The following is a 56,713-nucleotide window of genomic DNA, read 5'->3' as shown; positions in this document are numbered from 1 at the left end:
CCTCATCATCACCGAGTACAACCGCACCATTCAGGGATTCCTGGTGGGGCAGGTGGCCCACATCGTCAACATGACCTGGAAGGACATACTGCCGCCGCCCCGTTCGGCGGGTCGTGCCAACTACCTCACCGCCATTACCCGCATCCCGGAAGGGGGGGTCGACCAGATTGTCGAGATCATCGACGTGGAGAAGGTGCTGGCGGAGATCATCACCTATGACGTGCGCATCTCGTCCGAGGTGCTGGACGAGGAGATCCTGCCCCAGATGCAGGGACGCCGGGTGCTCATCGTCGATGACTCCAGCACGGCCCGCAACCAGGTGCGCGAGACCCTCGCCCAGCTCGGGCTCGAGGTCATCGAGTGCCAGGACGGCTTGCAGGCCCTCAAGTTGCTCAAGGGGTGGTGCGATGCGGGCAAGAAGGTGACCGACGAGATCATGCTGATGATCACGGACGCCGAGATGCCGGAGATGGATGGTTATCGCCTGACTCACGAGGTGCGCAGCGATCCGCGCATGTCCGATCTCTTCATCACCCTCAATACCTCCCTGAGCGGCAACTTCAACGAGGCCATGGTCAAGAAGGTGGGGTGTGATCGCTTCATCTCCAAATTCCAGCCCGACTTGCTGGTGGACGTGGCACAGCAGCGGATGCGGCAGATCCTGGGCCGTTGAACCCGGCACGCCGAACCATGAAAAAGCCCCCGCCATGCGGGCAATGCTGTTCACTTAAGAGAATTTGAGTTCCAGTCCACGTAGTATCAGGACAAAAAAGCGAGGGAGGCATGATGCCTCCCTCTTTCTATTGCAAGCCCCGCTGGATAAAGGCTGGAGGAAGATCGACTGGACACAGCCTTGCCCCCTCAACTCAAATCCAATTTATGAATAATCAGTCAAAAAAGTGCTTATCTGAACAGCATTGCCCGCCATGCGGGGGCTTTTTGCTGGGCAAGGGGAAGGGCCAGGGGCCCGGCCACCGGGCTACTGAGTCAGCAGAGGCTCGACAAAGCGGGCGACCTTGTCGCGGATCCGGGGCTGGGCGGTGGCCGTCGGGTGCAGTCCATCGTTCATCATGAGTTCAGGGCGCAGCACAATATCATCCAGAAAGAAGGGCATCAGCGGTAGGTCGTTGGCCTTCGCAAGATCCGGGAAGATCTGCTCGAACTGTTGCAGATAGCGCGCCCCATAGTTGCGGGGCAGCAGGATCTGGGTCAGCACCGTCTTCGCCTGGTGCGCCCGGGCGAGCTCGATCATCTTGGTCAGGTTGGCCCGGGTGATGGCGGGAGCAAAGCCCCGCAGCCCGTCGTTGGCGCCGAGTTCGATCAACACCCAGTCCGGTTTGTGGGTTTCGAGCAGAGCGGGCAGGCGGGCCAGGCCGCCCTGGGTCGTTTCACCGCTGATGCTGGCATTGATGAGGGTGTGTTCTCCCCCCTGCTGCTGCCACTTTTCATTGAGCAGGGCAGGCCAGCTCTGTTCGGCCTGCATCTGGTAGCCGGCACTCAGGCTGTCGCCCAGTACCAGCAGGGTCTGGGCCTGGACGGACGCTGCCCAGCAGCACAGGCAACTCACGGCAAACAAGAGACGCATCATGCAGTCAACTCCCACGTTCTATTGTCATTACAGGTTCAGGCAAACAGGATACCCAAGATGAGTTCAACGCCCATTATCGCCGTCAGGGGGCTCGGTAAAACCGTTCGCCTCGGTCAGGAAAGCCTCACCATCCTTGAAGGGATCGATCTGCAAGTCAATACCGGCGAGACGCTGGCGCTGGTCGGTGCGTCCGGTTCCGGCAAGTCCACCCTGCTCGGTTTGCTGGCCGGTCTCGATCTGCCGAGCAGCGGCGAGATAGAGATCCTCGGCCACTCCCTCACCCGGCTGGACGAGGAGGGACGCGCCAGGCTGCGGGCCGAGCAGGTGGGGTTCGTGTTCCAGTCGTTCCTGCTGCTGCCCACCCTGAGCGCCCTGGAAAACGTCATGTTGCCGGCCGAGCTGCGGGGGGAGACCGACAGCGAGCCCCGTGCCCGGGAGCTGCTGGCCCAGGTCGGTCTGGGAGAGCGGTTGCACCACCTACCGCCGCGCCTCTCCGGCGGCGAGCAGCAGCGGGTCGCCATTGCCCGTGCCTTCATGACCCGCCCCAGCCTGCTGCTGGCGGACGAGCCCACCGGCAACCTCGACAGCAAGACAGGGGAGACGGTGATCGAACTGCTGTTTCGTCTCAACCGCGAGCACAACACCACCCTGGTGGTGGTGACCCATGACCATGAGCTGGCCCAGCGCTGCCAGCGGCAGCTGGTGATGTCAGCCGGGCGGCTGGAGGCACAGGCTGTCATGGCGGCCAGGGTGGGAGAGCTGTCATGAGTCAGTGGAGACAGAGCTGCACCAGGGGATCGTTGGCAGCAGCATGGACGGTGAGGGAGGCGTCATGAGTCAGTGGCGACTGGGATTGAAGCTGCTGCGCCGGGAAGGGTTCAGCGGCGAGCTGCGCTGGTTTGTGCTGGCGCTGGCGCTGAGCGTCGCCTGCGTGCTCAGCGTGGCTCTGGTGGCGGATCGGCTGGACGTGGGGCTCAAGGCCTCCGGGCGGGATTTCATCGGAGGGGACAGGGTGCTGCGCTCCGCGACGCCGGCACCGGCAGAGTGGCTGGCGCAGGCGCATCAGGAGGGGCTGGCCGTGCAGACCACGGTCAGCTTCAACAGCATGCTGTTTCACGGTGATACCCTGCAACTGGCCTCCATCCGCGCCGTGCCCGGGGATTTTCCCTTCTACGGCAAGCTGGAGCTCACTCCCCAGCGCGCCCCGGCGCCCGGCGAGATCTGGCTCTCCGCCAGGGTGATGCAACTGCTCGGCGCCAAGGTGGGGGAGGCACTCGAGGTCGGCAACACCCGGCTGACGGTGGCAGGGGAGCTGGGCCAGGAGCCGGATCAGGGGTTCAGCCCCTTCCAGATGGCGCCAAGGGCCTTGATCCACAGCGCCGATATCGAGGCGACCGGGGCCCTGCTGCCGGGCAGTCGCCAGCAGTGGCGCTATCTCGTCAAGGGGCCCCGTGACGCCATCGCCCGCTATGAGGCCTGGCTCAACACCAGGCTGAGCGCCGGGCAGAAGCTCGTCAAACCCGACGATCAGGGTACCCAGGTGGGGAAATCCCTGGGCAATGCCGAGCGCTTCTTCCGTCTGGCATCCCTTGCCGGCGTGCTGCTCGGCGCCCTGGCCATGGGGATAGCGGTGCGCCATTTCGCCGAGCGCCAGACCAACATGGTGGCCCTGCTCAAGACCCTGGGGGCCTCGCGGCGCACCCTGTGGCAACTGATGGGCACCCTGCTGTTCTCCCTGACCCTGGTGGGGGCCCTGATGGGGCTGGTGGCGGGCAGCGCCATGCAGTGGCTGACCCTGAACCTGCTGGGGGATCTGCTGCCTGCGGATCTGCCGCCCCCCTCCTGGCGACCCTTCGCCCTGGGCCTTGCGGTCGCCTTCTTCATCACCCTGATGCTGGCGTTCGTCCCCTTCCTGAGGCTGCTCAAGGTACCGCCGCTGCGGGTGCTGCGCCGGGAGCTGGAGGCGGGGATCCCTCCCTGGCTGACGGTGCCCGTGGGGCTCATCGGGCTGTTTGCCCTGGTGTGGGGCTTTACCGCCGACATCAGGCTGGCCTGCGGGCTCATCGGCGGCATGGGGGTGTTGATGGCGCTGCTGGCCCTGCTCGCCTCCGTGCTGCTGCGTCTTGGCAGTCGGCTCAAGGGGCCCCATGCCCTGCGCCTGGCCATCAATCACCTCTCCCGTGAGCGGGGCAGTGGTCTGTTCCAGCTGGCGGGTTTCGCCCTGGCCCTGATGCTGTTCGGGCTGCTGTGGGCGGCGCGGGTCGATCTGCTGGAGGATTTTTCCACCCGGTTGCCTGCCGACGCCCCGAACCGCTTCCTGGTCAATGTGGCGGACAGCGAGCGGGAAGGGATCCTGGCCGATCTGCACCGGGCCGGGGCCATCACCTCGGACTTCTACCCCATGGTGCGCGGGCGCCTGACCCGTATCGCTGGTGAGGCGGTGGGGGAGGATGCGGCGCGGGAGGGGGTGGACAGAGAGCTCAACTTCACCACCACATCGGCCCTGCCCGCCGACAACAAGGTCACTGCCGGTCAATGGCTGGCCGGCAAGGGGGAGGTCTCCGTCGATGAGGCGCTGGCGGGACGGCTCGGCATCGCGCTCGGAGACGTGCTCGGCTTCACCATAGAGGGGCGGGCGTTCGAGGCCAGGGTGACCAGCCTGAGGTCCATCAAGTGGGACAACATGAGGCCGAACTTCTACATGATCTTCTCGCCGGACGTGCTGGCCCCCTTCTCCCAGACCTGGCTCGGCAGCTATCGTCTGCCGCCTGAGGGGCGAGGGGCAGAGGTGGAACTCATCCGCCGCCACCCCACGGTGAGCCTCATCGATGTGGAGGATCTGATAGGCCGCCTCACCCTGGTCTCCGATCAGGTGAGCCGCGCCCTGGGGTTGATGCTCGGGCTGGTGACGGTAGCCGCCCTGCTGGTGCTGCTGACCCAGACCCAGGCCGGCATGGCCCATCGGCGCCGGGAGCTGCTGCTGATGCGCACCTTGGGGGCGGGCAGCGCCCTGCTCGAGAAGATGCTGCGCTGGGAGCTGGTGGCGAGCGGTGCCCTGGCAGGGCTCTGCGCCGCCATGGTGGTGGAGCTCTGCTCCTTCGGTCTGCAGTGGTGGTGGGAGGGAGCGCAGTGGCAGTTCCACTGGGCCATCTGGGCTGCACTCCCCCTGCTTGGGGCCGTGCTGGTGACCCTGGCTGGACAGGGCATGCGCCGCCAACTGCTGGCGGGTACCCTGAGCGACCGGCTCAGGGGACTGGGGCAGGGGCTGCTCTGATGGCTCGACACATCCCGACCTCGGTCGGGATGTGTCATTGGGTCAACGGGGTGAGTGCAGCAGATTGTCCAGAGCGCCGGGCAGGGCCGAGAAGCTGAAGTGAAAACCGGCCTGCTGCAAGCGGGCGGGCAGCACGTGCTGTCCGGTGAGCAGCAGATCCGCCGCCTCTCCCATCAGGAGTCGCAGGAGGGGTGCCGGTACGAAGAAGAGGTGCGGTCGATGGAGCGTGGCGGCCAGGGTCTCGCTGAACCGGCGATTGCTGACCGGTTGCGGGGCCGTGCCGTTGAAGATGCCGTCACACTCGCCGTGCTCGATGAGAAACAGCATGGCCCGCACCAGATCCTGCACGTGGATCCAGCTCATCATCTGGGTGCCGCTGCCCATGGGGCCGCCGAGGCCGAGGCGGTAAGGGGGCAGCATCCTGGGCAAGGCGCCCCCCTCCATGCCGAGTACCAGGCCGATGCGCAGGATGCAGACCCGGGTCTGGGCCGAGCGGGCCTGCTGGGCAAGCTGCTCCCACTGCTGACAGAGACGGTGGGTGAATTCGTCGTGAGGGCTCTGGCATGTTTCATCCAGAGGAGCGTCATCCTGGCGGCCATACCAGCCGATGGCGGAGGCATTGAGCAGCAATCTGGGGGGCGTGCTGGATAGTTTGACGAGATCCACCAGCTGTTCGGTCAGCAGCCAGCGGCTGTTGCAGAGCAACTGCTTGCGGGACTCGCTCCAGCGTCCGGCGGCGATGGGTTCGCCGGCCAGGTTGATGACGATGTCCACGTCATTGAGGTGATCCAGCCTGTCCAGGCTGTCCAGCAGGGTGACATCGTGGCCGAGCAGCTCGTAGGCCCGGCTGCCCTGGCGGGTCAGCACGACTACTTCGTGCGCCACCTTGAGGTGTGCCACCAGACGGCGGCCGATAAACCCCGTGCCCCCCGTGATCAGTATCTTCATGTCCTGCCTCCCTGACGCTCTAGGGTCTACTCTAGAGCCTGGGTGCCCGATGGACAAGCTCCTGTTTTTATAAGCATTATGATTTTTGTCTCCCAAGACGCCGCCCCCTTTGTCCACGGGGTTGCCGGGTGTTGCGACCACGGGGGGGCGCCGTGGCGCGGCGGTATCAGGGGCTCATTCCGGCTTGCCAAACGGGCGCCAGCGGGTAAACTCGAGCGCTTTTTCGCCATGTTCATGAGGGCCGTTATGCCATTTCGACGTTTGAAGGTGCGTCAATTCTATGTCCGGCTGCTCTGTGCCTTGCTGGCCGGTCTGTTGCCCATGCTCCTTGGGCTCGTCATCGTCATCTGGCAGACCGCCACCGGCGTGAAACAGGATGCGGTGGCGCGCCTGGAACATGCCAGGGTCATGTTCGACCGCACTCTGGACAATGCCCAGTTGGCGGCGTCGGCCCTCACCGGCAGCCTGGGCAGGCCCTGTCTCGAGGTGGTGCAGGGGCTCAGGGATCAGGTGGCCACGGTGCCGGATGTGCGCAGCGTCAACCTGGCCAGGGGGGATCGGATCTACTGCTCTTCCCTCTATGGCCCGGTCGATGGCGGCATCAAGCTGGATGACTATGTCGGGGGCAGGCTCGACCTGATGAAGGGCAACCCGGTCACCCCGAATCGCCCCCTCATCGCCTACCGGGAAGAGGTGGGCGAGTTCAGCGTGCTGGTGGGGGTCGACGGCTACTACCTGCTCAACATCCTGGACATGCTGAGCCGCAACTCCCCACTGGGGCTGGTGGTCGGCAACGAGATGCTGCTGCGAAACAGCGAACTCACCGACAAGCTGATCCCCAAGGATCGCAATGGCTATCTCGAACAGGTCTCGACCAGGTACCCGTTCAAGGTAGTGACCACGGTGTCGGTGGATGAGTACCGTGCCCACATCTGGGACTACTCCAAGGTGGGCGTCATTATTTATCCTCTGCTGAGCCTGCTGCTCGGGGTGGCGGTCTTCTGGCTGATGGGCCGTTCGACTTCGCCGGCCCAGGAGCTGAAACGGGCACTGTCCCAGCAGGAGTTCATCCCCTATCTGCAACCCGTGGTGAACGGGGAGGACGGCCAATGGAGCGGTTGCGAGGTGCTGATGCGCTGGCAACACCCCCGTCAGGGGATGATCTCGCCGGATCGCTTCATTCCCCTGGCAGAGGACAGTGGCCTCATCGTGCCCATGACCCGGCTGTTGATGGCGCAGGTGCGCGAACAGTTTGCGGGCAAGGCGCACCATCTGCCGCGAGGGTTCCACTTCGGCTTCAACATCAGCGCCAGCCACTGCAAGGATCTGAGCCTGGTGGAAGATTGCCGGGATTTCATCAACGCCTTCAAGGGGAATCCCATCAAGCTGGTGCTGGAGCTGACCGAGCGCGAGCTCATCGTGGCGGACGAGACGACGGACCGGCTCTTTGCCGAGCTCCATGCCCTCGGGGTCTTCATCGCCATCGACGATTTCGGCACCGGCCACTCCAGCCTGACCTACCTGCAGACCTTCCAGGTCGACTTCCTCAAGATCGATCAGAGCTTCGTCGGCATGATTGGGTCGGACGCGCTCTCCAGCCACATCGTGGAGAACGTCATCGATCTGGCGACCCGGCTCGGTCTGCAACTGGTGGCGGAAGGGGTGGAGAATCAGGTGCAGGCCGACTATCTGAAGGCCCGCGAGGTGACCTTCCTGCAGGGCTACCTGTTTGGCAGGCCCATGCCCATGAAGGAGTTTGTCAGCCAGCTGGCCGGCCAGGGGCGCTGAGGGGAAAGCGCGAGGCAAAAAAAACCAGCGACCGGGTCGCTGGTTTTTTTATGGCCGAATGGTTCAGAGCATGCGGGCCAGGGCGCGGCACAGACGCTGAACACCCTCTTCCGTGGTCGCCTCATCCACACAGGAGAAGCTCAGGCGCAGGGTGTTCTGGATCTCGGGGCGCACATAGAAGGGGGCGCCGGGCACGAAGGCCACCTTCTCCTTGATGGCCTCGTCGAACAGGGCCATGGCACTGACGCTGGGCGGCAGGGTCAGCCAGAGGAACATGCCCCCTTCGGGACGGGTGTAGCTGACGCCGGGCGGACAGTGGCGGGCGAGGGCGGCTTCCATGGCGGCACGCTGGCGACCATAGACCTCCTTGATCTTCTCCAGGTGAGCGTCGAGGGAGTTGTCGGTCAGGAAGCGGTGCAGCACCTGTTGGCTGAAGGCGTTGCTGTGCAGGTCGGTGGCCTGCTTGGCGATGGTGACCTTCTTGCGCAGCCAGTCCGGCACCACCATCCAGCCCAGGCGGAAGGCGGGTACCACCGTCTTGGAGAAGGACCCGAGCAGCACGGTGTTGTGGGGGGCCAGCTTGGCGATGGGGGGCAGGTGCTCCCCTTCGAATCGCAGCTCGCCGTAGGGGTCGTCTTCCACCATCAGCAGATCGTGGCGCACCAGGCGCTCCGCCAGGGCTTCCCGGTTGGCGCGGCTGTAGGATACACCACTCGGGTTCTGGAAGTTGGGCACGCCGTAGAGCAGCCTGGCGCTGGAGCCCTGCTCCAGCAGCGCATCCAGCGCGGCCAGATCCAGCCCCTCTTCCGCCAGGGTGATGGGCTTGAAATTCGGTTGATAGACGGAGAACGCCTGGATGGCGCCAAGGTAGCCCGGCTCTTCGATGATGAGATCCTGCCCCTCGTTCACCAGCACCTTGCCCAGCAGATCCAGCGCCTGCTGGGAGCCGCTGGTGATGAGGATGTTGTCAGGATTGACGGTCATGCCGTGGCGGCTCAGGTAGCGGTCGGCGATGAACTGGCGCAGCGGGGCAAAGCCCTCGGTGGTGGCGTATTGCAGCGCGGCGGCTCCCTGCTCGCGCAGCACGTCCTGGCACGCTTGCTCGATGGCCTTGACCGGGAACAGATGGGGGTTGGGCAGGCCGCCGGCGAAGGAGATGATCTCCGGATTGGCGGCAACTTTGAGGATTTCGCGGATAAAGGAAGGCTCGACCTTCTCGAAGCGCTGGGCAAAAAACGGCTGCATAGGGTTCTCTCTGACTAGGTGGCGGTCGCTCCATTCAACCGCCAGGTTATCCGTTTGTATCAGATTTCAGAAATGAGGCAATGGCTGTCACAAAAATCCATAAAAAAGGGCAGGTTTGGCACCTGCCCGAATTTTATCGTCCCGACCCCGGTCAGGGGCGCAAAAACCCCTGTCAGGGGGGCATCGGGCGGGATGGGGGTCAGAGCCCCGGCGCCTTGAGGAAGCGGATCATCAGGTCGGTATTGGCCCCGAGCTGCTGCTCGATCCGGCCCGGGAAGAGCTCGGCCATCTTGTCGAGGCGATCATGCTCCGTGTGCCAGATCTTGCCCCACTGGGTCTCGCTGTCCCGGTCGCAGGCGCTCTTGGTGGCGTCGTCGTAGCAGTCCCACAGCGCCGGATTGGTGCTCTGGGAGTAGCCGTCATAGCCATCTTCCCCGTTGATGGTGAAGTTGGTGGCCTCCACGTAGGCGATGGGCACCCCCAGGCAGGCAAAGGGAGCATGATCGGACCAGCTGCCGGTCTCCCCTTCCGGGTAGCCGCTGTAGCTGGGGTGGATGGCGAACGGGGTGGCGGTCTGCTGGGAGATGGCCAGCAGGCGATCGCGCACCTTGGGATCGAAGCTGTAGCGGCTCGGGTCGGCGCAGTTGTACTCGGCCACGTCGGAGTGGGCCGAGTGGACATAGACGATGTCACCCCCGGCGATGGTGTCGTAGTTCACCATGGCCAGCAGCTTGGCGACGGCGTCGGTGTCGAGACTGGCGGCATAGGCTCTGGAGCCGTTGAGGCCGTTTTCCTCGGCGCCGAAGAAGGCGAAGCGCACCGTGTAGGGCAGGGTCTCTCCCTTGAGTGCCTCGGCAACTGCCAGCAGGGCGGCGACGCCGGCCCCGTTGTCGGTGGCGCCTTCGGATCCTTTCTTCTCGCCGGTGCTGTCATAGTGGGCACCGATGAGGATCACCTTGTCGCTCTGACCCTTGAGCTCGGCGACGATGTTCTGGGAGGTTCGGTCTGTGCCGCCCCGGGTGTAGGTGAATGGCTGGTTCTGCACCTCGTAACCCCAGCCGGCCAGGTGATCCTGGATCCAGGCGGCGGCGCGGGTTTCGGCCTCGGTGCCCGTGGGACGAGCGCCTATCCCTTCTGCGCCAGAGCTCAGTTGCACCAGAAACTCATGGGCCTGAGCGGCGGGGGCAGGGGGTTGGGAGTCGTTGTCAGAGGGGTTGCAACCGGCCAGCAGGGCAGGCAGGGCGAGGGCCAACAGGGTTTTCTTCATACTGCAATCCTTTGTTGTATATGGTTTTATTTTTCCGCGTCAGGATGAACCCGACGTCCGGCAGATTCTGTGAAGGGGGTGGCATTTGTCAACCTTGCCGGTGGAAGTGGGCAGTCCCGGGGGATTTGTTGTGGGAAACACTTGCGCCTTGTGCCTATCTTGGGATAATTCGCTCCCCTGTTTTTGCGAACTGATGCAATAACGAGCGATCCATTTATGTCGGCTCTGTTCCAGAGCGATGCAATAACGAGCAATTTACTATGTCTGTGACCCAAGATGTGTTTAACGAAGACGGCAAGTTCATGCGCAAGATCCGCAGCTTCGTCCGTCGCGAAGGCCGCCTGACCAAAGGGCAGGAGAAGGCCCTGGAAGAGCTCTGGCCGGTCATGGGCATCGATTTCGCACCAGAGCCGCTCGACATGGTGGCCCTGTTTGGCCGCGAGGCACCCGTGGTGCTGGAGATCGGGTTCGGCATGGGCGCCTCCCTGGTGGAGATGGCCAAGAACGCCCCCGAGAAGAACTTCATCGGCATCGAGGTGCACTCTCCTGGTGTAGGCGCCTGCCTTGGCACCGCCCAGGAGGCGGGCGTCACCAACCTGCGCGTCATCTGCCACGATGCGGTGGAAGTGTTGGAGCACATGATCCCGAACGGTTCTCTCTCCTGCCTGCAGCTCTTCTTCCCGGACCCCTGGCACAAGAGCCGCCACCACAAGCGCCGCATCGTGCAGCCTGCCTTTGCCCAGGATATCCGCCAGAAGCTTGCCATCGGTGGCGTCTTCCACATGGCCACCGACTGGGAGAACTACGCCGAGCACATGCTGGAGGTGATGAGTGCCGCCGAGGGGTACGAGAATACCTCCGCCACCGGCAACTGGGTGCCCCGTCCCGACTGGCGCCCCCTGACCAAATTCGAGCAGCGTGGCCATCGTCTGGGCCACGGTGTCTGGGATCTGATTTTCAAACGAGTCAACTGAGTCAACGTATCAACTAAGGAGCTTTCATGGCCAACCGTAGCCGCCGTCTGCGTAAGAAACTGCGCGTCGATGAATTCCAGGAAATGGGGTTCGACATCAGTTTCAACTTCCCGGTCGGCACCGCCGAAGAGACCATTGATGCCGTGGTCGATGCGCTGATCGACGAGGTGATTGAGCCTCGCAAGCTGGCCTTCGCCGGCTCGGGTCACCTGGCCTGGGAAGGGATGATCTGCACCCAGCAGCTCGGCAAGTGCACCGACGAAGACCGTTCCGCCGTTCAGACCTGGCTGCAAGGCAAAGGGCTGGAGGCCGTGGTGGTCACCGAGCTGTTCGATCTCTGGTACGGCGAGCCGGCCTGATATCTGACTGCCTCCCGGGCAGATAGAAAATCCCGCCGCCGGCGGGATTTTTGTCGGTGGGCTGGCCCCGCCTCGTTTCACGTCATGGAATAGCCAATGGTGTTGTCATCCGAATTACTGGCCGGCATCCTGGAAGAGGTGCGTCCGCTGCTCGGGCAGGGGAAGGTGGCCGATTACATTCCCGCCCTGGCCCAGGTGCCTGCCGACCGGCTGGGGATCGCGGTCTGTACCGTTGAAGGGGAATTGTTCACCGCAGGTGACGCTTTCGAGCCTTTCTCCATCCAGAGTATCTCCAAGGCCCTGAGCCTCACGCTGGCCTTGACCCTCTATCAGGAGGAGGAGATCTGGGCCCGGGTGGGCAAGGAGCCCTCCGGCCAGCCGTTCAACTCCCTCGTCCAGCTGGAGTTCGAGCAGGGTATTCCCCGCAACCCCTTCATCAACGCCGGTGCCCTGGTGGTGAGCGATCTGCTGGAAACCCGGCTCACCGCTCCTCGCCAACGCACTCTGGAGCTGGTACGCCGCCTGTGCGGCAACCCGGCCATCATGGCGGATCAGGTGGTGGCGCGCTCCGAGTACCAGCACTCCGCCCGCAATGCCGCCATCGCCTATCTGATGAAGGCCTATGGCAACTTCGAGAACGAGGTGGACAAGGTATTGCAGAGCTACTTCAATGCCTGCGCCATCCGCATGAGCTGCGTCGATCTGGCACGAGCCTTCGTCTATCTGGCTAACCGGGGCGTCCCTCTTGGCGAGAGCACGCCCCTGCTGCCGGCCCGGACCACCAAGCAGGTCAATGCCCTGCTCGCCACCTGCGGCCTCTATGACGAGGCGGGCGACTTCGCCTACCGGGTCGGCATGCCGGGGAAGTCCGGGGTGGGGGGCGGCATCATGGCGCTGATCCCGGGAGAGCTTTCCATCTGCGTCTGGTCACCCGAGCTCAACAAGGCGGGCAACTCCCTGGCCGGGACGGCGGCGCTGGAGCTGCTGGCCGAGCGCCTGGGCCGCTCCATTTTTTAACTCTCTTCACTATGCATCGAGACGACATCATGAAACGAATGACTGGACTGTGGCGAAGCTGCCTGACCGCCTTGCTGATCTGGTGTGCCTGGCCCGCGCTGGCCGCCGAGCTGCCCCCGCTCTCCCTGGCGGATGCCAAGGGGAAGGAGGCGGTGATCCTGGATACCCGCCCGAGCTATTTCTACCAAGGCTGGCCCATGGACGGGGAGAAGCAGGGGGGCCATGTGGCCGGTGCCGAGCTGCTCTCCGCAGAGTGGAAATACAGTGACGAGGAGTGGCCTGCGGCACTCGTGAGCAAGGGGTTGAAGGCCGACAAACCCGTCGCCCTCTATGGCCCCCCTCGCGAGGTGGCCGAGGTGGCCCGTCTGCTGCGCCAGCAGGGCATCAAGCAGCTGTTCGAGCTGCAGGGATGGAAAGAGGCGCCCCGGGAGCATCTGGCACGCTGGCAGCAGCTGGTCCATCCGCTCTGGCTGGCAGACTTGCAGGCAGGCAAACCGGTCATCGCCGCCCCCAAGGGGGAGTGGAAGGTGTTCGAGGTGGACTGGGGATCCCCCAAGGCCTATCTGCTGAGCCACATTCCGGGAGCCGGCTACATCGACACCAACCGGCTGGAAGGGGAGCCGCTGTGGAACAAGGTCTCTGACGAGGCGCTCAAGGCGCTGCTGCTGGAGAACGGCATCCGTCATGACACCACCGTCATCCTCTATGGCCGCAACACCATGGCGGCGGCCCGTGCGGCCCATCTGATGATGTATGCGGGGGTCGAGGATGTGCGGCTGCTGGATGGCGGGCTGGAGGCCTGGTTCGTGCAGCATCTGCGCACCGAGACCGGGCTGGCCAACAAGTTCACCCCGGCCAAGGAGTTTGGCGTGGCCATCCCGGCCCATCCCGAGTATTACACCACCCTTGACCAGGCCAAGGCCCTGCTCAAGCAGCCGGACGGCGCCCTGGTCAGCGTGCGCACCTGGGACGAGTTCGTGGGCAATACCTCGGGCTACAGCTACATCAAGCCCAAGGGGGACATTCCCGGGGCCAGATGGGGTCACGGCGGGGTGGATGCCAACAGCATGAGCGACTTCCACAACCCGGACGGCACCATGAAGCCCGCCCGCGAGATCCTCGCCATGTGGGATGAGTGGAATATCGAGCCGACCCAGCAGGCCGCTTTCTACTGCGGCACCGGCTGGCGCGCCTCCGAGGCGTTCTTCTACGCCTGGTTGATGGACTGGAAGCGGATCAGCGTCTACGACGGCGGCTGGTTCGAGTGGAGCATGGATCCGGCCAACCCCACCGTCACCGGCGAGCGCAAGCCGGGCAAGTAACTAATAATCCAGAGCAGGCCGGACAGATGTCCGGTCTTTCTTTTCTTGATAGATCATTTTCAATGGCTATAGCAGGTGGATTCTTTCTGTGAATCCTGTTGCTGCAATCAAGGTAAACGGGCCATCCGGTTGAGCTAGGCTTCATCTATCACCGCCATGGTGAGCGTGAAGAAGGGGAGAGTGATGAAAGCTGTGATGATGCTGGTTTGTCTGTTGGGATTGGCGGGGTGCAGCTCCCAATACATCATGAGCACCAAGGATGGCAAGATGATTGCCACCGACAGCAAACCCAGGTTGGACGAGACCACAGGCATGTATCGCTATTACGATGAAGAGGGGCGGGAGGTGCACATCAACAAGGACGACATCACCCAGATCATGGAGCGTTGAGGCTCTCCTCAAGCAACAAGGGCTGCCCGGGGGCAGCCCTTGTTATTTTTGGCGCTCATGCCGTCTGGGGCACCTGACGGTTGACCTGGCCGGCAAACAGCTGGTGGAAGCGGGAGTGGGAGTTGGCCAGCAGGCTCACCGGCGACCCCTGCTCCACCACGGTGCCGGCCTCCATCACCACCACCTTGTCCACCGACAAGAGCGGCTCCAGGTGGTGGGCGATCACCAGATAGCTGGCCTCCGGCCGGTAGCGGTAGAGCAGCTCCGCCATCTTGCGCATGCCGCCGTGACTGAGATCCGAGGTGGCCTCGTCCAGCACGATGAGCGGTCGGCGCGACAGCAGGATGCGGGCGATCACCAGCAACTGGGTCTCGCCGGCGGAGAGTTGCAGCCTGTCGAGATCCTCATCCAGCCGCCCGGCGCAGCGCTCGGCGAGGCCCACCCGGGCAAGCGCCTGCTCAAGCACGGCGTCCTCATGCTCGGTCAGGGGCGCCAGGTTGGCCCGCAGACTACCGAAGAAGGTTAGCGGGATCTGGGAGACGGTGTCGTAGAGATCACGCACCGCCTCCGGTGCAAGTCGTGACAGTGGCTGATTGCCGTAGAAGATCTCCCCCTGGGAGGCGGGATACATGGCCTGCAATACCCCCAGCAGGGAGCTTTTGCCTGCCCCGGTACGCCCGCACACACCCACCTTTTCACCTGGGGCCAGTTCGAAGTTGACCTTGTGCAGCGCCCACTGGCTGGTCTGGGGGTAGCGCAGCCCCAGGTTGTCGAAGCGCACTGCGGGGTGAGGGGTGGCGAGGGCCTCTCCCTCCTGGCGTTCGCTCTCTATTTCGCTGTATTCGCGCACCCGCTCTACCGCGTTCATCACCTGTTCCACCTCGGCGAAGGTGCGGATGAGGGAGTTGAGCATGGCGGAAGCGGTAAAGGCATAGGTGATGGCAACCGCCCCCAGCAGCGGGCTGTTGCCAAAGGCCACCATGAGTGCCACGGCCCCCACCAGGGCGGCGGAGAGCAGGGTCTGGTGCATGCCGAGCCAGCGGTTGATGGAGGTGGTGGTGTACCAGCTGCGCAGGTTGTTGTCATAGTGGTGCAGCACCTGGTCCAGCGCGAAACGCTCGGCCCCTGCCAGGCGCAGGGCGGGGGCGCCGCGGATGGTCTCGCTGATGCTTATGTAGAGCGGGGAGCGCAGCACCGAGGACTGGCGCCGCAGCTTGAGTTGCACCGCCCGGTAGCGGCGCTGCAACACATAGAGCGCCCATCCCACCAGGGGAGCGATGAGCAGCAGCAGGGGAATATTGATGCCGATCACCACCACCTGCAAGGCCACGGACACCAGCATGCCGAACAGTCCCACCAGCATGGAGAGCAGCATCTCTTGCGCCTCCCCCAGATCCCGGTCGAAGCGGTTGAGGATGCGCCCCTGGGGCACCTTGTCGAAGAAGGCCATGGGGGCGCGGCTGATGCGCCCCAGCATGCCGTCAAACAGGGTCCAGGCCAGCTTGAGGCCGAGTTTGTAGTTGATGACTCGCACCGCCATGATGCAGGCGAGGGAGCCCGCCCCCAGCAGCACATAGATGCCGAGCAGGGTCGTGACGTCGCTCACCTCGGCCTTGCCGCCGAGCCAGAGATCCGAGGCGATGCGCAGCCCTTCCTGGCCCAGGGTGAGCAGCAGGACGAGCAGGATGGCACCGGGGGCGGCGAGGCGCTGCCACATGAAGCCAAACAGCCCCCAGTCCACCTTGCCCTCCACCACTTTCTCCTCGCTGAACTGCTCCGCCTCCTGAGGGGGCACCGGCGGGGCGGGCTGGGGATGCTGGACAAGATCCGCCAACTGGTGGGCATCGAGCTCCACCAGGCGCCCCTGCTCGATGCGGATCACCCGATCGCACCTGGCCAGCACATCCGGATCGTGGCTCACCAGGAGCCGGGTCGGCCCCGGCTTGAAGGCGAGCCCCTGCTCCAGTACCTGGGCCGCGACCATGGGGTCGAGCGCAGACAAGGGGTTGTCCAGCAGCAGGATATCGGCCCGGGCGTAGAGGGCGCGAGCCAGGGCGACCCGCTGCTGCTGGCCGCCAGAGAGGCGGGTGCCGAGCTCGCCCACCAGGGTTTGATCCCCGTGGCTGAGCAGCGCGAGATCGGCCGTGAGGGCGCAGGCGCCGAGCACCCAACGATAGCGCTCGACGTGCCAGGGCTGGCCGAACAGGATGTTGTTGCGGATGGTGTCGTTCATCAGCCAGGGCTTGTGGCCCAGATGGGCAACCCGGCCGTGGCGACGGATGCTGCCGGCAAACTCGCTGTCAAAGCCGGCAACCAGATGCAGCAGGCAGCTCTTGCCCGCCCCGGTGGCCCCGGTGATCCCCACGAGCTCCCCCGGTGCGATGGCGAGGTTGGCTCCCTCGAGCACCGGTTTTTTCTGGTGCAGGGCACTGACGCCTTCCAGGTGGAGGGCCCCCGCCGGCAGGGCGGGATCATCGAGTTCCCGGTGCTGCTCCGGGCTGTTCAGGAACTCGCACAGCCGGTTGAAGCCGGTGTTGAAGTTGATCAGGGTGCGGATGAGGTAGGGCAGTCGCATCATGGGGATGCGCAGCACGGTAAACAGGGCGATGGTGGTGAACACCTGGGGCAGGGTGAGGGTGTTGCCCGACGCCAGGTAGGTGGTGAAGGTGGCCAGGGTCACCAGCAGGGGAGTGCTCAGCATCAGCCCTTCGTTGATGGCATCGAGCCTGAGCACCTGGCCCAGCACCCCCAATTCCTGCTGGCGCTTGGTGTTGGCCGCCCGGGTAAAGAAGGGGCCAAGCCCGTTCTGGCGTACCAGCCTCAGCTTCTTGATGTATTCCGCCAGGATGCCGTTGCGCTCATCCTGCTGGCGCTTGAGCTGCTGCTCCTGCTGGTTCATGCGCCGTACTACCCGGGTGGAAATGAGCAGCAGCAGGGCCAGCACCGCGAAGCCCACCAGACCGGCACTGCCCACCTGCCACACCAGCAGGGCGATGGTGCCGATGAGTTGCAGCGCCATGGTGACCGGCATGGCGGGGTCAGCCAGGATCCAAGTAATGTCCCACACGTCCCGGTTGATGAGGTTCTGAACCCGGCCGCCGGCCCTGTCGTCGAAGCTCTTGCCACCCTGCTTCATCACCTTGGCGAGCAGGGATTCGGCCAGCAGACGGCGGATGGGCACGTGCATCTTGAGGGCCAGTTGCAAGGAGTGCTCCGCCAGCATGCCGGCGGCGAGCACGGAGGCGAACAGGGCCAGGGCCAGCAGCAGCTTGTGGCCGGTGGTGGCATCGGTGCCGAGCTGGGTCATGCTGTGGTTGAGCAGCCAGGGGCTGGTCAGGGTGGCGAGCATGCCGAGCAGTTGCAGCAGGGTGAGCAGGCCAATTCGTCCCTTGTAATGGCGCCAGATAAAGGCGGTCAGGGGCCAGGGTCGCACCGGCTGGCGGGCGGTGAGCGCGAGGAAGGCGTCGGCGCGGCCGTCGCGCCTGTCTTCCGGCAGCAGGGGATAGAGATCGTCGAGACTGACCTGGGGCTGGGTCAGCCCCTTGCGCAGCAGCGGGCCGGTCCAGCGATAGAAGAGGCGACTCAGCCAGCCGGCCGAGATTTCCGGATGATCCAATGGGTGTCCTTGTTGTTTTGTGTTGCTTCCATGGGCGGGGCGGCTCATGGGCCGCCCTCGAACTTGTTGTCTTGCTGCGGGCGTGCGCCCGGCGGGATCAGCGATCCCGGTTCATGCGGATGAGCCGGTCCAGGATCCGCTCGCCATCGACCCGCAGGCCGTTGTGTTCGTACTCGTTGGTGATCCAGGCGCGGCTGTTGCCAAGTCCCTTCAGGGTGTCGCGGCTGAAGTCAAACTCCACGTACATGTCCTCGGCATAGACGGCGCAGGCCACCGGCACAGTGTTGCGGGCCAGCTGCGCCGGGTCGTAGAGGGGACCCCAGTCCGCTTTCTGGGCAAGTAGGTGGGCGGCCTCCTTCAGGGGAATGAGCTCGCGGAACTGCTCGAACATCCAGGGGAAGATCATCTCGCCGGTGAAGGCGAAATCTTTGCCTGGCGCCCAGGCCAGGGCAGGGAACTCCCTTCTCACCCGCTCGGCCGCCCAGTTGCTGGCACTCCCTTCGCAATAGATGAGCTCGTGCAGGATGGCGAACACCGGGTTGGTGTTGAACGGCTGCATGGCCTGCACCTGATAGAGGAAGGCGGGGTTGAGGCGTTCGCCGATGAAGGCGTCTTCCAGCAGGTAGTAAAGTGCCTCGAAGGCGCCGCTGGCCCCCAGATCCAGCCCCTGCTGCTGCAACTGCTCCACCGTTAGGCGCTGGCCGTTGGGCAGGCGCACGTCGTGGTGGTGCAGGTGATTGGCCAGCCGGTTGGCCAGGGCCTGTGCATGGGGGAAGCGGGTGAAGAAGGCGCGGTTCTTGTCCGCTACCCGCTGGTAGGTGGCGCGGTAGACCTCATCCGCACTGTGCCCGATGGGGGCCACGCCGCCGGTGAGGTAGACTTCGTGCAGGCTCCTTGGGAACAACGAGAGGTAGGTGAGGCTGCAAAAGCCGCCGAAACTCTGGCCGAGCAGGCTCCAGGGGCGCCCTGGGCTCAGCATCTCGCGAATGCATTCGGCGTCGCGCACTATGCTGTCGGCGCGAAAATGGCCGAGGTAGTCCGCCTGCTCACCTGGGGTCATCCCCGCCAGGGCGTCAGCACTGATGGGGGTGGAGTGGCCGGTGCCGCGCTGATCGAGCAGCAGCACCCGAAACTCCTGCAGGGCCCGCTTGATCCAGCCGCCATCGGCGGTCGGGCGAGGTGCGCCAAAACCCGGGCCCCCCTGCAGATAGAGCAGCCAGGGCAGGCCATCATCCAGCTTGTCCTTGCGGCAGAGGGTGCGGCCAAACAGGGTGAGGGTCGCCTCCTCGTCGGGATGCTGGTGGTCGAGGGGCACGGTAAAAAAGTGTGGCTCGCAATGGATGCCATCCAGCGCATAGTGCAAGGGGCTGCTCATCTGGGGTCTCCCTGAGGGTAGGCAAATCGTCGGCCTCATCATAGCCCTGGCGCAGGAGCGGGTCACGCCGGTTTTCCAGATTGTTAACAGAGATGGAGTCTGAGGTCGGTGCCGTACAAGGTGTGGTTTCGCCGCAGTTGACGGCGGGCTGCAACTGGACAAAGATGAGCCGCCTGCCGGGATGGGCAGGGATAGGTCAGCACCCCGGGTGCAGGAAACTGGATGGAGTTGGCTCGATGAAGCCGAGATGGATACGTGTTCGCAAGAGACGCACACAGAGGGATCCGGAGGGGGTGCTGCAGGCGGGTTTGCTGGTGTTCAGCGCCACCTGTGGTGCCACTCTGTTGCTGGCGGCCTGCAATGGCGGTTAGCTGAGTGAAACAGACCCGCTTGTCATGAGCGGGTTTTTTCATGCCGGAACAGAAGGTCGGGACCTGCCTGTAGCCCTTTGCGGGCGCGGGTTTGCGGTATGCAGAGCACGGCTGCTATGGTCAATTTACGACCGGATCCACAGAGGGAGGCGATCATGAACAGTCGTGAAAAAGTCCTGGCTCATTTGGCCACAGATCACCGGGTTGCAGGATTGACCGCTGGCGAGGCACTGGCTGGCATGAGCCACTCGATGAGTTCGCTCCTGCTGCAACAGGATCAGCACTTCTTCCGCCGCCATGCGGACGACCCCTGCCACGAAGTCGCCCGGGCCTGCTCGGCCGGACACATATGGCATGGGGACGAAAACCACTACTAGCCCCGGCATGTGAGTAAATGACAGATGCAAAAAGGCCCGCTCATCTGAGCGGGCCTTTCGAATTTGGCTCCTCCTACTGGACTTGAACCAGTGACATACGGATTAACAGTCCGCCGTTCTACCGACTGAACTAAGGAGGAATAGTTGGTGCCCAGAGACGGAATCGAACCGCCGACACGGGGATTTTCAATCCCCTGCTCTACCGACTGAGCTATCTGGGCAACGGCGCGCATTAAACCCTTTCTGGACTGAGGTGTCAACCACAGGCCGCAGATTGATGTACCGTTCGCTCGATATCCGAGCAATCTTCCCATGATTGGACCGATTTCCCCGTTTTAACCATGAAAAGAGGGGCGCCTGCGGGGCAGGGTGGGCCGACGGCCAGCAGAACATCATGAAGGATGGCGGGCTGCCTGACGTGCCGAGGGCTGCCCGCTGGCGCCAAGCCGGGAGAGGCGCCAGTTATCTTGGCCCATCGATTGAGCCTGCCGCGCTCTGAGGGTATGCTTTGCCGCACTCATCCCCTGGCCATGGTCCGGGCCGACGCGGCTGGCAGGGGTGACATCCATCCAACACCGCCTGGGGTTTATATGAATACCAATATGCAAGAGTGGCGCGAAGAGACCGCCGCCATCGTCAACGAGCTGCTGGCCGATGGCAGCAACCCGGATCTGGATTACGAGATTGAGCACCACTTTGCCTGCCAGAAGTTCGATCTGCTGGAGAAGGCGGCGCTCGATCTGTTCAAGGCCGGTTTCGACGTGACCGACGCCGAGGAGATGGAGCTGGACGACGGCGCCACCATCTTCTGTTTCGACGCCATGGTGGAGTGCAAGCTGGACATCGACACCATCGTCGCCGACATCGAGAAGATGCTGCCCATCCTCGAGAAATACGGGGTGGACTACGACGGCTGGGGCACCTACTTCCAGGAGTAAGTGCGCCAGATCATGCACGCTTTGCAAAAACAACAAGGCCACCCTTGGGTGGCCTTGTTGTTGCTGGCTTACTGCTCCGGCAGCTGGTAGCTGCGGGCAAACTCGGCCGATGGGAGGGGACGGCTGAACAGATAGCCTTGTAGCCGATCGCAACCGACCTGCACCAGCCAGGCCTGCTGCTCCGGCGTCTCCACCCCTTCGGCGGTGATCTTGATGCCAAGCTCATGGCCCAACCCGATGACGGAACGCACGATGGCGGTGGTGGCCTGGTTGGTGGCCAGCCCCTGGGTGAAGCTTTTGTCGAGCTTGAGGGTCGCCACCTGCAGCCTGGGAAGATAGGCGAGGGAGCAGTAGCCGGTGCCGAAGTCGTCGATGGCGAGCTGGAAGCCCGCCTCGATGAGGCTGGCCAGGTTGCTCTCTATCTCGTCGGCATTCTCCATCAGCACCCCTTCGGTGATCTCCAGCTCCAGTTGCCAGGGGGCGAGCCCGTGGCGCGCGATGCAGTCGAAGATCTGCGGGCAGAGCTCGGGATCGCGGAACTGCAGGGGCGAGAGGTTGATGGAGAGCACCAGATCCGGGGCCGCTACCTGCCAGCGGGCAAGCTGGGCACAGCCGAGCTCCAGCATCAGCTGGCCGAGCTGGCCGATGAGCCCCAGCTCCTCCGCCAGCGGAATGAACTCGTCGGGGGAGATCATGCCGAATTCGGGATGGGGCCAGCGGCAGAGCAGCTCAGCACCGTGCAGCCGGTTGCTGTGGGTGCAGATGATGGGCTGGTAGACGGCGGTCAGTTCGGCGGACTTGATGGCGAGTGGCAACTGGGCGGCGATGAGCTGGCGGCGTTTGAGCTTGGCATCGAGTGCGGGGTCGAACAGGGTACAGTGCTGCTGCTGGCGCTTGCCCTGGGCCAGGGCGGCCTCGGCGTGGCTCAGCAGACGCTCGGCATCCTTGGCCTTGCCATGGGCGATGCCGAGGAACACCGGGATCTGAATCCTGTGTTCTTCCACCTGGTAGGGCGTCATCAGCTCCTGCTGCAGGTTGCGGCTCCACGTATCCAGAGAGAGGGGGAGCTCGGGCAGCAGCAGGGCGAAGTCATCCGCCGCGACCCGGCAGAGCAGGGACTGGGGCGGCGCCAGTCGTTGCAGGCGACGGGCCACCTGGCTCAACAGGCGGTCGGCGACCCGTATGCCGAAGCGATCGTTGATCTCGCGAAAATGTTGCAGATCCACCAGCAGCAGGCTGGCCTTGCGGGCGCCCAGATGACGGCTGGTCTGGAGGAAGTGGGAGAGCTTGAGCAGGCCGGTCAGGCTGTCGTAGTGCTGCTCCTGCTGCAACTGGGCCTGGGTGGTGCGCAGCCCGGTGATGTCGCGGCTCAGGGTAAGGATGCCGAGGGAGTTGCCCTCGTCATCCGGCACCTCGACCCGGGTGACCTCCAGATGGCGGCCTCTGCCCTGGGCATCCACCACGCAATACTCCCCCTGGCCCAGGGTTTGTTCGACGGGCAGCCGGGGCGGGACGCGCCGACCCAGAGCCTCGCTTGCCACCAGCCCCATGAAGTCGAGAAAGGCCTGGTTGCAGTCGATGAGCACGCCCTGGTGATCCTCGAGACGGATGAGGTCGGGAATGGCATCCAGCAGGCGGCGTTGCAGCAACTGCTGCTGGCGGAAGGTTTGCTCCAGCTCCTTGCGCTGATCGATGGCGCTGACCATGGCAAACAGGGCGATGGGATCGCCGTGCTCGTCATACAGGGGAACCTTGTTGATCTCCATCCAGCTGGCGCCTTCGCCGCTGTGGCAATGGAGCTGCTGGTGCAGCAGGGGTTTGCCGTCGGCCAGCAGGCGGTCATCTTCCTCCCGGAATACATCCCCCCAGGGCATCTCGGCATCGCTCTTACCAATGAGTTCGCTCGGATCTTGCAGGCCGGCTTCCCTAGCGAATGCCTTGTTGGCAAACAGGTACCGTCCGTGCTTGTCCCGGCAGAAGATATTCATGGGTAACTGGTCGATGATCTGCTGCAGCAGCGCCAGGGAGAGCGAAGAAGTCACGAGAGCACTCACGGGGGAGACTTCGAGCAAATCTATGATAACAGGTGGGTTTTGTAAAGCCTGGGTTAAGAGTACGCCATTTGTGCGGATCCCTGCTGACAGCCTGTGTCGCGATCGCCATAATAGCCGCCGGTCGGCCTATGGCCTTATGGATGAGAGAAGCAGCATGAAGAAGATAATGGGGGGCGCCCTGGCCCTGTTGATGGTGGGTTGTGCGAGCGACAACAACGGCGGCGAGCAGTATCGCTATACCCCGCCGGTTGCCAAGGCAACCAACAACACCCAGGAGATGGCGATCCCGGTGGATCTGGTGTGGGCCCGTGCCGAGAAGTGGTTCGGCGATCACGGCCTGAACATCGAGAACAGCCAGCGTGGTGCCGGTCTGATGACCGCCAACGTGGAAAACTCGGCCGATGGCCTGGAGTGGCTGGATTGCGGCACCATGGGGTCCAAGGTAGCGCTGGGCAACCCCAACCTGCAGATCAACCTGATCATCACCCAGAGCGGCAACAACAGCGTGGCGACCGTCAACGTCAAAGGCAACACCCAGCTCTACTTCGTCGAGTCCTCCGGCGAGCGGGTACTGGCTCCCTCCATCACCCCCGTGTGCGTCTCCCGCGGCAGCCTGGAACAGAGCCTGTTCTCCACCCTCGGCAACTGATCCTGCCGGGTATCATGAAAAACCCCGTTGCGTGCAACGGGGTTTTTTTATGCCTGCTCCGCGCCCATCAGGGCGTGAGGGGAGAGATGACGCCAGAGGCTCAGGGGGTCAGATCGCCGTGATAGAGCACATGGTCGCCGGCTTTGAGCATATACCCCTTCCAGGGGAAGAGCTGATAGCCACCGCCCTGCCAGGACCAGTTGCCCTCTTCGCCCTGGCGGATCAGCCGGATCGGCTCGCCCTCTGGCAGGGTCAGCTCGGCCTGACTCTGATCGGCATTGAACAGCACGAAGGCGCTGACGGTCTGACCGGCATCGATCGGGTTGAGGCGAATGCCCTGCTCGAACAGCCGCACGCACTGTCCTGCCAGCGCCGACCACTGATAGCCCGCGCTGCCGATGCAGCCATGTTCGTCGCGATCGGCGCCGACCAGGGGCTCCCTCGGTGTCGTGTTGCAGGCGGCCAGCAGCAGGGTGGCCGCCATCAGGGTCAAGGTACGCATGGTTACTCCTTGGCGTCCCGTTCGATGACGATGTTGGAGAAGCCCAGCTCCTTGAAGTAGTTCTCCCGGTAATCCTTCACGCTCTTCTTGTCGCGGCGGCACACCTGGGCCAGCTGCTCTTCCATGGCGTGGAAGCGGGTCAGATCGATCCCCTCGGCGGCGGCAACGGCATCATAGATGCTGTTGAACTTGTCGTTGGCGTAGCCAATCTCCCTGGCCTGCTTCTTGTAGGTGTAGGTAATCTTGAACGCCATGGCGTCACTCCTTCTCTTTGGCCTGCTTGCGCTGGACGTACAGATAGAGGCTTTCGACCTTCTCTCTGGCCCAGGGGGTCTTGCGCAAGAACTTCAGGCTGGACTTGATGCTGGGATTATCGGTGAAGCAGCGGATATTGATCTGCTGCCCCAGCGCTTCCCAGCCATAGTGCGCGACCAGGGCGGTGACGATGGCCTCCAGGGTCAGCCCGTGCAGCGGGTTGTTCTTCTGGGAAGCGGGTTGATTGCTCATGCTTGCGCCGCCAGGGTGGCAAAGGGCTGACCCATGCGGGTGGTGACCCCGTTGGCCAGGTGCGGCTCGAAACCGGCCAGCATGCCCGGGCCAAACAGGCAGACGACTGTGCTGCCCAGCTTGAACAGGCCCATCTCGGCCCCCTTTTGCAGGTTGATGGCTTCATCGCCGGTGTAGTCCCAGCGCACCACCTTCTTCTCTTTGGTCGGCGCTATGTTGCCGGCCCAGATGGTCTCGATGCTCGCGACGATAGTGGCACCGACCAGCACCAGGGCCATGGGGCCGTGGGGGGTACGGAAGGTGGCCACCACCCGCTCGTTGCGGGCAAACAGGTTGGGCACGTTCTCGGCGGTGAGGGGGTTGACGGAGAAGAGATCCCCCGGCACGAACACCATGCTCTCCAGCACGCCGTCCAGCGGCATGTGGATGCGGTGGTAATCCTTGGGTGCCAGATAGATGGTAGCGAAGTCGCCATCCTTGAACGGGGCCACCAGATCCTCATAGCCCCCCAGCAGCTCGCGGGCGCTGTAGTCGTGGCCCTTGGCCTGGATGATGCGACCTTGGCTGATGGGCCCGAGCTGGCTGACGGTGCCATCCACCGGCAGGGCCAGGGTCATGGCGTCTTCCACCACGGGGCGGATGCCGGGCTTGAGCTCGCGGGTGAAGAATTCGTTGAAGCTCTTGTAGTGGGCAGGGCTCTCGTGCAGCGCCTCGCTCATGTCGACCTGGTACTGCTTGATAAAGGCCTCGATCACCCTGGTGGTGAGGTTGCCCGCTTCGGCGGCGGCAAGTTTGCCCACCAGGCGGGAGAGGGCGTGTTTGGGCAGGCAGTATTGACCGGCAATTTTCAGGTTGTCAGTGATGCTCATGATCTTCATCTGGGAATGAGTTGAACGGGTCACAGCCGCGCCTGTTGGCGACCGTGGCGGGCTTCCTGCATGGTTTCCAGGATGCGGTGGTAGTTGTGGAAGCGATCGGCGCTGATGGCGCCCGCTTCAACCGCGGCGCGCAGGGCGCAGCCGGGATCATCCTTGTGGGTGCAGTCGCGAAACTTGCAGCCACCCAGGTAGTCGCGAAACTCGACGAAGCACCAGGTGATGCGGTCGGCTTCCAGGTGCCAGAGGGCGAACTCGCGGATCCCGGGGGAGTCGATGAGATCGCCGCCGCTCGGGAAGTGGTAGAGCCGCGCCGTGGTGGTGGTGTGCTGGCCGAGCCCCGAGTTCTCGGAGATCTCGCCGGTGAGCACGTCCAGCCCCGGCATCAGGGCGTTGGTGAGGGACGACTTGCCCACCCCGGACTGGCCCACGAAGATGCTGATCTTGTCGGTGAGCGCCGCCTTGAGGGCGTCGATGCCCTCACCGCTCTCGCAGCTCACCAGCAGCACCTCGTAACCGAGCTTGCGGTAGGTCTCGAGCTGGTGCTCGATACGGGCGCGGGCTGCGTCATCGAGCATGTCGACCTTGTTCAGCACGATGAGGGGCGCTATCTCCACATCTTCTGCCGCCACCAGGTAGCGGTCGACGATATTGGTGGAGAACTCTGGCATCACCGCCGAGACGATGATGATCTGGTCGATGTTGGCGGCGATGGGTTTGACCCCGTCGTAGAAGTCCGGCCGGGTCAGCACCGAGTGGCGCGGATGCACCGCCTCGATGACGCCGGCAGTCGCGGCATTGAGGCCGGGGCGCCACACCACCTTGTCGCCGCACACCAGGCTGCTGATGCTGCTGCGCCGCAGGTTGCTGCGGTGGATGGCACCATCGCTCGCCTCGACATCCGCGTGCTGGCCGAAACGGCTGATCACCACCCCTTCGATGGCGGGGCCGAACAGGGTGTCATCTACCACTGTGGTGTGCTCTTTTTGCAGCCGCCGCTCGCGGTTGGCCTGGACGCGCCTTTGTTGACCCAGATTGAGTTTTGCTTTCTTTGCCACGGGGTTTGCCAGTTTATGAACAGATTCAAAGCCAGTATGATACATGCAAATTGGCAAAATTCCGCCATTCCTCCCAATAGAGAGAGCAATCATGACAGTCAGCGCGCAGAACCTGGTATGGATCGACATGGAGATGACGGGTCTGGACCCCGAAGAGAACGTGGTACTGGAGATCGCCACCATCGTCACCGACAAGGACCTGAACGTGCTGGCCGAAGGGCCGGTCATCGCCATCCACCAGAGCGAGGAAGAGCTGGGCAAGATGGATGACTGGAACGTCAACACCCACACCAAGAGCGGGCTGGTGGCCCGGGTCAAGGCGAGTGAATACGACGAGGCCAAGGCCGTTGCCGAGACCCTCGCCTTCATTCGCCAGTGGGTGCCGGAGCGCACCAGCCCCCTGTGCGGCAACAGCATCGGCCAGGATCGCCGCTTCATGGTCAAGCACATGAGCGATCTGGAAGCCTTCTTCCATTACCGCAACGTGGACGTCAGCACCATCAAGGAGCTGGTCCGTCGCTGGCAGCCTGAACTGCTGGATCAGTTCAAGAAGAGTGGCTCCCACCAGGCGCTGGACGACATCCGCGAATCCATCGCCGAACTGCAGTTCTACCGCGCCCACGTCTTCAAAATCTGAGTGGCTGGCAAGGGGTTGCCGTCGTTCGGTTGCTAAAATCAGCAGTTCGGCCAGCTTTTGAGCGAACGGCTGCAACCAGACAAAAAAGCCCTTGCAATTGGAATGTCTGCTCTTATAATTCGGCTCCCGTACAGTAGCGCAAGCAACCAAATGCTGTACGGTCTGTTTTCAGGTTTTGCGGGAATAGCTCAGTTGGTAGAGCACGACCTTGCCAAGGTCGGGGTCGCGAGTTCGAGTCTCGTTTCCCGCTCCAAAATGTTTGCTGATGACGTTCCGATGCGGGAATAGCTCAGTTGGTAGAGCACGACCTTGCCAAGGTCGGGGTCGCGAGTTCGAGTCTCGTTTCCCGCTCCAATCATCAGCACAGCCTCAAGACAATCCATGTTGCGGGAATAGCTCAGTTGGTAGAGCACGACCTTGCCAAGGTCGGGGTCGCGAGTTCGAGTCTCGTTTCCCGCTCCAATATGCAGTGCCGGAGTCACCGCGTTGGTAGAGCATGTTCAGTGCTTGCCAAGGTCGGGGTAGCGAGCGCGATTCTCGTTGCTGGCTCCAAAAATATGTAAGTGATATTCCGATGCGGGAATAGCTCAGTTGGTAGAGCACGACCTTGCCAAGGTCGGGGTCGCGAGTTCGAGTCTCGTTTCCCGCTCCAATCACTTGCAGATGACATTCTGTTGCGGGAATAGCTCAGTTGGTAGAGCACGACCTTGCCAAGGTCGGGGTCGCGAGTTAGAGTCTCGTTTCCCGCTCCAAACAGTGTCCAGTAGATATGTGTAAGTGATATTCCGTTGCGGGAATAGCTCAGTTGGTAGAGCACGACCTTGCCAAGGTCGGGGTCGCGAGTTCGAGTCTCGTTTCCCGCTCCAATCACTTGCAGATGACATCCTGTTGCGGGAATAGCTCAGTTGGTAGAGCACGACCTTGCCAAGGTCGGGGTCGCGAGTTCGAGTCTCGTTTCCCGCTCCAATCTCTCTTCGAACCCTTCGAATTCAATCTCTCCCCCAAGTACACGAATCCAGTTTCTCAGTACCATCACTGCCGCGTCCTGTTGGTAGAGCATGGCCCGCGCTTGCCAAGGCTGGGGTCGCGAGTTCGAGTCTCGTTTCCCGCTCCAATTTCTCTTCGACGTCCTCATAATCCCTTTGAATTGCCCATCACATAGCGCCGCGATGATTTGTCGTATCCGGCGTTTGCCTGCTTTCTCTCTTCCCCGCACATCCCAAGTCATAAGACCAAGATGTATTGCTTGCTAATAGCCTCCCGGAGATCGGGCACAACCCTTTGCGCTCGGCTAACAGGCTTGGCAGGGCCTGAATGACAGACAGTGGCTCGCTATAAGTTAAAACCGGGGCATTTAACCAAAACTCATAATTTTGATTTATAGCGGCTGGTGGCGGCCATAAGCGGCTTGCAGGTGGGGATGGCAAGCCCGGCAAGAGCTCTGCCGGTCGGGAAGGAAAGATCGCGGGCAAAAAAATAGGAGGGGCGATGGCTCCTCCTACGGGTTCACTGGCGCTGGCTCAGATAACGGTGACGTTCTCGGCCTGAGGGCCTTTTTTGCCCTGGGTCACAGTGAACTGGACTTTTTGACCTTCAGCCAGGGTCTTGAAACCTGCGCTCTGGATGGAGGAGAAGTGAACGAAAACGTCCGGTCCCTGGGATTGCTCGATGAAGCCAAAACCCTTGGTTTCGTTGAACCATTTTACTTGGCCGGTGCGAATGTCAGACATGTGGTAAGTCCTATCTATAACAAAATGAAACTAAGCCTGGTTGGGCAGCATTTGCCTGGAAGTCAGGGGTTGAAGCATGACTGACCACGTCTCTTTGTCCCAGTAGCATGTAGCACAATCCCTGTCTAAAGCCTGACCGATTGTACTGGAGCCCGATCCCTTGTCAATTTGGCACTTTTCATTTTTTGAGCGAGCTAAAAGTATTGTGAAGTCAGCAGCTTGTTTCATGCTTCACATCAAAAAAAACGGGAAGCCATGGCCTCCCGTCTACATAAGGGGGGTGGTCGAGCCCCTTATTCCTTGAGGGCGAACCCTTCCCCCTGGCGGTCGTAGCGGTAGCTGACCTGACCGAGAGAGCGGACCTCGACCCGCTGGATGCGGCGGCTGGTGTCCACCAGGATGAACACCGACTTGCCCGACTGCAGCCGGGTCAGCGGCCTGTCCGGCCCTTCGATGGCGATGAGCCGGCTGAGCTCGGCCCCCGGCAGCTCGAACTTGCGGAAGATGGAGTAGAGGGTTTCACCGGCCTGCACGTCGTGCTGCAACCAGGTGCCATCCACTTTCTCCTCGACGGGCTTGGCGGCCTGGGGCTCACCGGCGTTGCCGACGGTCAGGGCCTGGGCCGGCACGGCCAGGGGGACCGCCAGGGAGCCTGACGGCGCCGTGGTCGGGGCGGCGGGAGCGGGCTCCCAGGCCAGCACCAGCAGCCAGAGCGGGATCAGCACCAGCAACCCTATGGTGTGTTTGCGGGGCAGGGGACTTGCCAGCTTGAACGAGGCCGCCTTCGGCTCCTTGTTGCGCTGACCCAGGCCACTCATGCCCTGGCCGAGACGCTGACGCAGGGGCAGGGTAGCCGCGTTGATACGTTGGAGCAGGGTTCCTTGTGATTCGTCTTGGCGACGCTGCTGGGCTCGTCTGTTATGGCCACGTGGGCGACGGTCCGGGGTGGGCACGGCATTTACCTCTCACTACATTGCCTGCCATCAGGCAAATATGCCGCCTATGGTAAACGGACTCGTCCCCGAGGGGGAGAGTCCGGAGCATGAAAATTATCAGCTGAGACGAAACTGACCCAACAATTGCTGCAAACGTTCCGCCGCCTGACGCAAGGCCTGACTGGCGTTGGCCGTGCTGGTGGCGTCCCTGGCGATGTCGTTGGCCAGTGCGCTGGTTTTTGACAGATTGCCGGAGACGGTCTCGGAAACCGAGCTCTGCTCCTCGGCGGCGGAGGCGATCTGGTAGGTCATGTCGTTGATGGTGGCGATGGCCTGGAAGATGCTGCCGAGGGCCGCCTCCGCCTGATCCGCTTCCCCCACCGCCTGATGGGTCAGCTGCTGGCTCTGCTGGATGGCGTTGACCGCGTTGGTGGAGCTGTGGCGGATCTTGTCGATCAGCTCCTGGGTATTCTGCACCGCCTGCTGGGTGTTGCCCGCCAGCTTGCGCACCTCGTCGGCCACCACCGCAAAACCGCGCCCCTGCTCGCCGGCCCGGGCCGCCTCGATGGCGGCGTTGAGTGCCAGCAGGTTGGTCTGATCGGCGATCCCCTGGATGACGGTGAGGATGCTGGTGATCTGCTCGCTGTCGTGAGCCAGCCCTTCCACCACTTCGGCTCCCTTGCCTGCCTCGGCGGCCACCTTGTGCATGGAGTGGATCACCCGCTGGAAGCGTACCTTGCCCTCGTCCGCCGCGCTCTGGGCCTGCTTGGCGGAGTCGGCGGTGTTGTTGGCGTGGGTGGCCACCTCCTGGCTGACGTAGGACATCTCCTGCACCGCGGTCAGCATCTGCTCCATTTCCGCCTGGTGATGCTGCAGGTTGTTGTCGGTCTGGCCGGCGATGCGATCGGTATCCCCGGCGTGGCGATGGACCTCGCTCGCGGTCTTCTGCACATCCCCGAGCAAGGCCTGCAGCTTGTCGATGAAGCGATTGATGCCCCGGGCCAGGGCCCCCAGCTCGTCCCGGGAGCGGCTCTCCAGGCGCTTGGTGAGATCCCCCTCGCCGTCGGCGATGTCATCCACCAGGCTCACCATCTGGCGGATGGGGCCCGTGATGCTGCGGGCAATGACCAGCATGGTGCCAAGGGCCAGCGCCAGTACGATGAGGGCACCGATGAGCTGTTGGGTCATGGCGGCGCGGTTCATGTCGGTGAGCTGGCGTGCCAGCTCGTCCGCTCCCGCCAGCACCACCTTGTAGGGCAGGGTGACGATGATGGCCCAGTTGCGGGCCATGCCGGGCACCGCGATGGGCACCGAGATGCGAAACGCATCGTCGAGCTCCTGGCGCTGTACCTCGGGTTTGAGATACTGCTGCCAGCCGTTGCCGAGCAGCTTGTCGGCGCGGCTGCCGAGCAGGCTGGCGTCGCCGCTGGTACCGGTGATGACGCCGGCAGCGCTGACGATCAGGGTCTCCCCCTTGCCGTCATAGATGTTGCTGTTGAGAGACTGGGCCTGACGGCTGATGGAGTCCACCGCCAGATCCAGCGCGGCGATGCCCTTGAACTGGCCATCCACCAGGATGGGGGTGGTGATGGTGCTCACCAGCACCTGCTGGCCGTTGATGTCCACCTTGAAGGGGTCGATGAGGCAGGGGCGCCCCTCCCGTTTCGGGCAGGCGTAGTAGTCGTTGGCCGGGTTGCCGAACTCGTCCGGATCGCTCTTTTCGATGGAGAGCAGCAGATCGCTGCCGATCTGATCCTTGTCGCGATAGAAGTAGGGAACGAAGCGCCCCTTGTCGTCACTGCCGAGCGCGCTCTGGCCGGCGAAGCTGGCATCCTGGCCGTCGAAGCCGTTGGGCTCGAAGCCCGCGAAGGCGCCATAGAGCTGGGGCTCCAGGGCAAGCTGGGCCTTGAGCAGATCGGTGGCTTGCTGGCGATCCAGCGGCAGCTTGCCCTCCTGCTGGCGGGCGAAGACGCTGGCCATCTGCTGGGTGTAGGAGAGCCCCTTTTGCAGCAGCTGGGTGATGGTGGCGGCCTCGGCACGGGCGTTGGCACTCACCTTCTGCCACGCCTCCTGTTGCAGGGCGGCGCGGCTGGAGTCGATGGTGAGCTGCTGGGTCTGCCGGCCTGAATACTGGTTGAGCAGGATCAGGATGACCAGGGCCGTGGTCATGGCGACACCGGCCAGTACCAGGATACGATTCTGGATAGAACGAAACTGCATCGCGCGTTCCTTGTATCGTTGAGGGTTCGTTGACGGGGTGACTGAAGTATCGGCTGTGCGGGAGATCTCTCCAGCGACCTCGCCTAGCTAAGCGGGAAAAAAGGGAAAATTCTGAGACATCACTCTAAAACAGCGGTTTTTGCGGGAATAGACCCTATTTTACCCTCTGCCTCGCCATGGTTTTCCCATCCGTCATTGTCGGTGCTAAAATGCGACGGTTTTTTTAACGAATTGGCCCAAGGCCCTCTACACAAGGCTTAAAGATGAAAGTCAAAACCCGTTTTGCTCCCAGCCCGACCGGCTTTTTGCATGTCGGCGGTGCCCGTACCGCACTCTATTCCTGGTTGTTTGCAAAGAACCAGGGCGGTGAGTTTGTGCTGCGTATCGAGGATACCGATCTGGAACGTTCCACTCAGGAGGCCATCGACGCCATCATTGAGGGCATGGAATGGCTGGAGCTGAACTGGGATGAGGGCCCCTACTACCAGACCAAGCGCTTCGATCGCTACAACGGCCTCATCGACGAGATGCTGGCTGACGGCCGCGCCTACAAGTGCTACTGCTCCAAGGAGCGGCTGGAAGCGCTGCGCGAAGGCCAGATGGCCAACGGCGAGAAGCCCCGCTATGACGGCAAGTGCCGGGATGGCGCCCACGATCACCCGGCCGATGCGCCCCACGTGATCCGTTTCCGCAACCCGACCGAAGGCTCCGTGGTGTTCGATGACCACGTCCGTGGCCGCATCGAGTTCGCCAACACCGAGCTGGACGATCTGATCATTCGCCGTACCGACGGTGCGCCGACCTACAACTTCTGTGTTGTAGTCGATGACTGGGATATGGAGATCACCCACGTGGTGCGTGGCGAAGACCACATCAACAACACCCCGCGCCAGATCAACATCTACAAGGCCCTGAACGCGCCGGTGCCGGAGTTTGCCCACGTCTCCATGATCCTGGGTGACGACGGCGCCAAGCTCTCCAAGCGCCACGGCGCCGTCTCCGTCATGCAGTACCGCGACGACGGTTACCTGCCGGAAGCGCTGCTGAACTATCTGGTGCGTCTGGGCTGGTCCCACGGGGATCAGGAGATCTTCACCCTCGACGAGATGATCAAGCTGTTCAGCCTGGATGCCATCTCCAAGTCCGCCTCCGCCTTCAACACCGACAAGCTCTTGTGGCTGAACAACCACTACATGCGCAGCCTGGATCCGGCCTATGTGGCCAAGCACCTGGCCTGGCACATGGAACACCAGCAGATCGACACCAGCAATGGCCCGGCGCTGGCCGACGTGGTCACCCTGCTGGCCGAGCGCTGCAACACCCTGGTGGAGGTGGCTGCCCAGAGCCGCTATCTGTTCGAAGAGTACGAGGCCATCGACGAAGCCGCTGCCAAGAAGCACCTGCGCGGTGTGGCTGCCGAGCCGCTGGCGCTGGCCAAGACCAAGCTGGCGGCCCTGGAGACCTGGACCACCGAGGCGCTGCACGAGCTGATTGAAGCGACCGCCGCCGAGCTGGGTCAGGGCATGGGCAAGGTCGGCATGCCGCTGCGTGTGGCCGTCACCGGTCTGGGCCAGTCTCCTGCCATCGACGCCGTGATGGCGCTGGTGGGCAAGGAGCGGGTCCTCGCCCGCATCGACCGCGCACTGGCTTACATCGAAGCGCGCATGGCCGCCGAGTAATTCAGAGCGCCGATACGGGTCAGCCCCTGGCATCGCCGACGCCGTGATGGCGCTGGTGGGCAAGGAGCGGGTCCTCGCCCGCATCGATCGCGCTTTGGCGTATATCGAAGCGCGCATGGCCGCCGAGTAAGCTTGCCGCCGCACATTGCCGTCACCGGTCTGGGGTAATCTTTCCCCTGCCATCGATGCCGTGATGGCGCTGGTGGGCAAGGAGCGGGTCCTCGCCCGTATCGATCGCGCCCTGGCGTATATCGACGCGCGCATGGCCGCTGAGTAAACATCGGCCATGGCATGAAAAGGGCCCCCTGACGGGGCCCTTCGTATTTTGGCCTCAAGCGGATTTGCGACGTAAAACAGCGACATAGCGATGAGGTTGGCGGTAAAAACAGCTAACTGCCTGAATTTTGACTAAACGCTCCAGTGGGCGAGAATTTTGGGTTGACAGCAAAGCGGGTGATGCCTATCATGCGCCTCCGTTGCCAGAGATAACTTTGGTAGCGCCGAGGTGAGTTGGGGTTATAGCTCAGCTGGGAGAGCGCTTGCATGGCATGCAAGAGGTCCGCGGTTCGATCCCGCGTAGCTCCACCAAATTCTCCTCGAACAATCTGGAATCCAAGGGGTTATAGCTCAGCTGGGAGAGCGCTTGCATGGCATGCAAGAGGTCCGCGGTTCGATCCCGCGTAGCTCCACCAGGTTCCCGATTGATATGAAGTACCCAGGGCAGTGCGGTGTGTATCACCCAGGCCAACCTTTGTGGGGTTATAGCTCAGCTGGGAGAGCGCTTGCATGGCATGCAAGAGGTCCGCGGTTCGATCCCGCGTAGCTCCACCATTATTGAGGATGAATGGCCGCCAGAACCATTCATTCAGTACCGAATTTGGGGTTATAGCTCAGCTGGGAGAGCGCTTGCATGGCATGCAAGAGGTCCGCGGTTCGATCCCGCGTAGCTCCACCAAATTCAGAGTGATTCAGCGTCACTCACACACATCGGGGTTATAGCTCAGCTGGGAGAGCGCTTGCATGGCATGCAAGAGGTCCGCGGTTCGATCCCGCGTAGCTCCACCATCTTTCGCAAGAAAGCACCAAGGCCACCGCATCGCGGTGGCCTTTTTGTTTGCCTGTCATTTGGATTTCCCATGATCTCGCCCTTTGCATTTGTCTGGCAAATGGCGTTTCACCCTGTCCGCGAGGGCATCAGCGGCCCTGGCCGCCGCTGACGGGGGTGAGGGTGGGGATTGGCGCCGATGCCGCCATGGCCATGGCGCGGGCTGCACGATGCCATCCTCTACCGCGTGGCGGTTGGTTCGTTCGGCAGCCTGCGGGATACGCTATCCGGCCCCTGGTGTCAGCACCGGGTTTCCCCGTCGGCAGGGTGCCAGCCCCCCGGGAAAGGGGCGGGGTGGGGCAACAAGGTATTTATTAGTCCCATGATGTGGCCCTTTGCATTTGTTATTCAAATGGCCCTGGCACAAAAAAAGCCCGCGATCATCGCGGGCTTTGCACCTGGCATCGAGGATGCCGCGTCTTAGCGACGGCGCCGCCAGGCGAGTGGCAACAGGGCCAGCAGCAGGGCGCCCATGGCGCCGCCACCCCCCTTGCTCGCTTCCTTGAGCTTGAGGTCGACGATGACGGGGTCGTGGTCCGAGGCGCTGAAGGGGTTGTCCGACTTGATGAGATCGCCGGTGTAGGCGCTGCCATATTCGAACAGGTTGCTCTCGAAGGAGTTGATGTGCCAGTCGGCCACCGCCACCACCTTGTCAGCCAGCGCCGGGTTGGCGAGGGCGTAGTCCAGGGTGCCGAGCTCGGCCTCGTAGCTGTAGGAGATGGCCTTCTCCTGGTTGAACTTGACGTTCAGATCCACCAGGCCGTAACCCTTGGCCACCGTCTGGCCCATCTGTTCATAGGGCTTGTCGCCGATGTAGGTGTGGGAGGCGGAGCGGATCTGGCGCTCCCCCGCGACCGGCGCATAGTCGGTCAGCACACGGATGGGATCCTCCTTGGCGTAGGAGTTGAAGTCCCCCACCAGCAGCACCTGGCCCGGCATCTTGCTCACCGCCTCCCCCAGCACCTTGGCGGCGCTCACCCGAAACTCGGTGCACTTGCCCTGCAGGTCCGCAGGCTCCGTCTTGCCATCTCCGTTTTCATAGCAGCCCGACCCCTTGGACTTGAGGTGGTTGACCACCAGGGTCAGGGGGGCGTCGCTGCCCGCCACGGTGAAGCGCTGGACCAGGGAGTCCCGCTGACCGGCGCTCTTGGTGACGCCGCCCGTGGTGTAGCGCTGCTGGGGCAGGGGGATAACGTCGGCATCCCCGCTCGGGGTGAGCAGGGCGGGGCGGTAGATCATGGCCACCATGATGGCGTCGCCGCCAAAGAAGCGATCCTCCGTGAGCAGGGCCTTGGGCAGGGTGACGAAGGCGTAGTGCTTGCTCGCCTCCTTCTGCCTGGCGTTGAGGCTCTCCACCAGATCGTGGAGGGCTGCGTGCTCGTCAAAGCCGTTGTTCTCCATCTCCATCAGGCCGAGCAGGTCGGCGTCCATCTCGGTGATGGCGTTGACGATCTTGGCGCGCTGCAACTGGAACTCCTCCAGGCTCTTGGCGCCGCGGTTGCAACCCTTGGCGCTGTCCGCATCCGCCTGATCCGCACAGAGCACGTTGAGGGCGCCCCCCACGCTGGAGTGGCTGGTGAAGTAGTTGAGCACGTTGAAGCTGCCGATGCGAAGGTCAGTGCCATCCAGGCGGGCCGGGGCGCTCTGGCGGTCGTTGTCGCTGGTGCGCAGCAGATCCCCCGCGGTGATGGTCTGATCCCGGGGCACGATCAGGCGGTACTCGTTGTAGCTGTAGCCGACCATGGCCTCCAGATTGACAGGGGCATCGCCGATGCGCAGGTAACCCTGCTCCGGCTCCCAGGCGGGCAGCCAGGGGAGCTTGCCGTCCCCCGCCTTGACGTCCGACTCGAGGAAGACGCGGTTGCTGGCGTTGGCCTCGGCCAGCGCCACGGCCTCGGGGCTGCTCGCCACATGGAGCTGGGTCGGCTTCATCAGCGGGGCGCCGTGAGCGAGCACCAGGTTGTTGCGCCGGGCGGCATAGTCGTAGCTGAAGTTGCGGCTTATCTTGAGGGCGCTGTCGGCGTCGAGGCGCACCCGCATCCCTTCGTGACGCTCCAGGGCCCGGGCCAGGGTTTCCCCCTCCAGTACCCGCAGCGCCGTGGCGGCCGGGGCGGCGCCCTGGGCCAGGGTTGTAAGGCGCGGCGTGCTGCCGTCAAACAGGGGCTTGAGCTGGGTGTGGCCGTAATACTCCTCGACCTTGGCCTCCAGACAGACCAGGGCGCCCGGCTGGATGTCCGGGTACTTGCTGGCGAAGTTCTTGTCGTTGAGGTAGACGAAAATGCCGTCCGACGTCTCGGGGTTGCCGTCCCCCTGCACATCCAGCAGGTAGAAGCCCTTGTTGAGGCTTTCCCCCAGACCCGAGACCACCGCCTTGACCGAGACGCTCTGGGCGCTTTCGAACTGATCGTCCGGGACGAGGGGGCTCTTGTCGCCACTGCCCTGGATGGCGGGGATGGGGGTGAGGGCACTGTCGGCCGGGCAACTGAAGCCGGCGGCGTAGAGAGACGGGGACGCGAGGGCGAGCCCCACGGCCAGCGACAGCAGGGTAGGTGTTCCTTTCATGGGTATTCCTTTTTTTATTTTTGCCAGTGTTTCCATAGCCTTGGCATCGTGGCCAAGGGCGCGCATTGTCACATTTCTGGCAGCTCTGACCAGTGAACCAACGCACATTATGAGGAGACAAAGGAGCCCATCTGCCATTTTTTGACGTGGCTAACAGTTTGATATTGATGATCTATTTGTCATCAGGTGGGAGCGAAAAGTGTGAGGCCGCCAGCATTCACATATTTTCCTTCGAGAATAAAGATTGAGCAGTGGTCACTTGCTTCCTATACTCGAGCCGTTCCTCACGGAACCCAGGCAAAGGGCAAACCGGCAGTGATGCCGGGACGCAAAGCCTCCGATCTGTCCCATCCGGGCCAGACAGCGGGGTTACCCAGGGTGACTTGAGGGTTTGTGGTCCGTCCATGGCCTGTTGTCGCTCCCTTGTTCCCTGTTGCGATTGCGCTTTTCCCGGCATTGAAGCCAAGACAAAACAAGGAAGATAACAATATGCAACAGATCTTGAGGCCCAGCAGGCTTGCCATGCTGGTCGCCCTTGCGGCCGTCCCTGCCTGGGCGCAGGCCGCTTACCCCGCCTATCAGGCCGGCACCGCCTACAAGGCTGGCGACATCGTCAGCAACGCAGGCGCCCTCTATGAATGCAAGGAATTCCCTTACTCCGGCTGGTGCGGCGCGTCCCCCTATCACTACGCCCCCGGGGTGGGGGTGGTCTGGGCCGATGCCTGGAAGCTGTATGGTGGCGAGGTGCCGCCGCCGGCCCTGGTCGTCGCCATCGGCTCCCCCGCCGTGGGTGCCAGCGTCAGCGAGGGGACCAGTGTGGCCCTGGCGGTGACGCTGAGCGGCCCGGTCACGGCGCTCGCCCGGGTGGAATACCTCATCGACGGCGCTCTGGTCGCCACCGCCACGGCTTCTCCCTGGAGTGCCAGCTGGTCTGCCGCCGGTGCGGGCAATCACGCCCTCAAGGCCCGGGCGCTGGATAAAGACGGCAAGGTGCTGAGCGAGGCGGATTCGAGCTTCAAGGTCGCCGCCGTGGTGGCGCCAGAGGCGCCCAGGGTGAGCATCGCAAGCCCGGCCGCCGGCGCCAGGGTGACCCTGGGCCGCGCCCTCACAGTGAGCGGCAATGTCACCGACGCCAACGACGACGTCGCCAAGGTCGAGCTCTTCGTGAATGGCCAGAAGGTGGGCGAGGACACCAGCGCCCCCTGGCAGCTGAGCTGGACGCCCCAGAACAAGGGGCTGACCGGCCTCAAGCTGGTGGCGACCGACAAGACCAACCTCTCTGGCGAGTCGGCCCAGGTGGACGTGCAGGTGGAAGAGGCGGCCCTGCCCCCCACCGGCGGCAACCTCTCCTGCGACGTGCGCCAGATCTACCGCGCCGACGGCAGCGAGTGCATGGGGGATGACCACGGCCGCCGCGTCATCGGGTATTTCACCTCCTGGCGCACCGGCAAGAACGGCCTGCCCGCCTACCTGGTGAGCGACATTCCCTGGGACAAGATCACCCACATCAACTACGCCTTCGCGGCGGTGGACGAGCAGAGTCACACCATCAAGGTGGATGACGCCGCCACCAAGCTGACCTGGAACGGGGTGCCGGGCGCCGAGATGGATCCGGAGTTCGCCTATCAGGGTCACTTCAACCTGCTGTCCAAGTACAAGAAGCAGTACCCGGACGTGAAGACCCTCATCTCCGTCGGGGGCTGGGCCGATACCCGCGGCTTCTACGCCGCCACCACCAAGGGCGACTGCTCGGTCAACACCGCCAGCATCAACGCCTTTGCCGACTCGGCCGTGGGCTTCATCCGCCAGTACGGCTTCGATGGGGTGGATATCGACTACGAGTACCCCACCTCCATGAAGGATGCGGGCAACCCCAACGATTTCCCGCTCTCCAACCAGTGTCGCGGCAAGCTCTTTGCGAACTATGAAGTGCTGATGAAGACCCTGCGCAACAAGCTCGACAGCGCCGGCACCGAGGACGGTCGCAAGTACATGCTGACCATCGCCTCGCCGGCCTCGGCCTACCTGCTGCGCGGCATGGAGAACTTCCAGGTCATCCAGTACCTCGACTACATCAACCTGATGACCTATGACTTCCACGGTGCCTGGAACCACTTCGTCGGTCACAACGCCGCCCTGTTCGACAACAAGGCGGATCCCGAGTTGTCCCAGTGGGGTGTCTACACCCAGGCCCAGTTTGGCGGCATCGGCTATCTCAACTCCGCCTGGGCGGCCCACTACTTCCGTGGTGCCCTGGCGGCGGGCAAGATCAACATAGGGGTGCCCTATTACACCCGTGGCTGGCAGGGGGTCACCGGTGGCACCCACGGTCTGGGTGGCAAGGCGGCGCTGCCGAGCCAGAGCGATTGCCAGCCGGGCACCGGTGGCAGCACCATTCCGTGCGGCAACGGGGCGGTGGGCATCGACAACATCTGGCATGACCTTGACAAGAACGGCAAGGAGATTGGCGGTGGCGCCGTGCCCATGTGGCATGCCAAGAACCTGGAGCACGCCGCCAGCCTCGGCATCACCACCTTGCCGAGCTACGGCCAGGCCTGGGGTCTGGATCCCAACAACCCGGCCCACGTGGTGCAAGGCCAGTATGTGCGTTACTACGACGACAAGGCCCATGCGCCCTGGCTCTGGAACGAGCAGAAGAAGGTGTTCCTCTCCACCGAAGATGAAGAGTCCATGGGTCACAAGCTCGACTACATCGTCAAGCGGGGCCTGGGGGGCGTCATGTTCTGGGAGATGGCGGGGGACTATGACTTTGACGCCGCGAAGAACGAGTACGTGATGGGCAGCACCCTCACCAGCCTCGCCTACGAGAAGTTCAGCAAGGCCGACAAGGCGGCCCTGAAGCAGAACGATCTGCCGGCTCCGGCCGCCCAGCTCGACATCGGCGTGAGCCTCTCCGGCTTCAAGGAAGGGGACTCCAACTACCCGATCAACCCGACCCTCAAGCTCACCAACAAATCGACCCAGACCATTCCGGGCGGCACCCGCATCGAGTTCCTGGTCCCCACCTCCACCTCAGACACCATCACCGACCAGAGCGGCATGGGGCTGAAAGTGGTGGAGAGCGGTGGCAACCAGAACTCGGACGGCATCGCCAATGAGAAGGACTTCCACAAGGTGGCTCTGACGCTGCCGGCCTGGAAAGCCTGGACGCCGGGCACCGACGTGGAAGTGGCCATGACCTACTACCTGCCGGCCGCCGGCGTGCCGAGTGGCATGCGCCTGATTGCCGGAAGCCAGACCATAGGTCTGAAGTCCGACTTCCCGGCCCTGGCCGAGGTGGTGCTGGGCAGCAGTGGTGGTGGTGACGGCGGCAGCGGTGGCACCACCTGTGCCAGCCAGAACGTCAACCCGGCGGACTACAATGCCTATCCGACCTGGCCGCGCGGGGATCACGCCAATGGCAACGACCGCATGACCAACGGCAAGGCGGTGTGGCAGGCCAACTGGTGGACCAGCAGCGAGCCCAAGGCGGGCGATGGCAGCTGGAAGCTGGTATGCAACTACTGAGTTGTCCCGGCTGCTGTGCCAGCAGCGAACTCAGAGCGGGCGACGGCAGCTGGAAGCTAGTGTGCAACTACTGAGTTGTCACGGCTGCTGTGCCAGCAGCGAACTCAGAGCGGGCGATGGTAGCTGGACGCTGGTATGCAGTGACTGATGACCTGTTGAAGGGGTTGCCCCCTCCCAACGCAACGACCCAATCCGGAGCCCAGGCTCCGGATTTTTTTGTGCCTTGTATCAGGAGAAGGGGGGGAAAGGGCAGGGGCGGTGCCATAAAAAAGACCGCTCCGAAGAGCGGCCAATTGCCACCAAGGCAATCTGCGGGGTGACCCCCTTGTCGATGTGTCGCGGCCCGGATGCCGAGTCGGGGAGATCCCCGCCCCGCCAGCCGGGCCGCGCAGCTTTATTGGGTGACGGCGCCGCCCTGCTGCTCTTTCAAGAAGCTGATCCAGGGGGAAGCACGACCACTGACGTTGCCGTTCTGGGCGGCCTGAGTGAAGGCGGAGAGCGCCTCCTTGGGCTTTTGCTGCTCAAAATAGGCGACCCCGGTCAGGAACTTCAGATCCGCCCGCTGCTCGCCGCTGGCGTTGGCGGCAGGCTTGGCGGCGAAGGCCACCAGATCCTGGTAGCGTTTGCTCTGGATCATCATGCGCGCCATCTTGAGCTGCAGCTCGGCATTGGGGGCCAGCTTGTAGGACTTGGCCAGGGTGTCGATGGCCGGGTCCAGCTCCTTGGCCTGATGCCAGTAGTTGGCCAGCGTCTTGTAGTTGGCTGCGGTGCTCTCGATCTGCCCCTCCTTCATGGCCTTCTCCATCACGCGGGCGGCGCGGTGGGGAATGCCGGCGAAGGCGAGGTAGTTGGCAAGCCGCTGCAACTCGTTGGCTTCGGTCAGCATGCCGAGGTTGTAGGCCCCTTCCAGTGCCGCCAGGGCCTTGGCATCGTTGCCCGCCTGCATGTGCATGGCCGAGAGCTGGGTCCAGTACTTCTTCTTCTCCGGGTAGCGGTCCACCAGGGCGGTCAGCACCTCGGTAGCCGGCTTGTACTGTTTCAGCTCGTAGTGGGCCGCCATCTTCAGCAGGTACCAGGACTCCGGCGCCTTGCCCGCGGAGAGCTTGATCGCGTTGTCCACTGCCGGAATGGCTTCCCTGTACTGCTTGAGCTGCACATGGGCGTTGGCCAGGGTGATGTAGGCGTGCGGGGTCGGCTTCTCGTCCTTGCCGAGGTTTGCGAACCACTCCTTCATGGTGTTGATGGAACCCTTGAAGTTCCCCTCCGCCATGTAGAGCTGGGCCAGGTTGTAGCGCACCTGCTGGGCCACCGGGGGCGGCAGGCCGCCGGTGGCGATGGCGTCGGCGAAGTACTTGGTCGCCTGACCGTACTTCTCCTGCTGCGCCGCCACGAAGCCCAGGGTCTGCAAAATGACCCCCTTGTCGTAGACCCGCTCGCCAGCGCCGGACAGCGCCTCCTGCAGCTTGGCATTGGCCTCGCCGTATTTCTTCTCGGTGATCAACGCCTGGGCCTTGTTGACCGCGCGGTAGGCGCGGTCAGACAGGGCGGGTTGTTCGGCGGCCCAGGTGGCGGTGCTGAGCAGCACCGCCATGGCCACCGGGGCGAGGATCAGGGTATGTAACTTTTTCATCGCCACCCTCCTTAGTTGGTCGCAAACTCGATCTCTTGCTGCATGCGACTGGCCTGCGGCTTGCCGTCCACCATGGCCGGCTTGAAGGTCCACTTGGCGATGGTCTGGCGCGCCGCCTTGCCGAGGTCATAGCTGCGGGGCTCTTCCTTGACGATGCGGATGTTGCTCACGGTACCGCGCTCGGTGACGGTGAACTCCACCAGCACCTTGCCGGACGCAAGACCGGCCAGGGCCGCCTTGCGGGGCATCATGGGCTCGAAGGTCGCCATCGGGATGGCGCCGTTGTTGCCACCCATGCCGCCGCCACCGCCGCCGGTGCTGTAGGCACCCAGGGCGTTGCCGCCACCGATGTTGACCGGGATGTCGAGTTTGGGCATGTCCATGGGGGAGCTGTCCATCTTCGGCCTGTCCGTGCTCGCCACCTCCATCTCGGGCGGGGGCGGCGGGCGTTTCGGGGGCGGCGGTTTGGGCAGTTCCCGTTGTTTCTCTTGCAAGGTCTCCTGAGGCTTGAGGCGGATGAAGTCGGTCATGGTGACGTCCTCCCGCTCCGTCAGCTCCCGGTGATCCGGCGTGATGAGCTTGTTCATTCCCAGGAACAGGAAGAACACCACCACGCAGGAGACCGCTAACGATATCAGGTATCTCATGGCATTCGCTCCGGCATCAGCTGCTCTTGTCGGCGGCGATGGAGATGTTCTGGACACCGGCCATGCGGATCTGGTCCATGACCTGCACCACCAGACCGGAACGGGATTCGCTGTCGGCCTGGATCACCACGGCGCTTTCCGGGTTCTCCGCCCGCAGCCGCTCGATGTTGGCACGCACGGCACCCACTTCGACGATGCGCTTGTCGACCCAGACCTGGCCGTTCTCGCGGACCGCGACCATGATGTTCCCCTTCTTCACCGTCTCGGCCGTGCTGGCGCTCGGGCGGTTGATCTCCACGCCGGACTCCTTGACGAACGAGGTGGTGACGATGAAGAAGATCAGCATGATGAACACGATGTCCAGCATGGGGGTCAAATCGATGGCCGCCTCGTCAGCACCGCTGTCGCTGTGACGTTTTCTCATGGCAAAAAACTCCTTGCTTGTTCTGTGCCCCGGCGGGCATGGCCCGGCCGGGGATGTGCATCCTGCATCAGCCGTGTTTCAGGTTGTCTTCCAGCTTCTGCACCGCCAACTTGGCCTTGTGATCGAGCCGGCTGACAAAAAACAGGCCGGAAAGGGCGGCAATCATGCCCGCCATGGTCGGTACCGTCGCCTTGGAGATCCCCGAGGCCATCGCCCTGGGGGAGCCGGTGCCGGTAATGGCCAGGGTATCGAACACCTGCACCATGCCGACCACGGTCCCAAGCAGCCCCATCAGCGGGCAGAGGGCGATCAGCACCTTGATGACCGGCATCCCCTTGTCCACCGCCATGGCGACCCGGGAGACCAGCTCGCGGCGGATCTGCCTGGCAGACCAGGAGAGGTGATCGGTGCGGGCCAGCCAGGCCGTCTTGGTCTGCTTCACCTGCTGGGGATAGACCGCCATGAAGTAGAACCAGCGCTCCAGCAGCAGGGCCCACATCATCAGGGTCAGGAAGAACAGGGCGACCAGCACGTCGCCCCCCAATCCCAGAAACCGGCGGACCGACTCGACTTCTTCAATCAACCAGAACCACATGGGTGACTCCTTAGGCTGCGGCTTTGGCGGCGTGCAGACGTTCCTGATAACGGGCAACGAAACCGGCGCTCTGCTCTTCCAGTACCTGGATCAGACGGCGGCTCTGGGTCTGCACGATGGTGTAGAGGAACAGCATGGGCACGGCCACGACCAGACCCTGCATGGTGGTCACCAGGGCCTCGGAGATACCGCCCGCCATCAGCTTGGGATCGCCGGTACCGAACAGGGTGATGGCCTGGAAGGTGGCAATCATCCCGACCACGGTACCCAGCAGGCCCAGCAGCGGGGCGACGGAGGCGATCAGCTTGATGAGGCTGATGCCCTTCTCCAGCTTGGGCACGTTGCGCAGGATGATCTCGTCGAGCTTGGATTCCAGATCCTCGATGTTGTCACCCCGGTGATCCTGGTAGGCACCCAGCATCTCGCCGATGGGGTTGCCCTTGATGATCTGCTCGGATTTCAGCTGCTTGCGCATGGCACCGCCGATGAGGGAGAGACGAGCGCCGCAGAACAGGGCCAGCAGGGTACCGATGACACCCAGCGCCAGGATCACGTAGCCCACGGAGCCACCCTGATCGATGCGCTCCTTGAGGGTCGGCGATTGCACCAGCAGGGAGAGGATCACGCCACGGGACGGGTCGATGAAGATGGGTTCGACGCTGCCGCCACCCTGTTCAAACTTGGCGACCGGTTCCAGCACCGCGTTCTCGGGCTGGCGGGAGAGTTGCTCGAACTTGCCGGTCTCCGGCACGAAGGTGAGGTACTTGCCTTCGGAGACGGTGTTGAACTCACCGATCTGGGTGACGGTCTTCTCGGCCTGGTTGCCCTCGCCGTAGACCACGGTGGCCGGGATCTGGCTCACCTTGCCACCGTCGACCATGCGGCTGAGGGTGGTGGTCCAGAAGGCGGTCAGGTCATCGCTGGAGGGCAGCTCCTTGCTCTCGGCCAGGCGAGTCAGCAGGGCGGTCTGCTCGGGATGTTCGACCCGGCGGGCGGAGGCATTGAAGATCCCCTTGAATTCACCGGCGAACTGGCGCAGCACGCCAAACATCTCGCCCATGTTGCCGGAGCGCTGGCGCAGGGTTTCGGTCAGCTCGGTGAGCTGCTTGTCGTTGGCATCGAAGGTGGCCTTGAGCTTTTCGCCCCTGGCGACTTCGGCGGCGAGATCCGCCTTGGCCTTGGCGAGCAGGGCCCCCTGTTCGTTCTTGTCAGCCAGGAAGCGGGCTTCCCGCTCCTTGTTGAGCTGGGATTCGCTGGTGCTGGCGGCCTTGACCTGATTGAGCAGGGCGTTGAGATCCACCGGCTTCTCGGCGGCGGTCACCGGCAGGGTGACCAGGGTAGCGCCCGCGATCAGCGAGGCGATGGCAAGTTTGATTCCTTTCATGATGCTTTCTCCGCAGTTTGAACCGGCAGCTTGATGAGGGCGGGGGGCGCCTGCTTCTTCGCGATGCGAAGGCCTTGTTCAACCGCACTGCGATACTCCTGGGGCAGTACTTCCCACTGGCGGGTCTTCTTGTTCCACATGCCAGTCTCGTTGCCATCCGGGGACTGGTAGAGCAGGGCGATGCGGCCTACGCGCAGGAACTCGTAGGTCTTCTCGTCCCCATCCTTGTCCAGGCTCGCCTTGTAGGCTTCGATGGTGCGGCTGAAGCCCTCCTCGATCTGGTAGGCCTCGAGGATCTTGCGGTACTTCTCGGAGATGGTGACGTCGGCCCGGTTCATGAGATCGGTCAGGGCCGCCACGCGGTCCTCACGCTCCACCTTCTGGAACGGCAGGTCCAGGGAGACGAACTGCTCGAGGGAGTCGATCATCTTGAGCATCAAGGGCACCACTTCGGTGCTGGTCTGGTCGATCTGGGCGATCTGCTTTTGCATGGAGGCGAGTTCGGCGCTCTGGGAGTCGACCATCTTGCCCACTTGCTCGTTGTAGGCGCGCAGGCTGTCCACCTGGCGCAGGGCGGCCTTGTACTGGGCCAGGGCAGACTCGGCAGACTCGGCGTAGCTGTCGATCTTCTGCTGGGAAACTTTGGATGCATTGTCGGTGGCGGCTTGAGCGTCCACGGCCTGACCGGCGGTGGCGGCACTCAGATTGAAGCTGGTCAGCAAGGCAGCCGAAATCAGGCTGCCGAGGAGCGCTTTCTTCATTGTAATTGTCCTTGTCTTCATAGGATTACCCTATCTCCGTAACTTCCTTGGGACCTTGGGCAAAGCCGGCCCGAACGGGCCGGCTTGTGGTTTGCTGGTGGATTAGAATTTCTGGCTGTAGTCGAGGTAGTAGATGCGACCGTCGATGCTGTAGAGCTCGTCGTCATAGGTGAAGCCATCGCTCTCGAGGGACGGGCCCACGTTGAACATGTTCTTCACGCCGACCTGGATCTTGCCGTTCCAGGGCGCTTCCACACCGACGTTCAGGTTCCAGGTGGTCTGGGACGCGATGTGGCCCACTTCCTCACCGGTATCGGCGATGTAGTCCTGGCTCTGGGAGTCGATGTAGTTCGCGCTCAGGTAGGTATCCATGTTCCACCATTGGGGAACGTTGATACCCACACCGGAGCTGAAGCGCATCTGGGGCAGACCGTTCTGGCCGATCTTGTCGATGACGGGACCACCGGCGTACAGACCTTCCTTGTATTTCAGGATGTAGGTACCGCCCAGGTCATAACGCACGGTGGCGTAGTTCAGGTCGTAGGTGTAATCCACCTTCAGGTCGAGGCCGGAGGTCTCGAGGGTCCCCAGGTTGACCATGGGAGCGATGGCGCTACCGATCTTGCCCTGGCTGTTGCGGGTGATGCTGCTGGAGCTGCCGCTGTTCAGTTCGTCATAGATGAGAGACTGCAGGGAGTTCAGCTGGATCACGTCCTCGATCTTGATGGTGTAGTAGTCCAGGGAGAGGTTCAGGTCATCCACCGGGCTGTAGGCCACCCCGAAGTTCCAGGTGTCCGCGGTCTCTTCCTTCAGATCCTCGTTGGAGGTACGGGTGGTGGTGTACTGGCGGTTCGGGCAGTCTGTCGCGGAGATGCCGTTGGCCTCGCAGTAGACGTAATCCTTCGCCCAGTCGGCGGACTCGGAATCAGCCGAGTAGAGATCGCTCAGGCTGGGGGCGCGGAACGAACGGGACCAGGAGGTGCGCAGCATCAGGTTGTCCAGCGGCTGGTAACGCAGGCTCGCCTTGGGGGAGAAGGCGCTGCCGAAGTCGCTGTACTTGTCGAAGCGACCGGCCACGTTCAGCTCGATCTGCTCGGTGATGGGCACCAGGGACTCGATGTAGGCGGCAGTCACGTCACGCACGCCACCGGAGGAGTTGCCTGCGGAGCCGATGATGTTGCCTGCTTCGGACTGGGCGTCGTATTTGTCGGCATAGACCCAGTCGTTGTACTCGGCACCGGCGTACCAGCTGACCGGACCGGCCGGCAGTTCACCCATGTCCCACTGGACACCGGCGTACCACTGGTAGAAGTCCATGGTGGCGCGGCGGCTGGTGTCGGCGGCCATGGAGGCCGTGCTCTGGGGGTCGAACTCACCACCGACGAACTTGCCGTCGGCGATCGCCTGCTGGGCGGCGGACTTCAGCACGTAACCGGTGCCGTTCTCCTTGTTGTCGGTCTTGGAGTACATGTAGCCGGCGTTCCACTGCATGTCGCCGACGCTTTCGGTGGCGATGGTGCCTTCGAAGCCGAGGTTCATGCTGCCGGTGGTGTCGGTGACATAGTTGTCACGGGGACCGACGTTGCTGAAGCGGTAGTAGGCGTAGGCAGCCTCACCCAGACCCTGGGTGGCGGCGGCATCCAGGCCGTTGTCGGCGAAGAACTGGGCGTTCTTCGGGTTGGCCGGGTCAATGGTGAAGGCACCGGCGGCCGGGGCGAAGCGGCCGAAACTCTCGACCCGGGAGCCGATGATCTGCGGCACGAAGTCCACGTTGTCGTTGATGTGGTAGCGACCGTTTACGTACAGGGTGTCACGGCTGCGGGAGGCCGTGGTGGCCGCGACCTGGCCGTAGTTGAAGTTACAGCCGCCCTCGAAGCCGATGAAGGGCTCCTTGCATGAGCCGTCGGCATTGGTGGCGCCGGCCAGGGGGCCGTATTTCCAGATGGGGTCGCCGTTGGCGTCAAGACCCGTGATCCCCTCCACGTTGCGGCCGTAGGCGCTGGGGGAGTCGTTGCCCTGCTTGGCAAGATAGTCCCGATCGCGACTGTAGATGACGTCCTTCTTGTCGTGCTCGTAGACCGCCATCAGGGAGCCCTTCTCGCCGGCCACCCCTGCCACGATGGAGCCGCTCTTCTCGTCGCCGCCCTCTTCGCTCGGGGAGCCGATGCGGCCCTGGAAGTCCAGCCCTTCGTAGCCCTCTTTGAGCACCACGTTGATCACGCCACCGATGGCGTCGGAACCGTAGATGGCGGAGCCACCGTCCAGGTTGACCTCGACCCGCTCAACGGCGGCCATGGGGATGGTGTTGAGGTTGATGGAGGTGCCGCCCATGGTGGGGGAACCCGCTACCCGCTTGCCGTTCAGCAGAACCAGGGTACGCTCGGAACCCAGGCCGCGCAGGCCGACGGTGGATTGGGACTGGAAGGAGCTGCCGGAGGCAGGGGAGACGCCGCCAAAGGAGTTGTAGGAGGCTTGCTTGAGGTAATCGGCGACGGTCTGCTGACCGGATTGCTCGATTTTCGCCTTGGTCACGGAGACGACCGGGGTGGAGCCTTCCACATCGACCCGGGAGATCCGGGAGCCGGTGACCTTGATTTTTTGCAGTTTTTCTACGTTCTGGCCCTCTTCGGCCAGGACTGGGGTGGCCACAACTGCCGCGCTCGCCAAGGCAAACGCTACGGCAGCAGAGAGTCTGCTTTTCCTAAGCATCGCTAGTATCCTTCCTGATTGTTTATTGTTTGCTTCCATTACCGCCCTCGTTGGAGCGGTGCGTAAGGCTTATCAAGGTTTGGTGATGGACGTCAAATGGAGCGGCGGGGATGGGGGCAGTAGAGGGAATTAGATGGGAATGTGCACTCGATGGAATATTTTTGGCGTTTTATTCCGTAAATGCCGCGTCAACTTATGTAAAGATGTTGTTAAGTTCGATTTTTACAATTTTATTGATTATTTTTGAACTTATCGATAAGTCGCTTGTCACTCCAGTGTCGATATCGAGAAAACGGTTTTTTGCAGTATTTTCATCTGCTTTTGTGGCGAGAGCCTTTTCCGGGGAACGGAGGGTGGGGGCGGCTATCCCTCTTCTTTTATAGGTAAATGAGAAAATAACCCAACTTATCATTAACTTGTTGATTTTGTTATGCTTGGTATGGATTAAAACACCTGTGTAATTAATTTTTTAATAATTAAAATCGAGTTGGACGGGTAGGCGTAGCAGTTTTTTATATTGAAGTTGGGTTTTTTGGAAAAAATCATCCGCGGGATATGCTGCGGGGGGACATTCCTGGTCGCAGACAGGGTTCTACTTGATTTTTGTTGCAGAGCTTTTACAGTGACCGAGCTGGATTGTCTGTCAATGCCAGTCAATTCAGTGAGTAATGCCAGGTAAGGATAGGCCCGTCACCGGATGTGACTGGCCATAAAAGAACAACAAGGACGAGGTTCCACCATGCTGTCGTATTTCCTACGTCGGATGCTTTTGATCATCCCGACGTTTCTCGGTATCACCCTGCTCGTCTTCACCATCACCCGCTTCGTGCCGGGCGGCCCGGTCGAGCGCATGTTGCTGCAGGCGCAGGTCTCGCAAAACGAGTCAAGCCGCTCCAGTGGCAGCAAGGGGGCGCAGGCACTCTCCGACGAACAAATTGAAGAGCTCAAGGCGTTCTACGGCCTCGACAAGCCCATGCTGGTCGCCTACTGGGACTGGTTGCAGAAGCTGGCGGTGCTGGATCTCGGGGAGTCGACCCGTTATTACGAGCCGGTGTGGGATCTCATCAAGGAGAGGTTGCCGGTGACCGCCTTCTTCGGGCTCGCCACCTTTCTGCTGAGTTATGCCGTCTCCATCCCGCTCGGGGTGGCCAAGGCGCTCAGGCACAACAGCCGCTTCGATTCCCTGAGCTCCATGCTCATCTACATGGCCTATGCGCTGCCCGCCTACGTGGTGGGGATCTTCCTCATCACCGTCTTTGCGTTCCATCTGGAGTGGTTGCCCATGGGGGGCTTCCCGGGGGACGAGTTTGACGGGATGGAGAGCAGCTGGGATCAGATCCGCACCGTCTTCGCCCACGCGCTGCTGCCGCTCATCGCCTACGCCATCGGGGATTTCGCCATCCTCACCATGACCATGAAGAACAGCCTGATGGAGAACCTGTCGGCGGATTATGTGCGCACCGCCGTGGCCAAGGGGTTGCCGTTTCGCAAGGCGGTGACCGATCACGCCATGCGCAACAGCCTGATCCCCATCGCGAGTCACTTAGGGTCGGTGCTCACCGTCTTCTTCGGGGGCTCCTTCCTCATCGAGACCATCTTCAACATCGACGGCATCGGCCTGCTCGGTTACGAGGCCATCGTCGAGCGGGATTACCCCACCGTCATGGGCATTCTGGCCATCACCTCCATGCTGATGCTGGTGGGCAACATTGTCTCCGACATCTGCGTTGCCCTGGTCGATCCTCGCGTGCGGTTTGGAGAGTGAGCATGAACCTGAATCCGGTAACGCTGAAAAAACTCAAGCGCTTCAAGTCGATAAAGCGCGGCTACTACTCCTTTGTCATCTTTTCGGTCCTGGTGGTCATCTCTCTGCTGGCGGAATTGCTGGTCAACAGCCGGGCCCTGGCGGTGAGCTATCAGGGGGAGCTCTATTTCCCCACCTATAGGGACGTGATCCCGGGCCAGCACTTCGGACTCGACTACGAGTACGAGACCAACTACCGCCAGCTCAAGAGCCAATTTGCGAAGGAAGGGAAGGGGGACTGGGTGTTGCTGCCCCTGGTCCCCTGGAACCCCTATGAGCAGGACTTCAAGGAGGAGGCCTATCCGCCCTATGCCCCGAGCCTGGCGGAGCGCCACTTCCTCGGCACCGACACCAGCGGTCGCGACGTATTGGCACGGCTGGTCTACGGCTTTCGCATCGCCAACGGCTTTGCCTTCATCGCGCTGGTGGCGAGCTATGTCATCGGGGTCAGCATCGGCTGCATGATGGGGTTCCTCGGCGGTCGGTTCGATCTCCTGATGCAGCGTTTCATCGAGATCTGGTCCCAGGTGCCCTTCCTCTACGTCATCATGATCCTGGTCTCCCTGGCCAAGCCGAACTTCGGCCTGTTCGTCGGCATCAACGTGCTGTTCGGCTGGATGGGGATCACCTGGTACATGCGCACCCTCACCTACAAGGAGAGGGCGCGGGACTACGTGATGGCGGCGCGGGCCCAGGGGGCGAGCACCCGGCGCATCATCTTCAACCACATTCTGCCCAATACCCTGATGATGATCGTCACCCTGGCCCCGTTTGCCGTGGTGGGCAACATCTCCACCCTGACGGCGCTGGACTACCTGGGCTTTGGCCTGGCGCCGCCGACCCCGAGCTGGGGGGAACTGCTCTCCCAAGGGATCAACAACCTCGACGCCATCTGGATCGTGAGTTCGGTGGTGGCGGCGGTGAGCCTGGTGCTCATCATGGTCTCCTTTATCGGGGAGGCCATCCGGGAGGCGTTCGATCCGCGCAAATTTACCCGTTATCAGTGAGCGCTGGCGCCTTGCCAGGGCACATCGACAGGACCCTTAATGAAGACGCCCCCAGTGCAGGGGCATGACCAGGAAGTCAAACATGAACAATAAAATCAAATGGACAGGTGCTCTCTTTCTGCTGTTGAACGGATCCTGGGTGTGGGCGGCCAGCCTGCCCGCGGATCTGACGTGGGAGACCAACGACACCGACCCCGTGTTCGCCTCTCCCAAGGCGCTGCCCGGCGGCAACCTCAATCTCTTCGTCGACAGCTTCCCGCTGACGTTTCGCACCGTGGGGCCGGATTCCAACGGCTCGTTCCGCTCCTTCATCCTCGACAACCAGATGAGGCTCATCAGCTTCCATCCCAACACGGGCAACCCCATTCCGGCCCTGGCGAATGCCTGGGCCATCGCGCCGGACAGCCAGACCGTCTATTTCAGGCTCGACCCGCGCGCCAAGTGGTCCGACGGCAAGCCGGTCACTGCCGATGACTACACCTTCGGCTACGAGATGATGCGCTCCAAGGACATCAAGGGCCCCTGGTTCAACAACTACTACACCACCGAGGTGGTGGCGGTGGAGAAGATTGACGACCACACCATCCTGGTCAAGGCGGGCAGCCGCAAGGCCAAGCTCGATCTCCTCAACACCACCGAGCTGTGGCCCCAGCCCAAGCACTACTACAAGATGGGCCCGAACTGGGTGAAGCAGTACAACTGGGCCGTGGTACCCACCACGGGCCCCTACGTGATGAGCGACGTGAAGAAGGGCAAGTCCGTCACCTTCAGCAAGCAGAAGGAGTGGTGGGCAAAAGACGATCGCTACAACCAGCACAGGTTCAACCTCGACACCATCAAGGTGCAGGTGATCCGCGACCACAACATCGCGTTCCGCCACTTCCTCAAGGGGGAGCTGGACACCTTCGAGATGATCCTGCCCAACTGGTGGCATGAGAAAGCGGTCACCCCGGGGTACAAGCAGGGATACGTGCAGAAGGTGATGGCCATGACCGACACCAAGCAGGGGGGGCAGGGGGTTCACCTCAACGTGGCCAATCCCAAGCTGGCGGATCTCAACGTGCGGCTCGGCATCCAGCACGCCTTCAACATCGACAAGATGATAGAGACGGTGCTGCACGGCGACTATGACCGCGCTACCACCTTCGGCTCTGGCTTCGGGGCCTTCACCGACATCGCGCTCCCTGAGCGGGCCTACGACATCGCCAAGGCACGGGAGTACTTCGCCAAGGGCGGCTACGGCAAGCAGGGACCGGACGGCATCCTGCAAAACGACAAGGGAGAGCGGCTCACCCTGGCCCTCACCTACACCAGCCAGGAGCACTCCAAGCGGCTGACCGTGCTCAAGGAAGAGGCCAAGAAGGCGGGCCTGGATCTGGAGCTCAATCTGGTGGATGGCGCCACCGGCTTCAAGGTGATGCTGGAGAAGAAACATGAGGCGGCCTGGCTTGGCTGGGGGGGCGGCGGTCTCTATCCGCAATACTGGGAGTCCTTCCACTCCGACAACGCCAACAAGCCCCAGACCAACAACCTGTTCAACGTGGCTGACAAAGCGCTCGACAGCCTGATCGACGCCTACAACGTCGAGTTCGACATGGACAAGCGGGCCGCGCTTTCCCACCAGATCCAGCAGCGCATCTATGATCTCGCCATCTTCGTGCCCGGGGTTCAGCTCAACTACGTTCGAGCCAGCAGCTGGCGCTATGTGATGCTGCCGGAGGTGCCCGCCACCCGCAACACCCCGGATCTGCTCTACTGGCCCATGGATGGCTACCCCCACAGCAGTGGCGGCCTGCTCTGGATCGATCCCAAAGTGAAGGAGGAGACCCAGAAGGCCAAGGCTGACGGCAAGGCGCTGGCCCCTATCACCCTGATCGACAAGACCTATGCACATCATTGATGTGGCCCAGAAGGGAGCAGCAGTCATGCCCAACACACAGGCCATCGCCCCCGGCACCAGAGATCATGAGGGACAGTCTCTGTCCCCCATCCTCGAGGTGCGGGATCTCGAGGTGGAGTTCGCCGTCGACGACGGCAAGATCAAGGTGCTCGACGGGGTCAGCTTCCAGGTCGCCCCGGGCAAGACCCTGGGGATAGTCGGCGAGTCCGGCTGCGGCAAGAGCGTCACCTCGCTGGCCATCATGGGGTTGCTGCCAAGGCCTCACGGTCAGGTGGTAGGGGGTTCCATCCGCTTTCAGGGGGAGGAGCTGCTCAATCTGCCGCCGGAGCAGATGTACAAGGTGCGTGGCAACCGTATCTCCATGATCTTTCAGGAGCCCATGACGGCCCTCAACCCGGTGCAGACGGTCGGCGATCAGCTGATGGAGGTGTTTCGCCTCCACCGCCCCGATTACAGCAAGGCCCAACGCCGTGACGCCGCCATCGCCATGTTGAAGAAGGTGGGGATCCCCGAGCCTGCCCAGCGTTTCGCGGCTTATCCCCACAATCTCTCCGGCGGCATGCGTCAGCGGGTGATGATCGCCATGGCGCTGGCCTGCGAACCGGCCCTGCTCATCTGCGATGAGCCGACCACGGCGCTCGATGTGACCATCCAGGCCCAGATCCTGGATCTGATGAAGGAGCTGCAAGCCCAGACCGGCATGGCCATCATCTTCATCACCCACGATCTCGGGGTGGTGGCGGAGCTGTGCGACGAGGTGGTGGTGATGTATGCCGGGCGTGCGGTGGAGCGGGCCGATATCTATGAACTGTTTGACCACCCGCGCCATCCCTATACTCATGGTCTGATGGCCTCGATCCCGCGTCTGGAAGATGTGCCAAAGAGCCTGCTCAAGACCATCAAGGGTCAGGTGCCCGCCCTGCACGAGATGCCGGCAGGGTGCCGTTTCTCCAACCGCTGCCCCCATGCCACGCCCCTTTGCGTGGAGACCATACCGGTGACCGAGCAGTTGAGCGAACGCCACGGGGTGGCCTGCCACCACTGGAAGGAGGTGAGCCTATGAACGGTCTGGTGTTACGGGGTGTCGCAGGGCAGCCTGGCGGCGGGAAGGCGACCAGGTCGTCTGCTGCCATGAATCGTCGGGGATGGAAGTCATGACCAGCTTGTTGTCGGTAAGCAATTTAAAGCAGCATTTCAAGATGGGTGGCGGTTTCTTGCGCAAGCAATACACCGTCTACGCGGTGGATGGCATCAGCTTTGATCTCAAGCAGGGGGAGACCCTTGGCCTGGTGGGAGAGTCGGGATGCGGCAAGTCCACCCTGGGGCGTTCGTTGCTCAAGCTGTTCGAGCCGAGCGCCGGCTCCATCACCTTCGAGGGGCATGACATCACCCACCTCTCGCCCAAGGAGATGCGATCCCTGCGTCAGGAGATGCAGATCGTGTTCCAGGATCCCGCAGAATCCCTCAACAGCCGCCACACGGTGGGGCAGATCCTGGAGGAGCCCTTCATCATCCACGGCAAGGGCAACGCCGAACAGCGCCGGACATGGGTGCAGGAGCTGCTGGAGAAAGTCGGCTTGCCCGGCAGCGCGGTGGATCGCTATCCCCATGAGTTCTCTGGCGGCCAGCGCCAGCGCATCGGCATCGCCCGCGCCATCGCCCTCAAGCCCAAGCTGCTGGTGTGTGACGAGGCGGTGTCGGCGCTCGACGTGTCGGTGCAGTCCCAGATCGTGAACCTGCTGCTCAATCTGCAGCGGGAGATGAACCTCGCCATCATCTTCATCGCCCATGACCTGTCGGTGGTCAAGCACATCTCGGACAGGATTGCGGTGATGTATCTGGGCCGGATCGTCGAGCTGGCCGAGGCCCAGGCACTCTACCTGGCACCACGCCATCCCTATACCCAGGCCCTCATCTCCGCCATTCCGGTGCCGGATCCACGGCGGCGCAGCCAGCGCATCCTGCTGACGGGGGATGTACCGTCCCCCATCTCGCCGCCGAGTGGCTGCCATTTTCACCAGCGCTGCCCCCATGCAACGGATCTGTGCCGCACCCGCTCGCCCGCCCTTGAGGCGTGCGGCGGGCAGGGGCATCAGGTAGCCTGCCATTTCCCCTTGCCCGTGCAGGAGGCGGTGCCGTTGGGAAAGGCGATATGATGCCGGCGCCCGCCGCGTCGCGACCGGCATCGCTGCAAGGTGGCACCGAGGAGGCGCAATAGAGGCGGAAACGGGATAAAAAAAGGTTCATCGCGGCTTTCCGGGGAAGGCCGCCTTGATTTTCAGAAAAAAGTATTCTGAGTCCCTAAATCCATATGCCATACGCTTTATCACTTTGATCTTGTTGTTCACCCCTTCCAGCACACTCGTGTGCATCGGGTAGTTTGCACTCGCTAGGATCCCCCGCATATATTTCGATAAATTTCGACCAAATCGTTGCAGCGGCGCTAGCCCGCTTTCCTTCACCTGCCGCATCCAGCTCCGCCATCGTCGCCATCCTTCCCACACGCTCGGCGCATACCAGATGCCCTTCAACGCCTCTTTCAGCACGTACACCATCGCCAGCGGTTGATTCGCCGCCAACAGCTCCTGCAACTTCACATCCTGTTTTTCACTCAGCTTCGCCCGATTACGTAGCAGCAACCAACGCGCACTTTTGACCACTTTTCGCGCCGGTTTATCGCTTTTCAGTGCATTCGCCTGCTCCACTCGCACCCGGTCCACCACCTCTCGGCCATAGCGAGCCACCACGTGGAACAGGTCGTAGACCACCTCCGCCTGCGGGCAGTGTTGCTTCACCTCCAGGTCGAACGCCGTGTTCATGTCCATCGCCACCGCCTCAATCTGCTGGCATCGCTCGCCGAGCTGCTCGAAGAAGGGACGGATAGCGGCCCGGCTGTTGCCGTGCCCCACCCACAGGACGCGGGTTCGCTCGGCATCCATGATCACGGTGGCATAGCGGTGTC

At 62.7% G+C, this 56,713-nt stretch carries 44 protein-coding genes, 14 tRNA genes, 1 pseudogene and 1 riboswitch (1 of these 60 cut by a window edge); of the genes and pseudogenes, 33 read left to right on the top strand and 26 right to left on the bottom strand.

All coding sequences use genetic code 11. From position 1 onward, the window contains the following. Nucleotides 1-673: the 3' portion of a chemotaxis protein CheV gene (locus tag C3418_RS06835; protein WP_103858195.1), read on the top strand. The gene continues 272 nt to the left of window position 1, outside the view; only the last 673 of its 945 coding nucleotides appear in the window; the start codon falls outside the window, past its left edge; the stop codon is at nt 671-673. A gap of 306 nt (nt 674-979) precedes the next feature. Here the strand turns inward: C3418_RS06835 and C3418_RS06830 are convergent, their stop codons facing one another. Continuing rightward, a complete protein-coding gene (locus C3418_RS06830; RefSeq protein ID WP_103858194.1) occupies nt 980-1,588 on the bottom strand; it encodes an arylesterase in 609 nt (202 codons plus the stop codon). A 57-nt stretch (nt 1,589-1,645) separates the two neighbouring features. On the opposite strand from C3418_RS06830, the gene C3418_RS06825 reads away from it, so the two are divergent. Both C3418_RS06825 and C3418_RS06820 read left to right on the top strand, forming a co-directional pair. Beyond that, nucleotides 1,646-2,356, top strand: a complete 711-nt coding sequence (locus tag C3418_RS06825) for an ABC transporter ATP-binding protein (protein ID WP_042016058.1) — start codon at nt 1,646-1,648, stop codon at nt 2,354-2,356. A 64-nt stretch (nt 2,357-2,420) separates the two neighbouring features. Next, complete coding sequence (locus C3418_RS06820) at nt 2,421-4,862, top strand: ABC transporter permease (RefSeq protein ID WP_103858202.1); 2,442 nt, start codon at nt 2,421-2,423, stop codon at nt 4,860-4,862. Nucleotides 4,863-4,904: 42 nt separating this feature from the next. Here the strand turns inward: C3418_RS06820 and C3418_RS06815 are convergent, their stop codons facing one another. Further along, entirely contained in the window at nt 4,905-5,810 is a 906-nt protein-coding gene (locus C3418_RS06815; RefSeq protein WP_052815202.1) for a TIGR01777 family oxidoreductase, read from the bottom strand. Nucleotides 5,811-6,056: 246 nt separating this feature from the next. Here C3418_RS06815 and C3418_RS06810 point away from each other — a divergent pair, with 246 nt between their 5' ends. Continuing rightward, nucleotides 6,057-7,598, top strand: coding sequence for a cyclic diguanylate phosphodiesterase (locus C3418_RS06810; RefSeq protein WP_039040184.1), 1,542 nt, complete (start codon nt 6,057-6,059; stop codon nt 7,596-7,598). Nucleotides 7,599-7,661: 63 nt separating this feature from the next. Here C3418_RS06810 and C3418_RS06805 read toward each other — a convergent pair whose 3' ends face one another. Further along, nucleotides 7,662-8,843, bottom strand: coding sequence for a PLP-dependent aminotransferase family protein (locus C3418_RS06805; RefSeq protein WP_041212430.1), 1,182 nt, complete (start codon nt 8,841-8,843; stop codon nt 7,662-7,664). Between the two features lie 199 nt (nt 8,844-9,042). Further along, nucleotides 9,043-10,110 (bottom strand): M28 family metallopeptidase, encoded by a 1,068-nt coding sequence (locus C3418_RS06800; protein ID WP_103858193.1) that lies wholly within the window; start codon nt 10,108-10,110, stop codon nt 9,043-9,045. 260 nt (nt 10,111-10,370) lie between these two features. On the opposite strand from C3418_RS06800, the gene trmB reads away from it, so the two are divergent. The 5 genes from trmB (at nt 10,371) to C3418_RS06775 (ending at nt 14,172) form a co-directional block, all read left to right on the top strand. Then, nucleotides 10,371-11,084 (top strand): tRNA (guanosine(46)-N7)-methyltransferase TrmB, encoded by a 714-nt coding sequence (gene trmB, locus C3418_RS06795; RefSeq protein ID WP_010675501.1) that lies wholly within the window; start codon nt 10,371-10,373, stop codon nt 11,082-11,084. A gap of 26 nt (nt 11,085-11,110) precedes the next feature. Continuing rightward, nucleotides 11,111-11,443 carry a YggL family protein gene (locus C3418_RS06790; protein ID WP_039040181.1) on the top strand — a complete coding sequence of 111 codons (333 nt, stop codon included), beginning with the start codon at nt 11,111-11,113 and terminating at the stop codon, nt 11,441-11,443. A 96-nt stretch (nt 11,444-11,539) separates the two neighbouring features. Next, nucleotides 11,540-12,460 carry a glutaminase B gene (gene glsB / locus C3418_RS06785; protein WP_010675499.1) on the top strand — a complete coding sequence of 307 codons (921 nt, stop codon included), beginning with the start codon at nt 11,540-11,542 and terminating at the stop codon, nt 12,458-12,460. A gap of 38 nt (nt 12,461-12,498) precedes the next feature. Then, nucleotides 12,499-13,782, top strand: coding sequence for a rhodanese-like domain-containing protein (locus C3418_RS06780; RefSeq protein ID WP_372587213.1), 1,284 nt, complete (start codon nt 12,499-12,501; stop codon nt 13,780-13,782). Between the two features lie 183 nt (nt 13,783-13,965). Further along, nucleotides 13,966-14,172, top strand: a complete 207-nt coding sequence (locus C3418_RS06775) for a YgdI/YgdR family lipoprotein (RefSeq protein WP_041215736.1) — start codon at nt 13,966-13,968, stop codon at nt 14,170-14,172. Nucleotides 14,173-14,227: 55 nt separating this feature from the next. Here the strand turns inward: C3418_RS06775 and C3418_RS06770 are convergent, their stop codons facing one another. Both C3418_RS06770 and C3418_RS06765 read right to left on the bottom strand, forming a co-directional pair. Further along, nucleotides 14,228-17,788, bottom strand: a complete 3,561-nt coding sequence (locus tag C3418_RS06770; protein ID WP_103858191.1) for an ATP-binding cassette domain-containing protein — start codon at nt 17,786-17,788, stop codon at nt 14,228-14,230. 97 nt (nt 17,789-17,885) lie between these two features. Then, nucleotides 17,886-19,163 (bottom strand): alpha/beta hydrolase, encoded by a 1,278-nt coding sequence (locus C3418_RS06765; RefSeq protein WP_103858190.1) that lies wholly within the window; start codon nt 19,161-19,163, stop codon nt 17,886-17,888. 236 nt (nt 19,164-19,399) lie between these two features. On the opposite strand from C3418_RS06765, the gene C3418_RS24675 reads away from it, so the two are divergent. Continuing rightward, nucleotides 19,400-19,534, top strand: a complete 135-nt coding sequence (locus tag C3418_RS24675) for a hypothetical protein (RefSeq protein ID WP_081000980.1) — start codon at nt 19,400-19,402, stop codon at nt 19,532-19,534. Nucleotides 19,535-19,689: 155 nt separating this feature from the next. Continuing rightward, a complete protein-coding gene (locus C3418_RS06760) occupies nt 19,690-19,911 on the top strand; it encodes a hypothetical protein (protein ID WP_103858189.1) in 222 nt (73 codons plus the stop codon). 64 nt (nt 19,912-19,975) lie between these two features. On the opposite strand, the gene C3418_RS06755 is transcribed toward C3418_RS06760, so the two are convergent. Further along, a tRNA-Asn gene (locus C3418_RS06755) sits at nt 19,976-20,051 on the bottom strand. A gap of 5 nt (nt 20,052-20,056) precedes the next feature. Continuing rightward, nucleotides 20,057-20,132, bottom strand: a tRNA-Phe gene (locus C3418_RS06750). A 381-nt stretch (nt 20,133-20,513) separates the two neighbouring features. Between C3418_RS06750 and rraB the strand changes: the two genes are divergently transcribed. Then, nucleotides 20,514-20,849, top strand: coding sequence for a ribonuclease E inhibitor RraB (rraB, locus tag C3418_RS06745; protein WP_103858188.1), 336 nt, complete (start codon nt 20,514-20,516; stop codon nt 20,847-20,849). A 68-nt stretch (nt 20,850-20,917) separates the two neighbouring features. On the opposite strand, the gene C3418_RS06740 is transcribed toward rraB, so the two are convergent. Further along, nucleotides 20,918-22,891: an EAL domain-containing protein gene (locus C3418_RS06740; protein ID WP_103858187.1), complete on the bottom strand. Its 1,974-nt coding sequence runs from the start codon at nt 22,889-22,891 to the stop codon at nt 20,918-20,920. Between the two features lie 166 nt (nt 22,892-23,057). Between C3418_RS06740 and C3418_RS06735 the strand changes: the two genes are divergently transcribed. Then, nucleotides 23,058-23,552 carry a hypothetical protein gene (locus C3418_RS06735; RefSeq protein WP_029314787.1) on the top strand — a complete coding sequence of 165 codons (495 nt, stop codon included), beginning with the start codon at nt 23,058-23,060 and terminating at the stop codon, nt 23,550-23,552. 100 nt (nt 23,553-23,652) lie between these two features. Here C3418_RS06735 and C3418_RS06730 read toward each other — a convergent pair whose 3' ends face one another. Genes C3418_RS06730 through rsgA form a run of 5 tightly spaced genes read right to left on the bottom strand, consistent with a single transcriptional unit; the run spans nt 23,653 to nt 26,494 of the window. Beyond that, nucleotides 23,653-24,054 carry a hypothetical protein gene (locus tag C3418_RS06730; protein ID WP_103858186.1) on the bottom strand — a complete coding sequence of 134 codons (402 nt, stop codon included), beginning with the start codon at nt 24,052-24,054 and terminating at the stop codon, nt 23,653-23,655. 2 nt (nt 24,055-24,056) lie between these two features. Further along, nucleotides 24,057-24,308 carry a DUF2960 domain-containing protein gene (locus C3418_RS06725; RefSeq protein WP_010675489.1) on the bottom strand — a complete coding sequence of 84 codons (252 nt, stop codon included), beginning with the start codon at nt 24,306-24,308 and terminating at the stop codon, nt 24,057-24,059. A gap of 4 nt (nt 24,309-24,312) precedes the next feature. Next, on the bottom strand, nt 24,313-24,561 hold the full coding sequence (locus tag C3418_RS06720; protein ID WP_103858185.1) for a VF530 family DNA-binding protein: 249 nt from the start codon (nt 24,559-24,561) through the stop codon (nt 24,313-24,315). Further along, nucleotides 24,558-25,430, bottom strand: coding sequence for an archaetidylserine decarboxylase (asd, locus tag C3418_RS06715; protein ID WP_103858201.1), 873 nt, complete (start codon nt 25,428-25,430; stop codon nt 24,558-24,560). Before asd ends, C3418_RS06720 begins: the two co-directional genes overlap by 4 nt. Before the next feature lie 29 nt (nt 25,431-25,459). Next, nucleotides 25,460-26,494 (bottom strand): small ribosomal subunit biogenesis GTPase RsgA, encoded by a 1,035-nt coding sequence (rsgA, locus tag C3418_RS06710; protein ID WP_039040203.1) that lies wholly within the window; start codon nt 26,492-26,494, stop codon nt 25,460-25,462. A 91-nt stretch (nt 26,495-26,585) separates the two neighbouring features. Here rsgA and orn point away from each other — a divergent pair, with 91 nt between their 5' ends. The 8 genes from orn (at nt 26,586) to C3418_RS06670 (ending at nt 28,097) form a co-directional block, all read left to right on the top strand. Further along, on the top strand, nt 26,586-27,131 hold the full coding sequence (orn, locus tag C3418_RS06705; RefSeq protein WP_042014296.1) for an oligoribonuclease: 546 nt from the start codon (nt 26,586-26,588) through the stop codon (nt 27,129-27,131). Between the two features lie 177 nt (nt 27,132-27,308). After that, nucleotides 27,309-27,384, top strand: a tRNA-Gly gene (locus tag C3418_RS06700). Nucleotides 27,385-27,409: 25 nt separating this feature from the next. After that, nucleotides 27,410-27,485 (top strand) — tRNA-Gly (locus tag C3418_RS06695). A 32-nt stretch (nt 27,486-27,517) separates the two neighbouring features. Continuing rightward, nucleotides 27,518-27,593, top strand: a tRNA-Gly gene (locus C3418_RS06690). Between the two features lie 114 nt (nt 27,594-27,707). After that, nucleotides 27,708-27,783: transfer RNA gene (locus tag C3418_RS06685), tRNA-Gly, on the top strand. A 24-nt stretch (nt 27,784-27,807) separates the two neighbouring features. Beyond that, nucleotides 27,808-27,883 (top strand) — tRNA-Gly (locus C3418_RS06680). Between the two features lie 38 nt (nt 27,884-27,921). Next, nucleotides 27,922-27,997: transfer RNA gene (locus tag C3418_RS06675), tRNA-Gly, on the top strand. Nucleotides 27,998-28,021: 24 nt separating this feature from the next. After that, nucleotides 28,022-28,097 (top strand) — tRNA-Gly (locus C3418_RS06670). Between the two features lie 554 nt (nt 28,098-28,651). Here C3418_RS06670 and C3418_RS06665 read toward each other — a convergent pair. From C3418_RS06665 to C3418_RS06655, 3 genes are all read right to left on the bottom strand, one after another. Further along, nucleotides 28,652-28,861 carry a cold-shock protein gene (locus C3418_RS06665; protein WP_005297820.1) on the bottom strand — a complete coding sequence of 70 codons (210 nt, stop codon included), beginning with the start codon at nt 28,859-28,861 and terminating at the stop codon, nt 28,652-28,654. Nucleotides 28,862-29,154: 293 nt separating this feature from the next. Then, nucleotides 29,155-29,814 (bottom strand): LysM-like peptidoglycan-binding domain-containing protein, encoded by a 660-nt coding sequence (locus tag C3418_RS06660; RefSeq protein ID WP_010675484.1) that lies wholly within the window; start codon nt 29,812-29,814, stop codon nt 29,155-29,157. Between the two features lie 99 nt (nt 29,815-29,913). After that, on the bottom strand, nt 29,914-32,016 hold the full coding sequence (locus C3418_RS06655; protein ID WP_103858184.1) for a methyl-accepting chemotaxis protein: 2,103 nt from the start codon (nt 32,014-32,016) through the stop codon (nt 29,914-29,916). A gap of 263 nt (nt 32,017-32,279) precedes the next feature. Here C3418_RS06655 and gltX point away from each other — a divergent pair, with 263 nt between their 5' ends. From gltX to C3418_RS06615, 6 genes are all read left to right on the top strand, one after another. After that, nucleotides 32,280-33,695 (top strand): glutamate--tRNA ligase, encoded by a 1,416-nt coding sequence (gltX, locus tag C3418_RS06650; protein ID WP_039040158.1) that lies wholly within the window; start codon nt 32,280-32,282, stop codon nt 33,693-33,695. A gap of 512 nt (nt 33,696-34,207) precedes the next feature. After that, a tRNA-Ala gene (locus C3418_RS06635) sits at nt 34,208-34,283 on the top strand. Between the two features lie 28 nt (nt 34,284-34,311). Then, nucleotides 34,312-34,387, top strand: a tRNA-Ala gene (locus C3418_RS06630). Nucleotides 34,388-34,450: 63 nt separating this feature from the next. Further along, nucleotides 34,451-34,526, top strand: a tRNA-Ala gene (locus C3418_RS06625). 48 nt (nt 34,527-34,574) lie between these two features. Next, a tRNA-Ala gene (locus C3418_RS06620) sits at nt 34,575-34,650 on the top strand. A gap of 34 nt (nt 34,651-34,684) precedes the next feature. After that, nucleotides 34,685-34,760 (top strand) — tRNA-Ala (locus C3418_RS06615). 460 nt (nt 34,761-35,220) lie between these two features. Here C3418_RS06615 and C3418_RS06605 read toward each other — a convergent pair. Beyond that, nucleotides 35,221-37,362 carry an ExeM/NucH family extracellular endonuclease gene (locus C3418_RS06605; protein WP_103858182.1) on the bottom strand — a complete coding sequence of 714 codons (2,142 nt, stop codon included), beginning with the start codon at nt 37,360-37,362 and terminating at the stop codon, nt 35,221-35,223. Nucleotides 37,363-37,655: 293 nt separating this feature from the next. Continuing rightward, nucleotides 37,656-37,739, top strand: a riboswitch (cyclic di-GMP riboswitch). A 145-nt stretch (nt 37,740-37,884) separates the two neighbouring features. Between C3418_RS06605 and C3418_RS06600 the strand changes: the two genes are divergently transcribed. After that, the gene (locus C3418_RS06600; RefSeq protein ID WP_103858200.1) at nt 37,885-40,890 is read left to right on the top strand and encodes a glycosyl hydrolase family 18 protein; all 3,006 of its coding nucleotides are present in this window, start codon (nt 37,885-37,887) and stop codon (nt 40,888-40,890) included. Nucleotides 40,891-41,284: 394 nt separating this feature from the next. Here C3418_RS06600 and C3418_RS06595 read toward each other — a convergent pair whose 3' ends face one another. From C3418_RS06595 to C3418_RS06565, 7 genes are all read right to left on the bottom strand, one after another. Then, on the bottom strand, nt 41,285-42,520 hold the full coding sequence (locus C3418_RS06595; RefSeq protein WP_042014300.1) for a lipopolysaccharide assembly protein LapB: 1,236 nt from the start codon (nt 42,518-42,520) through the stop codon (nt 41,285-41,287). Between the two features lie 11 nt (nt 42,521-42,531). Next, complete coding sequence (locus C3418_RS06590) at nt 42,532-43,167, bottom strand: energy transducer TonB (RefSeq protein WP_010675477.1); 636 nt, start codon at nt 43,165-43,167, stop codon at nt 42,532-42,534. Nucleotides 43,168-43,183: 16 nt separating this feature from the next. Further along, nucleotides 43,184-43,591 (bottom strand): biopolymer transporter ExbD, encoded by a 408-nt coding sequence (locus C3418_RS06585; RefSeq protein ID WP_010675476.1) that lies wholly within the window; start codon nt 43,589-43,591, stop codon nt 43,184-43,186. Between the two features lie 67 nt (nt 43,592-43,658). Continuing rightward, nucleotides 43,659-44,186 carry a MotA/TolQ/ExbB proton channel family protein gene (locus C3418_RS06580; RefSeq protein WP_010675475.1) on the bottom strand — a complete coding sequence of 176 codons (528 nt, stop codon included), beginning with the start codon at nt 44,184-44,186 and terminating at the stop codon, nt 43,659-43,661. Nucleotides 44,187-44,196: 10 nt separating this feature from the next. After that, nucleotides 44,197-45,570 (bottom strand): MotA/TolQ/ExbB proton channel family protein, encoded by a 1,374-nt coding sequence (locus tag C3418_RS06575; protein ID WP_103858181.1) that lies wholly within the window; start codon nt 45,568-45,570, stop codon nt 44,197-44,199. Beyond that, entirely contained in the window at nt 45,567-46,331 is a 765-nt protein-coding gene (locus tag C3418_RS06570; RefSeq protein ID WP_010675473.1) for a DUF3450 domain-containing protein, read from the bottom strand. The genes C3418_RS06575 and C3418_RS06570 overlap by 4 nt, the downstream gene beginning before the upstream one ends. A gap of 102 nt (nt 46,332-46,433) precedes the next feature. After that, nucleotides 46,434-49,040, bottom strand: a complete 2,607-nt coding sequence (locus tag C3418_RS06565) for a TonB-dependent siderophore receptor (RefSeq protein ID WP_103858180.1) — start codon at nt 49,038-49,040, stop codon at nt 46,434-46,436. Nucleotides 49,041-49,779: 739 nt separating this feature from the next. Here C3418_RS06565 and C3418_RS06560 point away from each other — a divergent pair. From C3418_RS06560 to C3418_RS06540, 5 genes are all read left to right on the top strand, one after another. Beyond that, nucleotides 49,780-50,805, top strand: a complete 1,026-nt coding sequence (locus tag C3418_RS06560) for an ABC transporter permease subunit (RefSeq protein ID WP_103858179.1) — start codon at nt 49,780-49,782, stop codon at nt 50,803-50,805. A 2-nt stretch (nt 50,806-50,807) separates the two neighbouring features. Continuing rightward, complete coding sequence (locus C3418_RS06555; protein ID WP_181023074.1) at nt 50,808-51,851, top strand: ABC transporter permease; 1,044 nt, start codon at nt 50,808-50,810, stop codon at nt 51,849-51,851. An 82-nt stretch (nt 51,852-51,933) separates the two neighbouring features. Next, nucleotides 51,934-53,751: an extracellular solute-binding protein gene (locus C3418_RS06550; protein WP_103858178.1), complete on the top strand. Its 1,818-nt coding sequence runs from the start codon at nt 51,934-51,936 to the stop codon at nt 53,749-53,751. A 25-nt stretch (nt 53,752-53,776) separates the two neighbouring features. Further along, complete coding sequence (locus C3418_RS06545) at nt 53,777-54,814, top strand: ABC transporter ATP-binding protein (RefSeq protein WP_103858198.1); 1,038 nt, start codon at nt 53,777-53,779, stop codon at nt 54,812-54,814. A gap of 91 nt (nt 54,815-54,905) precedes the next feature. Next, on the top strand, nt 54,906-55,907 hold the full coding sequence (locus C3418_RS06540; RefSeq protein ID WP_103858197.1) for an ABC transporter ATP-binding protein: 1,002 nt from the start codon (nt 54,906-54,908) through the stop codon (nt 55,905-55,907). 87 nt (nt 55,908-55,994) lie between these two features. Here the strand turns inward: C3418_RS06540 and C3418_RS06535 are convergent. Then, nucleotides 55,995-56,713: pseudogene (locus C3418_RS06535) on the bottom strand (ISL3-like element ISAeme19 family transposase); the annotation flags it as partial.

Origin of the sequence: Aeromonas sp. ASNIH8 (genome assembly GCF_002919855.1) — a bacterium.
GTDB classification, from domain to species: domain Bacteria; phylum Pseudomonadota; class Gammaproteobacteria; order Enterobacterales; family Aeromonadaceae; genus Aeromonas; species Aeromonas caviae.
This window is presented reverse-complemented; position numbering and strand designations above follow the sequence as displayed.

What these genes read in the sequence shown, in the direction of transcription:
- C3418_RS06800 (WP_103858193.1), bottom strand. Translation starts at nt 10,110, where the DNA reads ATGAAGAAAACCCTGTTGGCCCTCGCCCTGCCTGCCCTGCTGGCCGGT.
- C3418_RS06765 (WP_103858190.1), bottom strand. Translation starts at nt 19,163, where the DNA reads ATGAGCAGCCCCTTGCACTATGCGCTGGATGGCATCCATTGCGAGCCA.
- C3418_RS06830 (WP_103858194.1), bottom strand. Translation starts at nt 1,588, where the DNA reads ATGATGCGTCTCTTGTTTGCCGTGAGTTGCCTGTGCTGCTGGGCAGCG.
- C3418_RS06580 (WP_010675475.1), bottom strand. Translation starts at nt 44,186, where the DNA reads ATGTGGTTCTGGTTGATTGAAGAAGTCGAGTCGGTCCGCCGGTTTCTG.
- C3418_RS06720 (WP_103858185.1), bottom strand. Translation starts at nt 24,561, where the DNA reads ATGAGCAATCAACCCGCTTCCCAGAAGAACAACCCGCTGCACGGGCTG.
- C3418_RS06775 (WP_041215736.1), top strand. Translation starts at nt 13,966, where the DNA reads ATGAAAGCTGTGATGATGCTGGTTTGTCTGTTGGGATTGGCGGGGTGC.
- C3418_RS06540 (WP_103858197.1), top strand. Translation starts at nt 54,906, where the DNA reads ATGACCAGCTTGTTGTCGGTAAGCAATTTAAAGCAGCATTTCAAGATG.
- C3418_RS06820 (WP_103858202.1), top strand. Translation starts at nt 2,421, where the DNA reads ATGAGTCAGTGGCGACTGGGATTGAAGCTGCTGCGCCGGGAAGGGTTC.
- C3418_RS06825 (WP_042016058.1), top strand. Translation starts at nt 1,646, where the DNA reads ATGAGTTCAACGCCCATTATCGCCGTCAGGGGGCTCGGTAAAACCGTT.
- C3418_RS06550 (WP_103858178.1), top strand. Translation starts at nt 51,934, where the DNA reads ATGAACAATAAAATCAAATGGACAGGTGCTCTCTTTCTGCTGTTGAAC.
- trmB (WP_010675501.1), top strand. Translation starts at nt 10,371, where the DNA reads ATGTCTGTGACCCAAGATGTGTTTAACGAAGACGGCAAGTTCATGCGC.
- C3418_RS06790 (WP_039040181.1), top strand. Translation starts at nt 11,111, where the DNA reads ATGGCCAACCGTAGCCGCCGTCTGCGTAAGAAACTGCGCGTCGATGAA.
- C3418_RS06725 (WP_010675489.1), bottom strand. Translation starts at nt 24,308, where the DNA reads ATGGCGTTCAAGATTACCTACACCTACAAGAAGCAGGCCAGGGAGATT.
- C3418_RS24675 (WP_081000980.1), top strand. Translation starts at nt 19,400, where the DNA reads ATGAAGCCGAGATGGATACGTGTTCGCAAGAGACGCACACAGAGGGAT.
- C3418_RS06665 (WP_005297820.1), bottom strand. Translation starts at nt 28,861, where the DNA reads ATGTCTGACATTCGCACCGGCCAAGTAAAATGGTTCAACGAAACCAAG.
- C3418_RS06560 (WP_103858179.1), top strand. Translation starts at nt 49,780, where the DNA reads ATGCTGTCGTATTTCCTACGTCGGATGCTTTTGATCATCCCGACGTTT.
- C3418_RS06585 (WP_010675476.1), bottom strand. Translation starts at nt 43,591, where the DNA reads ATGAGAAAACGTCACAGCGACAGCGGTGCTGACGAGGCGGCCATCGAT.
- glsB (WP_010675499.1), top strand. Translation starts at nt 11,540, where the DNA reads ATGGTGTTGTCATCCGAATTACTGGCCGGCATCCTGGAAGAGGTGCGT.
- C3418_RS06570 (WP_010675473.1), bottom strand. Translation starts at nt 46,331, where the DNA reads ATGAAGAAAGCGCTCCTCGGCAGCCTGATTTCGGCTGCCTTGCTGACC.
- gltX (WP_039040158.1), top strand. Translation starts at nt 32,280, where the DNA reads ATGAAAGTCAAAACCCGTTTTGCTCCCAGCCCGACCGGCTTTTTGCAT.
- C3418_RS06805 (WP_041212430.1), bottom strand. Translation starts at nt 8,843, where the DNA reads ATGCAGCCGTTTTTTGCCCAGCGCTTCGAGAAGGTCGAGCCTTCCTTT.
- rraB (WP_103858188.1), top strand. Translation starts at nt 20,514, where the DNA reads ATGCAAGAGTGGCGCGAAGAGACCGCCGCCATCGTCAACGAGCTGCTG.
- C3418_RS06605 (WP_103858182.1), bottom strand. Translation starts at nt 37,362, where the DNA reads ATGAAAGGAACACCTACCCTGCTGTCGCTGGCCGTGGGGCTCGCCCTC.
- C3418_RS06815 (WP_052815202.1), bottom strand. Translation starts at nt 5,810, where the DNA reads ATGAAGATACTGATCACGGGGGGCACGGGGTTTATCGGCCGCCGTCTG.
- orn (WP_042014296.1), top strand. Translation starts at nt 26,586, where the DNA reads ATGACAGTCAGCGCGCAGAACCTGGTATGGATCGACATGGAGATGACG.
- C3418_RS06780 (WP_372587213.1), top strand. Translation starts at nt 12,499, where the DNA reads ATGACTGGACTGTGGCGAAGCTGCCTGACCGCCTTGCTGATCTGGTGT.
- C3418_RS06565 (WP_103858180.1), bottom strand. Translation starts at nt 49,040, where the DNA reads ATGCTTAGGAAAAGCAGACTCTCTGCTGCCGTAGCGTTTGCCTTGGCG.
- C3418_RS06600 (WP_103858200.1), top strand. Translation starts at nt 37,885, where the DNA reads ATGCTGGTCGCCCTTGCGGCCGTCCCTGCCTGGGCGCAGGCCGCTTAC.
- C3418_RS06595 (WP_042014300.1), bottom strand. Translation starts at nt 42,520, where the DNA reads ATGAAAAAGTTACATACCCTGATCCTCGCCCCGGTGGCCATGGCGGTG.
- C3418_RS06760 (WP_103858189.1), top strand. Translation starts at nt 19,690, where the DNA reads ATGAACAGTCGTGAAAAAGTCCTGGCTCATTTGGCCACAGATCACCGG.
- C3418_RS06590 (WP_010675477.1), bottom strand. Translation starts at nt 43,167, where the DNA reads ATGAGATACCTGATATCGTTAGCGGTCTCCTGCGTGGTGGTGTTCTTC.
- C3418_RS06555 (WP_181023074.1), top strand. Translation starts at nt 50,808, where the DNA reads ATGAACCTGAATCCGGTAACGCTGAAAAAACTCAAGCGCTTCAAGTCG.
- C3418_RS06655 (WP_103858184.1), bottom strand. Translation starts at nt 32,016, where the DNA reads ATGCAGTTTCGTTCTATCCAGAATCGTATCCTGGTACTGGCCGGTGTC.
- C3418_RS06575 (WP_103858181.1), bottom strand. Translation starts at nt 45,570, where the DNA reads ATGAAAGGAATCAAACTTGCCATCGCCTCGCTGATCGCGGGCGCTACC.
- C3418_RS06545 (WP_103858198.1), top strand. Translation starts at nt 53,777, where the DNA reads ATGCCCAACACACAGGCCATCGCCCCCGGCACCAGAGATCATGAGGGA.
- asd (WP_103858201.1), bottom strand. Translation starts at nt 25,430, where the DNA reads ATGAGCATCACTGACAACCTGAAAATTGCCGGTCAATACTGCCTGCCC.
- C3418_RS06810 (WP_039040184.1), top strand. Translation starts at nt 6,057, where the DNA reads ATGCCATTTCGACGTTTGAAGGTGCGTCAATTCTATGTCCGGCTGCTC.
- C3418_RS06735 (WP_029314787.1), top strand. Translation starts at nt 23,058, where the DNA reads ATGAAGAAGATAATGGGGGGCGCCCTGGCCCTGTTGATGGTGGGTTGT.
- C3418_RS06730 (WP_103858186.1), bottom strand. Translation starts at nt 24,054, where the DNA reads ATGCGTACCTTGACCCTGATGGCGGCCACCCTGCTGCTGGCCGCCTGC.